Source organism: Bradyrhizobium sp. 45 (assembly GCF_023073155.1).
Taxonomy (GTDB): domain Bacteria; phylum Pseudomonadota; class Alphaproteobacteria; order Rhizobiales; family Xanthobacteraceae; genus Bradyrhizobium; species Bradyrhizobium canariense_D.
In genome coordinates, this window is record NZ_JADPIX010000100.1 from 223,133 (window position 1) to 279,826 (window position 56,694).

A 56,694-nucleotide genomic window follows, 5' to 3' on the forward strand; every position below is an offset into this window, starting at 1 on the left:
TCGACGCGCACCGGATCGACCTGCCCGGCCGGCTCGTCGAAATACATCGTCTTGACGATGCTGAGATAGTAGTAGGCGCCGACCACGCTGGAGAGCACGCCGATCACGGCGAGCGTGAACAGGTTCGCCTTGATGGCGGCGACGAAGACGTACCATTTGGCGAAGAAGCCGGCGAGCGGCGGGATGCCGGCGAGCGAGAACAGCAGCATCGCGAACATGAAGGCGAGCAGCGGATTGGTCCGAGAGAGACCTGCGAAATCGCTGATCTGCTCCACCGGCTGGCCGTTCCGCTTCATCGCCAGGATGATGGCGAAGGAGCCCAGCGTCATCGCGACATAGATCACGATGTACATCAAGACGCCCTGCGCGCCCTCGACCGTGCCTGCGGCAAGTCCGACCAGGGCAAAGCCCATATGGCCGATCGAGGAATAGGCCATCAGGCGCTTGATGTTGCTCTGGCCGATCGCGGCGAACGAGCCCAGCGCCATCGAGGCGATCGACACGAACACCAGGATCTGCTGCCACTGCGAGACGATGCCCGGGAATGCGGTCAGCGTGACGCGGGTGAAGACCGCGAGCGCGGCCACTTTCGGGGCCGAGGCGAAGAAGGCTGTCACAGGCGTCGGTGCGCCCTCGTAGACGTCGGGTGTCCACATGTGGAACGGCACCGCCGAGACCTTGAAGCAGAGGCCGGCGAGCAGGAACACCAGGCCGAACAACAGGCCGACATTCGAGATCGTCGCGGCCGCCGCGATGCCGGTGAAGGCCACCGTGCCCGTGAAGCCGTAGATCAGCGAGGAGCCGTAGAGCAGCATGCCCGAGGACAGCGCGCCGAGCACGAAGTACTTCAGGCCGGCTTCGGTCGACTTGGCGTTGTCGCGGTTCGAGGCCGCGACAACGTAGAGCGCCAGCGACATCAATTCGAGGCCGAGATAAAGCGAGATCAGATCGCCGGCCGAGATCAGCACCATCATGCCGAGCGTCGAGAGCAGCACCAGGATCGCATATTCGAAGATGCGGCGCGACGGATCCGACAGGAACTCGGTCGACAGCACCAGCGTCACCGCCGAGCCGATCAGGGCCAGGATCTTCATGAAGCGGGCAAAATCATCGACGATGAAGCTGCCGCCGAAGGTCACGTGCTTGCCCGCGGGCAGCATGTATTCGAGCACGCCGACAACGATCAGGAGCAGCACCGCAAGCGTCGTGACCGTCTTGGTGGTCTCCTGCCCGCGATAGGCGCCGAGCATCAGGAGTGCCATCGCCCCGACCGCGAGCACGAGCTCGGGCAGCACCGGCGCCAGTTGATAACCTGCAGTCTCAAAGCTCATGGCGATATCCTGACCTGCCCGCTCACTGGAGCAGTGCGGCGGCCTTCACGGCCGTCACAGCGGTGTTGTAATTGTTGACGAGTTGCTGGACCGAGGCCGCCGACATGTCGAGCACCGGCTTCGGATAGATGCCGAACAGGATCGTCAGCGCGATCAGCGGGAACAGCGTCAAGCCCTCCCGGAAGGTGAGATCCTTCATGCTCGCCAGCGACGGCTTGACCAGCGCCCCGAACACGACCTTGCGGTAGAGCCACAGCGCGTAGCAGGCCGACAGGATCACGCCGAAGGTGGCGAAGAACGCGGTCGGGATCGAGACCTTGAAGGTACCGAGCAGCGTCATGAACTCGCCGACGAAGCCAGAGGTGCCGGGCAGGCCGACATTGGCCATGGTGAAGACCATGAAGGTCAGCGCGTAGAGCGGCATCCGGTTGACGAGGCCGCCATAGGCCGCGATCTCACGGGTGTGCATGCGGTCGTAGACGATGCCGACGCAGAGGAACAGCGCGCCGGAGACGATGCCGTGCGAGATCATCTGGAACACGCCGCCGGCGACACCCTGCATGGTACCGGCGAAAATGCCCATGGTGACGAAGCCCATATGCGCCACCGAGGAGTACGCAATCAGCTTCTTCATGTCCTCCTGCATCAGCGCCACCAACGAGGTGTAGATGATGGCGATGGCCGAAAGCGTGAAGACCAGCGGCGCGAAGTCGTGCGAAGCCAGCGGGAACATCGGCAGCGAGAAGCGCAGGAAGCCGTAGCCGCCCATCTTCAGAAGGATCGCGGCCAGGACCACCGAGCCTGCGGTCGGCGCCTCGACGTGGGCGTCGGGGAGCCAGGTGTGCACCGGCCACATCGGCATCTTCACCGCGAACGAGGCGAAGAAGGCGAGCCACGCCCAGGTCTGCAGCGAGCGCGGCACGGCGGTGTGCATCAGGGTCGGGATGTCGGTGGTGCCGCCGTTCCAGTACAGCGCCATGATCGCGAGCAGCATCAGCACCGAGCCGAGCAGCGTGTAGAGGAAGAACTTGAAAGATGCATAGACCCGGCGCGGACCGCCCCAGACGCCGATGATCAGGAACATCGGGATCAGGCCGCCTTCGAAGAACAGGTAGAACAGCACGAGATCGAGCGCCGAGAAGGTGCCGATCATCAGCGTTTCCAGGATCAGGAACGCCATCATGTATTCGCGGACGCGGTTGGTAATCGCCTTCCAGCTCGCGATGATGCAAAACGGCATGATGGCGGTGGTCAGGATCACCAGCGGCAACGAGATGCCGTCCACGCCCATGTGGTAGGTGATGCCGGTGGCAAGCCAGTTCGCCTTCTCGACGAACTGGAAGTCGGCGCTCGACGCATCGAACCGCATGACCAGGATCACCGACACAGCGAAGGTGATCAGCGTGGTCCACAGCGCGATCCAGCGCGAGTTGCGCCGGGCCGCCTCGTCGTCGCCACGGCTGAGATAGACGATCAGCGCGCCGACCAGCGGCAGGAACGTCGTGACGGATAGAATTGGCCAGGTCGTCATTTACTGGCCTCCAAAGCCGAACATGAACCAGGTGATCAGGCCGGCGGCACCGATCAGCATGGCGAACGCGTAGTGGTAGAGATAGCCGGTCTGGATTTTCACGACGTTGCGGGTGACGTCCAGCACGCGGGCTGAGACGCCATCGGGGCCGAGACCGTCGATGATGAAGCCGTCACCCTTCTTCCAGAGCTGATAGCCAATCCACTTCGCCGGACGGACGAAGATGATGTCGTAGAGCTCGTCGAAGTACCATTTGTTGAGCAGGAACTTGTACAGCATTGGCTGCGTGTTCGCGAGCTCGACCGGCAGATAAGGCCGGCGGATGTAGAACAGGTATGACACCAGGAAGCCCAGCACCATCATCACCGTCGGCAGGAAGGCGATGGTCTCGGGAATGTGGTGCATCTCCTCGATGATATGCGGGTTCATCTTCACGGACTCGCGGAAGAACTCCTCGATGCCGTGACCGGCGAACAGCTCCTTGAACGGGAAGCCGGCCAGGATGGAGCCGACCGCAAGCACACCGATCGGGATCAGCATCCAGATCGGCGCTTCATGCGCGGCCTCGTAGTGGTGCTCGTCATGCGGCTCGCCGTGGAAGGTCTTGAAGATGAGGCGCCACGAGTAGAACGAGGTCAGGCCGGCCGCGACGACCGTCATCAGGAAGCCGTACATCGCGAACGGATTGTGCGAGGCGTAGGCGGACTCGATGATCGCGTCCTTGGAGAAATAGCCCGCGGTCAGCGGGAATCCCGTGAGCGCGAGCGTGCCGACCACCATCACCGCGTAGGTGTAGGGGATCTTGCGCCACAGGCCGCCCATGTTGCGGATGTCCTGCTCGTGATGCATCGCGTAGATCACCGAGCCGGAGCCCAAGAACAACAGCGCCTTGAAGAAGGCGTGCGTGAACAAATGGAACATGCCTACCGAATAGGCCCCTGCTCCCATCGCCACGAACATGTAGCCGAGCTGCGAACAGGTCGAGTAAGCGACGATGCGCTTGATGTCGTTCTGGACCAGGCCAATGGTCGCCGCGAAGAACGCCGTAGTGGCGCCGAAGAACATCACGACGGCCTGCGCGTTCGGCGCGAGTTCGAACAGCGGCGACAGGCGCGCCACCATGAAGACGCCGGCGGTGACCATGGTCGCGGCGTGGATCAGCGCCGACACCGGGGTCGGGCCTTCCATCGCGTCCGGCAGCCAGGTGTGCAGCAGGAACTGCGCCGATTTGCCCATCGCGCCCATGAACAGCAGCAGGCAGGTCAGGGTCAGCGCGTCGGCGTGCCAGCCGAGGAAGTCGATGGTCTTGCCGGTCAACCCGGGCGCAGCGTGGAAGATGGTCTCGAAATCGGTCGAGCCGGCCAGCAGGAAGATCGCGAAGATGCCGAGCGCGAAGCCGAAATCGCCGACACGGTTGACCACGAAGGCCTTGATGGCGGCGGCGTTCGCCGACGGCTTCTGGTACCAGAAACCGATCAGGAGGTAGCTTGCCAGACCCACGCCTTCCCAGCCGAAGAACAGCTGCACGAGGTTGTCGGCGGTCACCAGCATCAGCATGGCGAAGGTGAACAGCGAGAGATAGCCGAAGAAGCGCGGCCGGTTCGGATCCTCGTCCATGTAGCCGATGGAATAGAGGTGCACCAGCGAGGACACGGTGGTCACGACCACCAGCATCACGGCGGTGAGCGTGTCGACCCGCAGCGTCCAGTAGACCTGGAGATCGCCGGAGAGGATCCACGGCAGCAGCGGAATGCGCATGTCGTGGTGCATGAAGCCGACATCGACCAGCGTCATCCAGGACAGCGCCGCCGACACGAACAGCAACGCCGTGGTGATCAGCTCGGCAGCGCGCGAGCCCGCCGCGGGCGGCTCGGAGACGTGGTGGTCGTCGTGGCCATCTCCGGGTTCGTGATGAGTCTCGTGGACGACCGACGCATCCTCGTTGATCGTGTCCGACGCATGGGCGTGCGCGCCATGACCGTGATCATCGTGATGCTCGACCGTGTCGCCCGAGGGGTTGCGGGCATGCGCGCCGAACAGCGCGATCAGGCCAGCCAGAATGGCGCCCAGCAGAGGCAGGAAGACGATTGCCTGGACCATGATTTACTCTTTCCGCATGATCTGGTCGGAAAACCGGTGTCCACTTTTCCGGATCATGCGATCAGCCCTTCATCAGATTGACGTCCTCAACCGCGATCGAGCCGCGGTTGCGGAAATAGACCACCAGGATGGCGAGACCGATCGCGGCTTCAGCGGCCGCGACGGTGAGCACCAGGAGCGCGAAGACCTGCCCGACGATGTCGCCGAGGAAGGTCGAGAACGCCACGAGGTTGACGTTGACCGCGAGCAGGATCAGCTCGATCGACATCAGGATGACGATGATGTTCTTGCGGTTCAGGAAGATGCCGAGGATCCCGAGCGTGAACAGGATCGCGCCGACCGCAAGATAGTGTCCGAGCCCGATCGTCATTTCACCCACTCCGCCGCGTCAGAGTCCTGGAGCCCCTGCCCCGGCGCCACCTTGCGTATCGCCATCGCTATTTCGGGCGTGCGCGCGTTCTGAATGTTGATGTCCTGCCGCTTGACGCTCGCCTTGTGCCGCAGCGTCAGCACGATGGCGCCGATCATCGCGACCAGCAGCACCATGCCCGAGAGCTGGAAGTAGTGGATGTACTTGGTATAGAGCACCAGGCCGAGCGCCTCGGTATTGGAGACGTTGGTCGGGATCGCCGCCGTGATCGTCTTGGCGACGCCGGGGTTGATGACCCAGAAGCCGACCGTGAGCAGCAGCTCGAACAGGAAGATGCCGCCGATCACGAGGCCGACCGGCAGGTATTCGATGAAGCCCTCGCGCAGCTCGAGGAAGTCGACGTCGAGCATCATGATCACGAACAGGAACAGGACCGCGACCGCACCGACATAGACGACGATCAGGATCATCGCGAGGAATTCGGCGCCCATCAACACGAACAGACCGGAGGCGTTGACGAAGGCCAGGATCAGGTACAGCACCGAGTGCACGGGATTGCGCGAGACAATCACCATCACCGCCGAGGCGACACAGACGCCGGCGAACAGATAGAAGAACAGCGCGGGAAGGATCATGCTCTCATCTCACCGGTACGGCGCGTCGAGTTCGATCGCTTTCGCGATCTCGCGTTCCCAGCGGTCGCCATTGGCGAGCAGCTTGGCCTTGTCATAGAACAGTTCCTCGCGGGTCTCGGTCGCGAACTCGAAGTTCGGACCTTCGACGATGGCATCGACCGGACAGGCTTCCTGGCAGAGGCCGCAATAGATGCACTTCACCATGTCGATGTCGTAGCGCACGGTGCGGCGGGTGCCGTCGTTGCGGCGCGGGCCGGCTTCGATGGTGATGGCCTGCGCCGGGCAGACCGCTTCGCACAGCTTGCAGGCGATGCATCGCTCTTCGCCGTTCGGATAGCGGCGCAGCGCATGCTCGCCGCGGAAGCGCGGCGAGATCGGGCCCTTCTCGAAGGGATAGTTCAGCGTCGGCTTCGGCTGGAAGAAATAGCGCATGGCGAGGAAGAACGCCGAGACGAATTCCGACAGCAGGAGCGAGCGTGCAGTGGCGTTGATGTTGATACCCATGACGGCCCTCACTTCGGCGCGATGTCGGCGAAGTGCAGCACACCGGCCACCACGATCACCATCGCTAGCGACAACGGCAGGAACACTTTCCAGCCGAGGCGCATCAGTTGATCGTAGCGGTAGCGCGGCACGATCGCCTTGGCCATCGCGAACAGGAAGAACATGAAGAACAGTTTCAGCGAGAACCAGATGATCCCCGGCACCCAGTTGAAGGGCGGCAGGTCCACCGGCGGCAGCCAGCCTCCGAGGAACAGGATCGTTGCCATCGCGCACATCGTGGCAATCGCGACATACTCGCCGAGCATGAACAGAAGATACGGCGTCGAGCCGTACTCGACCATGAAGCCGGCGACGAGCTCGGATTCTGCTTCGACGAGGTCGAACGGCGGGCGGTTGGTTTCAGCCAGCGCCGAGACGTAGAAGATCACGAACATCGGGAACAGCGGCCAGACGTACCAGTTCAGGATGGTGAGCTGCGGCAGCCCGATCAGGCTGGCGAGGCCGCGGACATGCTGCGCCTCGACCACGGCCGAGAGGTTCAGCGTGCCGGCGCAGAGCAGCACCGTGATGATGACGAAGCCGATCGAGACCTCGTAGGACACCATCTGCGCCGCCGAGCGCAGCGCCGCGAGGAACGGATATTTCGAGTTCGACGACCAGCCGGCCATGATGATGCCGTAGATCGACAGCGACGAGATCGCGAAGATGAAGAGAACGCCGACGTTGATGTCGGAGATCACCCAGCCGAGATTGGTAGGGATCACCGCCCAGGCCGCGAGCGCGAGCACGCACGAGACCAAGGGAGCAAGAAGAAACACGCCCTTGTTGGCGCCGGACGGGATGATCGGCTCCTTCAGCACGAACTTCAGGAGGTCGGCGAAGGATTGCAGCAGGCCCCAGGGACCAACCACATTCGGGCCGCGGCGGATCTGCACCGCCGCCCAGATCTTGCGGTCGGCGAGCAGGATGTAGGCGATCGCCACCAGCAGAACGACCAGCACCAGGACGCTCTGCGCGATCATGATGATCAGCGGCCAGAGGAACCCGGTCCAGAATGCGCTTTCGAAGAATTCCATCGGCTCACTCCGCTGCGGTCAGCATCTGCCCGGAGGCAAGCCGCGAACATTCCGCCATCACGGCGGACGCACGCGCGATTGGGTTGGTCAAATAGAAGTCCTCGACAAGCGGCTTGAACGGGGCCTTCTCCGTCGTGCCGCCCTTCCCCGCGAGCTTCCTGATCTGGTCGGCCGAGCCGGGCTCGGTCTGGTCGAGACGGATCAGATGCGGCACCGCCTTGAAGATCGCCTGGCGCAGGGCCGAAAGCGAGTCATAGCCGAGCTTCTTGCCGAGCGCCTCCGACAGCGCGCGGATAATCGCCCAGTCCTCGCGGGCCTCGCCCGGCGGGAATGCGGCCCGTCCGGTCATTTGCACGCGGCCTTCGGTGTTGACGTAGATCGCGGACTTCTCGGTATAGGCGGCGGCCGGCAGGATCACGTCGGCGCGATGGGCGCCGCGGTCGCCGTGGGTGCCGATATAGACGACGAAGGTGCGGTCCGACGGCTTGATCTCGTCGGCGCCGAGCAGGAACAGCAGATCGAGCGTCCCGAACGTCGTCATCTGCGCCGCGTTCAGTCCGCCCTGACCGGCGACAAAGCCGATGTCGAGCGCCCCGACGCGCGAGGCGCTCTCATGCAGCACGCCAAAGCCGTTCCAGCCGTCCTTGAGCGCGCCGACATCGAGCGCGAGCTTAGCCGCGGCGGCGAGAATGGCGGCGCCGTCGTGGCGCGAGGCGGCGCCCGCACCGACCAGGATGATCGGGTTCTTGGCGTTCTTCAGCACATCCATGAAGGAGTGCTTGCCGGCCGCGAGCTCGCCCAGCGTGTCGGTGCCTGCGCCGAGATGGTCATAATCGTAGGTGAGGTCGGCCTTGGCGCCGATCACGCCGACCTTGAAGCCGCCGGCGCGCCAGCGCTTGCGGATGCGGGCGTTGAACACGGCCGCCTCTTTCCGCGGATTGGCGCCGATGATGAGCAGCGCATCGGCCTGCTCCACGCCAGCGAGCGCCGGATTGAAGATGTAGGAGCCGCGGCCGAGCGCGGGATCGAAGGCGTCGCCGCCCTGCACCGCCAGATTGGCCGAGCCGTATTTGGCCAGCAAGTCCTTCAGCGCGAACATCTCTTCGACGCCGGCGAGGTCGCCCGCGATCGCGCCGATGCGCTTGCCGTCGGTGCGGGCCGCTTTCGCGGCGATCGCGGCAAAGGCCTCGGGCCAGCTCGCCGCGCGCAGCTTGCCGGCTTCGCGGATATAGGGCCGATCGAGGCGCTGGGTGCGCAGGCCGTCGACGACGTGACGGGTCTTGTCGGAGATCCACTCCTCGTTCACGGCCTCGTTGATGCGCGGCAGGATACGCATCACTTCGCGGCCGCGGGTGTCGACGCGGATCGCGGATCCCACGCCGTCCATCACGTCGATCGACTGGGTCTTGCCGAGCTCCCACGGGCGCGCGGCGAAAGCATAGGGCTTCGAGGTCAGCGCGCCGACCGGGCAGATGTCGACGAGATTGCCTTGCAATTCCGAGGTCAGCGCGTGCTCGAGATAGGTCGTGATCTCCATGTCCTCGCCGCGGCCGGTCGCACCCATTTCGGGGGCGCCGGCCACTTCCGCCGAGAAGCGGACGCAGCGGGTGCACTGGATGCAGCGGTTCATCGAGGTCTTGACCAGCGCGCCGAGATATTTGTCCTCGACCGCGCGCTTGTTCTCGGCGAAGCGGCTGGTGTCGACACCGTAGCCCATCGCCTGGTCCTGGAGGTCGCACTCGCCGCCCTGATCGCAGATCGGGCAATCCAGCGGATGGTTGATCAGAAGGAATTCCATCACGCCTTCGCGCGCCTTCTTCACCATCGGCGAACGGGTGGAGATTTCCGGCGGCTCGCCCTTGGGGCCTGGACGGCAATCGCGCACGCCCCAGGCGCAGCTCGCGACCGGCTTCGGGCCGCCCTTCACCTCGACGAGGCACATCCGGCAATTGCCGGCGATCGACAGCCGCTCATGATAGCAGAAGCGCGGAATCTCGGCGCCGGCCGCTTCGCACGCCTGGAGCAGCGTGTATTCGGCGGGGACATCGATCTCTTTACCGTCGATGATGAGCTTGGTCATTCTCTCTACTCCGCCGCGACCATGTTCACGGGATCGCGGACGCCGATATCGTCGATGTCGGACTTGTGCGAATATTGGTCGATGCGCGCTTCGATCTCGTGACGGAAATGCGCTATCAGGCCCTGGATCGGCCACGCCGCCGCGTCGCCAAGCGCGCAGATGGTGTGGCCTTCGACCTGCTTGGTGACTTCCAGCAGCATGTCGATCTCGCGCTTGTGGGCGCGGCCTTCGGCCATGCGGGTCAAGACGCGCCACATCCAGCCGGTGCCTTCGCGGCACGGCGTGCACTGGCCGCAGCTCTCATGCTTGTAGAAATAGGAGATGCGGGCGATGGCGCGGATCAAATCGGTTGACTTGTCCATCACGATCACGGCCGCGGTGCCGAGACCCGAGCGCAGCTTGCTCAAGCTGTCGAAATCCATCGGCGTGTCGATGATCTGCTCGGCCGGCACCATGCGCACGGAGGAGCCGCCGGGGATCACGGCCTTGAGGTTGTCCCAACCACCGCGGATGCCGCCGCAATGCTTCTCGATCAGCTCACGGAACGGAATGCCCATGGCCTCTTCGACGTTGCAGGGCCGCTCGACATGGCCGGAGATGCAGAACAGCTTGGTGCCGACATTGTTCGGACGACCGATGCCGGCGAACCATGCCGCGCCACGGCGCAGGATGTCGGGCGCAACCGCGATCGACTCGACATTGTTGACGGTGGTCGGGCAGCCGTACAGGCCGACATTGGCCGGGAACGGCGGCTTCAGGCGCGGCTGGCCTTTCTTGCCTTCGAGGCTCTCGAGCAGCGCGGTTTCCTCGCCGCAGATATAGGCGCCGGCGCCGTGGGCGACGTAGATGTCGAACGGCCAGCCGTTGACGTTGTCCTTGCCGACCAGCTTGGCCTCATAGGCCTGGTCGATCGCCGCCTGGAGATGCTCGCGCTCGCGGATGAACTCGCCGCGGACATAGATGTAGCAGGCATGCGCGTTCATCGCGCAGCTCGCGATCAGGCAGCCCTCGATCAGGAGATGCGGATCGTGCCGCATGATCTCGCGATCCTTGCAGGTCCCGGGCTCGGATTCGTCGGCGTTGACGACGAGATAGCTCGGCCGGCCGTCGGTCGATTCCTTGGGCATGAACGACCATTTCAGGCCGGTCGGGAAGCCGGCGCCACCGCGGCCGCGCAGCCCCGACGCCTTCATCTCGTTGATGATCCAGTCACGGCCCTTGTCGATGATGTTCTTCGTACCATCCCAGGCGCCGCGGCGCCGCGCGCCCTCGAGGCCCCAATCGTGGAGGCCGTAGAGGTTCTTGAAGATGCGGTCCTTGTCCTCGAGCATGTCAGTGCTTTCCGATCAACGGTTGGCTTGCTTGTAGGCAAGCCCGGCGGCGCAGACGGCGAAGGTCAGCGCCCAGAGCAGACTGGATTCCAGCGACGCGTTCAGGGCGAAGCGCTGAAGCAGGAAAATGAAGGTGGCCGCCACGGCGGAATGCATTGCGACGAAGCCCCACTTCTTCACAACACTGCTCCCTTCAACTGGCGGTGAGAGATCACGCATCAGGTGATTTCCTTCAGCGTGGTCGGCCCACCGGTCGGCGCCGAGAACTGGCGGCCGTTCTGCGGACCGGGCTTGGGCGGGTTGCCCGAGGCAAAGCCATCGAGCACTTTGCCGAAGCTTTCCTTGGTCAGATCCTCATAGGTGTCCTTGCCGATCAGCACCATCGGCGCATTCACGCAGGCACCGAGGCACTCCACCTCCTCCCAGCTGAAATTGCCGTCCTTGGAGAGATGGAAGGGCTCGTGATGAATGCGGTGCTCGCAGACGTGGATCAGATCCTCGGCGCCGCGCAGGCGGCACGGCGTGGTGCCGCAGACCTGGACGTGGGCCTTCTTGCCGACCGGGGCGAGCTGGAACATCGTGTAGAAGGTGGCGACCTCGAGCACGCGGATATAGGGCATGTCGAGCATGTCGGCGATGACGCGGATCGCGGCTTCCGAGACCCAGCCGTCGTGCTGCTCCTGCGCCCGCCAGAGGATGGCGATGACGGCCGAAGCCTGGCGTCCGGCCGGATATTTCGCGATCTGCTGCTTGGCGAACGCGAGGTTTTCCTCCGTGAACGCAAAGCTCGCGGGCTGGACTTCCTTCGGTGCTAATCGGCGAACGGACATCTCTTCAATCTCTCACTGCACGCGGCGCGCTGTTTTCGCATTCAGGGCATTGATCCTGTCCTGCCAGAATGCGCTTGCGGTGCCGAAAACATTGTAGCCGACGTGGGTGGAGACCTTGATGCGGTCGAGGATCGACAGCTCGGTCACCGTTTCCATACGTCGGGTGCTGGGATCGTAGACGATCAGCTTCAGCGGGGTGTGTTCGAGGATGTAGCGCGAGACCGCGTGCGAACGGTCGCTGCCGTGCTCCTCGCACATGATGACGCTGTCGGCCTGGAGCAGCCGGGCGCCGCCCTTGATCGCCTCGATCTCGACGCCCTCGACGTCGAGCTTGATCAGGTACTTGCCGGTGCCTGCGATCTTGCCGTCGTCGATCAGATTATCCAGCGCAATGACCGGCACATCCTCGCCGCCCGCCGACGCATCGCCGGCGATGCTGAAGGCCTCGTGCTTGGTGCCTGACAGACGCGCGGTGCCACGGGCCGCGCCGATCGCGCATTTCATGGTCTCGAAGCGGCTGGCGTTAATGCGGGCGTTGTTGTCAAGCTTCGGATAGTTCTGCCCCGACGGCTCGATCGCGATCGCCTTGTGCGAGCCGAACGGCTTGCTCGACACCAGCACCGACCAATAGCCGTAATTCGCGCCGCAATCGAGCAGCGTGTAGTCGACGTCGATGGAATCGGCGAACAACAGCTCCAGCTCGTCCTCGTAATTGTAGGAGCGGTTGAGCAGCTTGCTCCAATAGCCGTCGCCGTAGGGAAATTCGAACACGGCGTCGGGGTTGAGCTTGATCGCGATATTGCGCTCGGGCAGCGTCTTGCGCAGCAGATTGGCGCAGGCGATGTAGCCCATATGCGAGAAGTGCGACGAGATCTTCGATCCCGTCACCAGCGCCAAGGCAGCCGTCCGCTCCCACAGGTTGGCCCCTTCAAGGGCCCCCGAGGCACGGTCAAACTGGATCGGCGCCTGCGCCATCACCGATCGACCTCTCCGAACACGATGTCGAGCGAGCCGAGGATCGCCGAGACGTCGGCGAGCAGATGACCGCGGCAGATGTGGTCCATCGCCTGCAGATGCGCAAAGCCGGGCGCGCGGATCTTGCACTTGTAGGGCTTGTTGGTGCCGTCCGAGATCAGAAAGACGCCGAACTCGCCCTTCGGCGCCTCGACCGCGGCGTAGACCTCGCCGGCGGGCACGTGGACGCCTTCGGTGTAGAGCTTGAAGTGGTGGATCAGCGCTTCCATCGAGCGCTTCATCTCGCCACGGCGCGGCGGCGCGACCTTGTTGTCCTCGACGACGACGGGACCCTTCCCGTCGGCCGCGTTCAGCTTCTGGATGCACTGCTTCATGATGCGCACGGACTGGCGCATCTCTTCCATGCGGATCAGATAGCGGTCATAGCAGTCGCCGTTCTTGCCGATCGGGATATCGAAATCCATCTCGGCGTAGCATTCATAGGGCTGCGACTTGCGCAGATCCCACGCCGCGCCCGAGCCGCGCACCATCACGCCCGAGAAGCCCCACTCCCAAGCTTCCTTCAGCGACACGACGCCGATGTCGACGTTGCGCTGCTTGAAGATGCGGTTGGCGGTGAGCAGCCGGTCGAGATCTTCGACCACTTTCAGGAACGGATCGCACCAGGCGTCGATGTCGTCGACTAGCTTCTGCGGCAGGTCCTGATGCACGCCGCCGACGCGGAAGTAGGCTGCGTGCATGCGACTGCCGGAGGCGCGCTCGTAGAACACCATCAGCTTTTCGCGCTCTTCGAAACCCCACAGCGGCGGGGTCAGTGCGCCGACGTCCATCGCCTGCGTGGTGACGTTGAGCAGATGCGACAGGATGCGACCGATCTCGCAATAGAGCACGCGGATTAGCTGCGCGCGGCGCGGCACCTCGATGCCGAGCAGCTTTTCTGCAGCCATGCAGAAGGCGTGCTCCTGGTTCATCGGCGCGACGTAGTCGAGGCGGTCGAAATAAGGGATCGCCTGCAGATAGGTCTTCTGCTCGATCAGCTTTTCGGTGCCGCGGTGAAGCAGGCCGATATGCGGGTCGACGCGGGCGACGACTTCGCCGTCAAGCTCCAGCACCAGGCGCAGCACGCCGTGCGCCGCCGGATGCTGCGGACCGAAGTTGATGGTGAAGTTGCGAAGGACTTCGGGTTGCTCGTTCATGATCAGACCTTCGGCCCTGCTTTTTCATCCCCTGGAAGGACCGGATAGTCGGCGCCCTCCCACGGGGACAAAAAGTCGAACTTGCGGAATTCCTGGTTGAGCCTGACCGGCTCGTACACCACCCGCTTCTCCTGGTCGTCGTAGCGGACCTCGAGGAAGCCGGTGGTCGGGAAGTCCTTGCGCAGCGGATGACCCTCGAAGCCGTAATCGGTCAGGAGGCGGCGCATGTCGGGATGACCGACGAAGATCACGCCATAGAGGTCATAGGCCTCGCGCTCGAACCAGTCGGCGCCGGGAAACACCTCGATCAGCGAGGGCACCTGCGTGGTCTCGTTGGCCTGCGCCTTGAGCCGGATCCGCGCGTTCAGGGTCGGTGACAGGAAGTGATAGATCACGTCGAAGCGTTTTTCGCGCGACGGATAATCCGCGGCCGTGATGTCGGTGAAGTTGATGAAGCGGCAGTTCGGGTCATCGCGGAGGTACTTGACCACCTCGACGATTTTGCTGACCTCGACATCCACCGTGAGTTGGTTGAAGGCCACCGAATGACCGATGGCGGCGCCCGGAAGCGCGCTAACGATCGTCTGCCCCAGGGCGTCGAGCTTGGCGTCGTCCATGACGTAAAACCTTAGCGTTCGATTGTGCCGGTGCGGCGGATCTTCTTCTGCAGCAGCAGCACGCCGTAGAGCAGCGCTTCCGCCGTGGGCGGGCAGCCCGGCACATAGATGTCGATCGGCACGATGCGGTCACAACCGCGCACGACCGAGTAGGAATAGTGATAATAGCCGCCGCCGTTGGCGCAGGAGCCCATCGAGATGACGTAGCGCGGCTCGGGCATCTGGTCGTAGACCTTGCGCAACGCAGGCGCCATCTTGTTGGTCAGGGTCCCCGCGACGATCATCACGTCCGACTGACGCGGTGAAGCGCGCGGCGCGAAGCCGAAGCGCTCGACGTCGTAGCGCGGCATCGAGACCTGCATCATCTCGACCGCGCAGCAGGCGAGACCGAAGGTCATCCACATCAGCGAGCCGGTGCGCGCCCAGGTGATGAGGTCGTCGGTCGCGGCCACGAAGAAGCCCTTGTCGGACAGTTCCGAATTGACCTCGAGGAAGAACGGATCATTGGCCCCGACCGGCTTGCCGGTCGACGGGTCCAGGATGGCCTTGGGGGCCGGCGCGAGAACCGGACCGGCGGACGACGTAGGGGTCAATCCCATTCCAGTGCGCCTTTCTTCCATTCATAGGCGAACCCGACCGTCAGCACGGCGAGGAACACCACCATGGACCAGAAGCCGGTCGCGCCAAGCTTGCCGAACGCCACCGCCCAGGGAAACAGGAACGCCACCTCGAGGTCGAAGATGATGAAGAGGATGGCGACGAGATAGAAGCGGACGTCGAACTTCATGCGGGCGTCGTCGAAGGCGTTGAAACCGCACTCATACGCCGACAGCTTTTCCGGGTCCGGCTGCTGGAACGCCACGATGAACGGCGCGATCAGCAGCACCAGGCCAATGAGGCCCGCTACCCCTATGAAGACGACGAGTGGAAGATAGTTCTGCAGAATGCCGCTCATTGACGAGCCCTTTTTCCCGCAGCCTCGGGACAGCCACGGATTCGTCCAGTTTGGAATTGTTCTGAGCCTTAGCGCAGTGCACCAATGGGCGCAAGACACGCTCTTTTTAGGCCCTTTGTCGCCCTCAGAACGGTGGAAATCCCGGAATCACCCCGCGGCTGGTATGGAGCAGATCGACAGCCCCAGCAAGGGCGCCCCGATCAGTCCACACGCGCTGGGCCGTGACGTCCGTGGTTGGGAAGGCTCACTTTATCTAGGCCGCGACGCTGCAAAGTCCAGATTATAACGAGGCCAAGCGTGCCCATTATCGGGCGAGCGATCCGGGAGCCATGCATCACGATCGGACCTGGGCTCGTCTGGCGAATGTGTCGGGCAGGAGGCGCCCACTTCGCCGCAGCGGAAAATGGGTGGCGAGCGCGGCGGCGACATGGCTGGGTCGTCGCGCGCCGCACTCGCATGAGCTTCGGGCCGGGGGGCATGGCCCGCGAGCTCATCGATCTCGTGGTGGAAGCCGGCGACGGGCCGGTCAGGCTCTCACGATGGCCTTCCCTCGCCTGTTCTCGTCATTTGCCTCACCATTTGTAGGAGACGCTGGCGGTGACGCGCCGGCGGTCGCCGTAGAAGCAGGATGACGCCGCCGCGCAGCTCGCGACGTAGATCTTGTCGGTCAGGTTGATCACGTTCAGCGCGGTGCGCCAGTTCTGCCATTCATAGTGGAACGCGAGATCGCCGAGCACGACCGCGGGAACCTCGAGGGTATTGGCGGTATCCGCCCACGACGAACCGATATAGCGGAGACCGCCGCCGAAGCCGAACCCCGCGAGTGGCCCGTCCTTGAAGGTGTAGTCCGCCCAGCCGGACACCAGGAGCTCAGGCGTGTTGGTCGGGGTCTTGCCGACCAAAGACGGGTCCAGATCCCTGCTGTTGAACAAATGGTAGGCCGTGAACGAGCCGATCAGCTTCAGCTCACGCGTGGCGTTCGCCACCGCTTCGAGCTCGATGCCGCGCGAGGTCACCTCGCCGGTCTGGTTCTGCAAGGTCGTGACGACAGGATCGGTCGTTGCCACATGCTGACGTTTCAAGTCGAACACCGAAGCGGTGAAGTAGCCGTCAAATCCCCGCGGCGCGACCTTCACGCCGATTTCCGTCTGCTGGCCGGTCTCCGGCAGGAACAGCTGGTTTTGCGCGTTGAGGCCGATGATCGGATTGTAGCTCGTGGCGTAGGACACATAGGGCGCGATGCCGTTGTCGAAATTGTAGATCAGCCCGGCGCGCCCGCTGAACCTGCTGTCGTCGCGGCTGACAAGCGTGGCGCCGGTATCACGGGCAGCCTGCGTCGTCTCGACCCAATCGTTGCGGCCGCTCAGCACCAGCGTGAAGTTGCCGAGCTTCATCTGGTCCTGAAGATAGGTGCCGGCCTGCTTCTGCGTGATCTGGAAGTTGCGGAACGGTGCGCCCGTCAACGGAATGTCAAACCCGTAGGCGGGATTGAAGACGTTGATCGAAGGGACGGTGCCGAAGTTGAAAGCCTGATAATCGTCGATCTGGTAGCCCTTCAAATCGACCCCGAACAGCATCGTATGCCGCACAGCGCCGGTGTTGAAGCGGTACTCCAGCTGATTGTCGAGATTGGCCTGGTTGGCGGTGTTCTTCGCATACCAATTATAGCGACCGAGACTGGCCGTGTTGATGTCAGCCCAATTATTGCCGACATAGCCGCGATAGGTCACATCGACATGGGCAAAGCGCGCATTCTGCCGGAACGTCAAATCGTCGGTGAGATTGCGCTCGAACTGATAGCCAAGCATCTCCTGCTCGCGCGTGAACTTATCGACGCTGGGATCGCCAGCGAAAAAGCTGGTCGGGATCTTGCCGAACCGAGCGTTGGTCACCGTGCCCTCATGATCCGACGCATGCTGAGCGACCAGCTCGAGGCGATGGAAGCAGGCCGCGATCCGATCGGAATCTCGTTCGATGCAAGCGCGCCTCCCGTCGAATTCGAAGCGGGGAATTACATCCGCGAAGGCTGACCTGCCAGCCCCAATCAGGGCTGGACCGACAACGATAACAAAGACTAATTGGGGGAAGCGATGGTCGATGTGACGTCACAAATGTCGGTGCAAACGGCCGCGACGGCAAAGCCCTCGGCGCGGCGCTATTACGTGCTAGGCCTGCTCACGATCATCTACGCGCTGAACTTCCTCGACCGCACGATCTTCAACGTGCTGATCGAGCCGATCAAGAAGGAGTTTCAGCTCAGCGATACCATGATGGGCCTGCTCGCGGGCTTCGGATTCGCGCTGTTCTACTCCCTGCTCGGCATCCCCATCGCGCGCGTCGCCGACCGGCTCAACCGGCGCAACATCGTCGCCGCCGCCTTCGCGTTCTGGAGCGCGATGACGGCGTTGTGCGGCGCCGCTTCGAGCGTCACCTCGTTGGCGCTGGCGAGGATCGGCGTCGGCATCGGCGAATCCGCAGGCTCGCCCGCCTCGCAATCGATCGTGGCCGACCTCTTCGCCAAGAACGAGCGTCCGCGCGCGCTCGGCATCTACGCCGTCGGCACCTATCTCGGCGTATTCCTCGGCTATTTCGTGGGCGGGTACGTCAACCAGCACTATGGCTGGCGGATGGCGTTCTACGTTGCGGGCCTGCCCGGCATCCTGCTTGCTATTGTCCTGTGGCTGACGATCTCCGAGCCGAAGCGCGGCGCCATGCAGGAGAATTTCGTGCCCGAGCCGCTCGGGCCGACGCTGCGCTTCCTGGCCTCGCAGCGAAGCTTCATCATCGTGCTGATCGGCTTCTGTCTCACCACTTACACGAACTATGCGACCGCGGCGTGGATCCCGCCGTTCCTGGCGCGTGTGCACCATCTGTCGAGCGCGGAGATCGGCACCTATGCCGGCACCTTCAAGGGTCTCGCCGGCATGGCCGGCACCCTGCTCGGCGGCTTCGTGGTGGCGCAGATCAGCCGCTGCGACGACCGCTGGAAGCTGTGGGCGCCCGCCATCACCTCGGGCCTTGCCGGCCCGGTGTTCGCGCTGTGCATGCTGACGCAGGACTTTGCGCTGATGGTGGCCACGCTGGCGCTGACCTCGTTCCTGGTCGGCTTCCATCTCGGACCGATCTTCGCGATCGCGCAGACGGTCGCCAAGCCGAGCATGCGGGCGCTGGCCTCCGCCCTGATCGCGCTCACTGCCACCTGCTTCGGCCAGGGCCTCGGCCCGCTCGCCGTGGGCGTGGTCAACGATGCCCTGAAGGGCGCTTACGGCGCCGACGCGGTGCGCTATTCCCTGCTCTCGGCGGCGGTCACGACCACGCTGGGGGCACTCCTGTTCGTCTGGGCGGCGCGCTCGATCCGGGACGATATCGGCCGGGCGGCCGCCTGACGCCGGTACAGGCCGCAAGCCCAGCGAAACCAACCGAGCGCATTAATGAAACCATTTTGCGGAACCCGCGAAACCATCCGGAAACAGACGGTCTTTACAAGACGAGCCATAGACGGCGGCAAAGCCCGTCGGGAGGCTCAGATGAACCACTCTATCCACTCTGCTGATCGTGCGACCCACCTGAAGATCGTGGTGGTGGCGCTGGTGGCCGGAATTGCAGTGGCCGGCTTCGGGATCGCAGCCCGCACCAATGCCGATTACAGCCAGACCGCCCATTCCGCCCATGTGATCAAGGCCGGGAAGCCGGTGGTGGTGACGAGCGCAGGGACGTCGGAGATCCGCTGACACCGCCCCGCTCGGGGCTGACAGACGCCGCCGCCTGGCGGCCTTTTTCGTTTTCCAGAGCAATGCTTAGCCGGGATGTGCCGACGAAGCGCAACATCCTTGACTTCACCCAGCCCCGCCTTTAAGTCCCCCCTCGTTCCGCGCGCTGTCAGCGAACCACGCGGGAGTAGCTCAGTTGGTTAGAGCGCCGGCCTGTCACGCCGGAGGTCGCGGGTTCGAGCCCCGTCTCTCGCGCCATTTTGGCAATTCCTTCATAGCCTTAGAGCAAACTTCTACACGCCTTTCGCGGCTGTGACGGCGATTGCCGGCATCCGTCGAGAACTTGCGCCATAGTCAGCCGAAGCCCGAATCGTCTAGGCCTTCCAGGACTTGGAGGGATCCCCACCCTTTACCGCCTTTTCCGGGGCCCCTGTGATTGAGGAGGCCAGATATGGCTAAGAAGGATTCCACGAAGAAGGCTGCCGCGCCCGCCACCATCACGCTCAAGCACCTCGCCGCCGACATTGCGGAGAGCCAGGACCTGTCGAAGAAGCGCGCCGAGGCCGTTCTGACCGACATGGTCGAACTCATCACCAAGCACCTGAAGAAGGGCGACCGCGTCCGCATCGTCGGCCTTGGCATCCTCCAGGTCCGCAAGCGCGCCGCCCGCACCGGCCGCAATCCCGCCACGGGCGAGCCGATCCACATCAAAGCCACCAAGAAGGTCGCCTTCCGCCCCGTCAAGGAACTAAAAGAGGCGATCTGACCACTCACGTTTCGTTAAGCCTGATCAGCCTCCTCCGGCCTCACCGCACCCTGCTTTTCTGGTATACCGCCTCTCTCCCCTGACCCGGCGGTTTGACCAGAAATGTCCTCCCTCACCTTTTCGCATACCGTGACCGAGCGCTTCCTGCGCTACGTCACCATCGACACCCAATCCGATCCGGAATCCCCGGCCTCGCCATCGACCGAGAAACAGAAAGATCTCGGCCGTGTGCTCGCCGCCGAGCTCAGGGAGATGGGCGTCGAGGACGCTCATCTCGATGATTACGGCTACGTCTATGGAACGATCCCGGCGAACACGACCAAGAAGGTGCCCGTGATCTGCTTCTGCTCGCACATGGACACTTCGCCCGACGTCACCGGCAACGACGTCAAGCCGCAGATGGTGAAGAACTATCGCGGCGGCGACATCACGCTGCCGGGCGATACCAGCCAGGTGATCCGCTTCGCCGAGCATCCGGCGCTGAAGAACCAGATCGGCAACGACATCATCACCACCGACGGCACCACGCTGCTCGGTGCCGACAACAAGGCCGGCGTGGCTGAGATCATGGATGCCGCGCATTTCTTCATCAACAACCCGCAAGTGAAGCACGGCACCATCAAGATCCTGTTCACGCCGGACGAGGAGATCGGCCGCGGCGTCGACAATGTCGACATCAAGAAGCTCGGCGCTGATTTCGGCTACACCATGGACGGCGAGAGCGCGGGTAGCGTCGAGGACGAGACCTTCTCGGCGGACGGCGCCACCATCACCATCAACGGCGTCAGCGCCCATCCCGGCTATGCCAAGGGCAAGATGGAGCACGCCATCAAGATCGCCGCCGCCATCGTCGAGCGTCTGCCCCGGGAAGGCTGCTCGCCCGAGACGACATCAGGCAAGCAGGGTTTTCTGCATCCGATCGGGATCGAGGGTGCGCTGGAGCAGGCTACGCTCTCCTTCATTGTGCGCGACTTCACCGAGGAAGGGCTGAAGGAGAAGGAGATCCTGCTCGAGAACATCGTCAAGGACGTGATGAAGGATTTTCCGCGCTCGACTTACACATTCGAGGTGCGGGAGCAGTACCGCAACATGAAGCAGGTTATCGATCGCCACCCGCACATTCTTGAATACGCCATCGAAGCGATCCGCCGCGCCGGCCTGCGCCCGATGCGCACCGCGATCCGCGGCGGCACCGACGGCTCCCGCCTGTCCTTCATGGGACTGCCCTGCCCCAACATCTTCGCCGGCGAGCACGCATTTCACTCCCGGCTCGAATGGGTCAGCCGGCAGGACATGGAGAAGGCGGTGCAGACGATCGTCCATCTCGCCATGATCTGGGAGGAGAAGGCTTAGGCCTCTCGTCAAAAGGCAATATGGCCGGGATCGCTCCCGGCCATCGTCCTGCACGTTACGGCACCCGCATCGCACGCGGAGAGCGATGGAAGCGGTTGGAGCTCGCCATCCAGTTCGGGAGCGGCGCGCCGTCGCGATGCCGGCCACCGGCAACAGCCGCAGCCCAGGCCACCGCAGCGCCGATCAGGGTTGCTGCCGCAACGGAGAAGGCGACGATGATGGAGTTACGCCGCGCCCGATTGATGGCCGTCCTTGAATCCGCGATCAGCGTGTCGACCCGTCGCTCCGAGTCGGGTGCTGCAAGTCCCGTCAACGCGGCCACCTGCTGCACGAGGTAGGCCCGGTCATCGGTGCTGACGCCGCTGTGGCTCGACGCCGTCATCAGGATGCGTCCCGCTTCGGCACGAGGTTCCCTGAGGTCGGTGTTGGGGGGCCGCCGCGCTGCGCGAAACAGCTTATCCAGCTCGTAGCTCAACAGAGGCTCGGCGGCGGAGGTACTGCTCGCCGAACTGCGCATCGGCGAGCGGTCAATCGCAGCTGCGCCGAGCATCGCGAGCAGAGCGGCACCAAGCAGCACGGCGAGCGCCCAGGACATCAGGCCATGCAGCCCGTCCCGCCGTTCGCCCTCGTCTTCGATCGTTGTGACCGCCGGGGCTGGTCGCGTCGTCCGGCCGGCGATATAGCCGCCGAAGCCGAAGCTGATAATCGCCTGGATGATCAGATACAGCCCCGACAGCAAAGCCAGCGCCGCCGATGCATCGCGCCATGTCGGCGAGGCTGAACTGACGCCCAGGCCGACGGCGACTCCAAAGCCGACCAGGATGAACGACATTGCGCCGGCAGCCAAAGCGCCTGCGATCACCGAGCTCCACTGGATGATGCGCCTTTCATCGGCAGCGACGCCGCCGCCTTCCACGATGTCTTCCCGTATGAGAGTTTCCATGGTCATCGCCGCTCTCTCAGCGCAAGCCGAAGAACGACAAGATCGCCATGACCACCACGATCAAGCCGATGAGATAAATCAATCCGTCCATGGTCCGTCCTCCTCAATTTCTCCTCGTCGCTAATCACAATGAACAAGGAACGTTCCAAATTGGACCGAGCCAGCGGGAACGAACCCGCGCGATGCGGATTATCTGTCCAAGTCCCAAGGATGAAGTTTGTGAGCACGAAAGCCTCAGCCGGTAAGTCCCGGCTGGGGCTTTCTTTTTGTGCGCCGGTTCCTGTCCTATGTTAACGACGCCGGCTCTCGGATCATCAAGGATGCGCTCGGGGCGGGAACCTCCGGATCGGGAGAGCCGCGTGGATCGCAGAACCGCGTGCCTTCATCAGGCAGATGCATTCCGGGAAAAGGCGATCGCCGATCCCGAGCACCACGACCAGTGGATCGATGAAGCCATCAAATGGCTGGAACGGGCCATGGAAGCGGGCTGCCGCGCCGTCGTCACGGTCGAAGGCGGCGATATGCCGAACGTTGCACGCGGAGCGGCAGCCGATGCTCGGCTGAGCTTGATCACACGCCAATGAGAAGAGCTGCCGTCTTCGCGAGCGCTGCGGCAATTGTTCCCGGAACGTAACAATGTTGCGGGTCGACACTGTTCCCAACGCCATGCTAGGCCGGGCGCAGACCGCAACCAGAGTGACGTCGTGCTCGCGAACCGCCAGCCCTCAGGATCATGCCGGCCGCGCAACTGGCGCGGGCTGCTGTCTGTGCTGATCGCGGTCGTCTACCTGCTCGCGGGAGCGCTGCATGGCCTGCACGACATCGACGTCACCACGCCCGGTGGCGGCTCGGAGATCAGCGCGGTGCTTGACGGCTCGGCGGATCACAACGACCACAAGGCCATCGGCGGGCATCATTGCCATGGCTGCTTCTCGGTGACGGTGGCGCAGCCGACGCCACCGGCCGGATCGATCGGGCTCGTGTCCGCATCGCGCCCGCAACGCGCACCCCGGCTCGCCGGCATTGTTCCCGACACCGACTCCCCGCCTCCCAAACATATGGCCTGAACGGATTGGTCGGGCGCCACGAGCGTCCATTCGGTTCATCCTCACAGGTCGGTTTCATGTTTTTCAGGGGAATGGCCGCGCGCCTGGCGTGCGCGGCAGCGTGTCTGATTGCCGGATCGGCGCTTGCGCCATCTCACGCCCAGACTCTGACGATGCGGAGCGCGCTTTCGCGCGCGCTGGCCGCGAGCCCGCGGCTGACCGCGGCGGAGCGCGATGTCGGCATCGCCACGGGCCAGCGCATCCAGGCAGGTGCGCTTCTCAATCCGGAACTGACCTACGAACAGGACAATTCGTTCGGGTCCGGCATCTATCGCGGCACACGATCGGCCGAGACCACGCTCCAGATCAGCCAGGCCTTCGAGCTGTTCGGCAAGCGCGACGCGCGGATTGCAGCTGGCGTCGCCGGCATCGAGGTCGCCGCGATCCAGCGCAAAGCCGTCAGGCTGGAGGTGCTGTCGGAGACCGCGATCGCCTTCCTCAGCGTGCTCGGCGCACAGCGGCGCATCCAGATCCTCGACGAGCAGATCACCGCCATCGACCGGCTGACGCCGCTTTTGCGCCGACGCGTCGAGGCCGGCGCCTCCTCGCCGGCCGAGACCGGCCGTGCGGAGGTGGCGTCCGCACTGGTGAAGGCCGACCGCGAGCGCTTCAAGGCGACGCTGGCCAGCGCCCGGCGCGAGCTTGCGGTCTTGATGGGCGACGCGGCACCGAAATTCGGCGAGGTCTCCGGACGGCTCGACACCATGGGCCGGCCGCCGACGTTCCAGTCGGTCGTCGCCGCGATCGATGCCAATCCGCAGCTGGTGCGCTGGACCGCGATCTATGCCCAGCGCAACGCCGAGCTGTTGCTGGCGCGGCTAAGGCCCTATCCCGACGTGCGGATCGCCGCCGGCTGGCGCCATTTCAACGAGACCAATGACGACGCGGCGCGCCTCACCGTCTCGGTGCCGATCCCCGTGTTCGACCAGAACCAGGGCAATATCCTTTCGGCCCAGGAAAGCCTCGCCAAGACCAAGGCCGAGCGCGAGGCCAACCGCAACACGCTGATCGTGGTCGCCGGCCGCGCCTACGACTCGCTGCAGGGCTCGCTGCGCGAGCTCGCGGTGCTGCGCGAGAGCGCCATTCCCAAGGCCACCGAAGCCTCGGACGCCATCGCGCAAGGCTACGGCCAGGGCCGCTTCAGCCTGCTCGAAGTGCTCGATGCCCAGGCCAGCGTCACCCAGGCGCGGCTGCGCGAGCAGGAGGCGCTGCAGAATTTCCACGCGGGGGTGGCGACCATCGAAGGGCTCGTCGGCAATCCCTTTACGCTGGCGCGGGAGAGCGCACGATGAAGACGTCCTCCACCATCCTCGTCGCATTCGTTGCCGCCGCACTTGGCGTCGCACTTGGCGCTTACGGCTATTCCCTGCTCGGCCCGGCCAGGGTCGAGCATGCCGAACACGCCGCGGACAAGAAGCCGGAGAAGCCGAACGACCATGTCGAGCAGGACGAGCACGGTGCCGACCGGATCCGCATCTCCGACGTCAAGCTTGCCGCCGCCGGCGTGACGCTGGCGGAAGCCGGGAGCGTCACGCTGACCGACACGCTCGCCTTCAACGGCATCCTGCGCGCCAACCAGGAAGCCGTGGTGCAGGTGACGCCGCGCTTTCCCGGCGTTGCCAAATCGATCCAGAAGCGCATCGGCGACGAGGTCGGCAAGGACGATCTGCTCGCCGCGATCGAGAGCAACCAGAGTCTCACCGTCTACGAGCTCAAGGCGCCGCTTGCCGGCACCGTCATCGAGCGGCAGATTTCGCTCGGCGAATACGCCTCCGAGCAGAAGCCCGCCTTCGTCGTCGCCGACCTCTCCACTATCTGGGTCGATCTGTCGATCTATCGCCAGGATCTGCGGCGCGTTCGTCTCAACGACGAGGTGCTGATCGATCCCGACGACGGCCGCGGCGAGATCAAGGGCACGATCGCCTACATGGCCCCGATCGGCTCGAGCGAGACCCAGACGGCGCTGGCGCGCGTGGTGCTGCCAAATCGGGACGGGCGCTTGCGTCCCGGCCTGTTTGTCACGGCACGGCTGATCCTCGCCGCCCGCAACGTCGCGGTCGCGGTGCGCAAAAGCGCGATCCAGACGCTGGAGAACAGGACTATCGTGTTCGTTCGTGAGGACGGCGACAAGATCGAGGCGCGCCCGGTGGAGCTTGGCGATTCCGACCCGCGCCATGTCGAGATCAAGGCCGGTCTATCGGCCGGCGAGCATTACGTCGCGGAAAACAGCTTCGTCGTGAAGGCGGAGATGGGCAAGGGCGAGGCCGAGCATGATTGAGCGTCTCATCGCGGTCTCGCTGCAGCAGCGCTGGCTGGTCCTGCTGCTCGCGCTCGGCGCCGTCGCTTTCGGAGCGTGGAATTTCCAACGCCTTCCGATCGACGCCGTGCCTGACATCACCAACGTCCAGGTCCAGATCAACACCCGCGCCCCCGGCTATTCGCCGCTGGAAACCGAGCAGCGCATCACCTTCCCGGTCGAGACCGCGATGGGCGGGCTGCCCAAGCTCGACTACACGCGCTCGCTGTCGCGCTACGGCCTGAGTCAGGTGACCGTCGTCTTCAAGGACGGCACCGACATCTATTTTGCCCGCCAGCTCGTCGGCGAACGGATCCAGCAGGTGAAGGACCAGCTTCCGGCCGGCGTCGAGGTCGCGATGGGACCGGTCTCGACCGGGCTCGGCGAAATCTTCATGTACACCGTCGAGGCCAAGGCGGGCGCGAAGACGCAAGGCGGCCACGACTATTCGCTGACCGACTTGCGCACCGTGCAGGACTGGATCATCAAGCCGCAGCTTCGCAACGTGCCGGGGGTGATCGAGGTCAACACCATCGGCGGCTTCGAGCGGCAATTCCATGTGCTCCCCGATCCCGGCAAGCTGATGGCCTACCGGCTCGGCTTTCGCGACGTCAGGACGGCGCTCGCCGCCAACAATGCCGATGTCGGCGCCGGCTATATCGAGCGCAACGGCGAGCAATATCTGGTTCGCTCGCCGGGCCAGGTCGGCAATGTCGGCGAAATCAGGGACATCGTCATCGGCTCGCGCGGCGGCAATCCCGTCAGGATCAGGGATATCGCGACCGTCACCGAAGGCCGCGATTTGCGCACGGGAGCCGCAACGCGCGATGGCGAGGAAACCGTGCTCGGCACCGCCATGCTTTTGATCGGCGAGAACAGCCGCACCGTGGCGCGCCGTGTCGCGGCCCGGCTGGAGGATATCGCCAAATCGCTGCCCGACGGCGTCGTGACGCGGACCGTCTACGACCGCACCGATCTGGTCGAAGCCACCATCCGCACCGTCGAGAGCAATCTGCTGGAAGGCGCGGCCCTGGTCGTGGCCGTGCTGTTCCTGATCCTCGGCAACATCCGCGCCGCGCTGGTGGTGGCTTGCGTCATTCCGCTGTCCATGGCCATGACGGTCACCGGCATGGTCGAGACCAAGGTCAGCGCGAACCTGATGAGCCTGGGTGCAATCGATTTCGGCATCATCGTCGACGGCGCCGTGATCATCGTCGAGAACTGCCTGCGCATGCTGGCCGAGGTCCAGCGCGAGAAAGGCGGCCTGCTCACGATCTCCGAACGGCTGCGCGCGATCCGGAGTGGGTCGAGCGAGGTGATCAAGCCGAGCCTGTTCGGAACGCTGATCATCGCAGTGGTCTACCTGCCGGTGCTGACGCTGACCGGCGTCGAGGGCAAGATGTTCACGCCGATGGCCCTGACGGTGCTGATGGCGCTGGGTGCCGCGGTGCTGTTCTCCATCACCTTCGTGCCGGCGGCGGTTGCCATCTTCGTCACCGGCAAGGTGTCCGAACACGAAAACCTGTTCATGCGGCTGGCGAAGCGCGCCTATCTCCCCGTGCTCCGGCTGGCGATCGACCATCGCCTTGGCGTCGCAATCATGGCCGCCATCATCGTGGTCGCAAGCTGCGTTGCCGCCGCGCGCATGGGCGGCGAGTTCATCCCGAGCCTGGACGAAGGCGACGTCGCGCTGGCCTCGATCCGGATTCCCGGCACCAGCCTGACCCAGTCGCTGGACCTGCAAAAGGCGCTGGAAAAGCGCGTCAAGCAGATTCCGGAGGTGAAGGAGTTCTTCACCCGCATCGGCACCGCCGAGATCGCAACCGACCCGATGTCGCCGGCACAGACCGACGGCTACATCATGCTGAAGCCGCGCGCCGAATGGCCCGACCCTGGCAGCTCCAAGGCCGAGGTGATCGAGGCCATCGCCCGTGCCGCCGACGACATCCCCGGCAGCGCCTATGAAATCTCCCAGCCGATCCAGTTCCGCGTCAACGAGTTGATCTCCGGCGTGCGAAGCGACGTCGGCGTCAAGATCTTCGGCGACGACCTCGACATCCTGCAAGGCGCGGCAAAACAGGTCGAAGCCGCGATCCGCGGCATCCGCGGCGCCAGCGACGTCAAGATCGAGCAGGTCTCGGGCCTGCCGATCCTCACCGTCCGCCTCGACCGCCAGGCGCTCGCCCGGTATGGGCTCAGCATCAGCGAGGTGCAGGGCATCGTCGAGATCGCGGTCGGCGGCAAGTCGGCCGGCAAGCTGTTCGAGGGCGACCGCCGCTTCGACATCGTCGTGCGCCTGCCGGAACATCTGCGCGGCAATCTCGAAGCCATCAGGGCAATCCCGATCCCGCTGCCGCCGGGTGAGGATGCGACAATCGGTGCGCCGATCCGGACGGCACTGCCCGGCTCCCCCCTCGCCCAGATGCGCTATGTGCCGCTGTCGTCGGTTGCCACCGTCGATGCGACGCCCGGCCCCAACCAGATCAGCCGCGAGAACGGCAAGCGGCGCATCGTGGTCACCGCCAATGTCCGCGCGCGCGATCTCGGCTCCTTCGTCACCGAGGCGGAGGCGGCCGTCGCGGAGAAGGTCAAGCTGCCGCCGGGCTACTGGATCGGCTGGGGCGGACAGTTCGAGCAGCTGGTCTCCGCCACCAAGCGGCTGACGCTCGTGGTGCCGTTGGCGTTGCTGCTGGTCTTCCTGCTGCTGTTCATGGGCATGGGATCGGCGGCTGATGCGGCCCTCGTGTTCTCCGGCGTGCCGCTGGCACTGACCGGCGGCGTCATGGCGCTGCTGCTGCGCGGTATTCCGCTGTCGATCAGCGCCGGCGTCGGCTTCATCGCACTGTCGGGCGTCGCCGTCCTCAACGGGCTCGTCATCATCGCCTTCATCGAGCGGCTGCGCAGCGAGAGCCACCCCGTTGCCGACGCGGTGCGCGAGGGCGCGCTGACACGCCTGCGTCCGGTGCTGATGACGGCCCTCGTCGCGTCCCTCGGCTTCGTGCCGATGGCCCTTGCCACCGGGGCCGGTGCCGAGGTGCAGCGGCCGCTTGCGACCGTGGTGATCGGCGGTATCATCTCCTCGACCGTGCTGACGCTGCTGGTGCTGCCGGCGCTCTACGTGCTGTTCCGCCGTGACGGGGCTGCCGAAACGCCTACAATAGCGCCTGATTTGGCAGCGTCCGGGGAGCGGTAGAGGTGGGCAGCCACGACCATCACGGCCATCACGGCCATCATCACGATGATCATAGCCACGATCACGATCATGGTGGCCACGCCCATGCCCATGCGCCCGCCAGTTTCGGCAAGGCATTCGCGATCGGCATCTCGCTCAACACCGCGCTGGTCTTGGCGGAGGCCGTCTACGGCTATATCGGCAACTCCACGGCTCTGCTTGCGGACGCCGGCCATAATCTTTCCGACGTGCTCGGCTTGGTCGTGGCCTGGTGCGCGTCGATCGCGGCGCGGCGCGCGCCCAGCGGCCGCTTCACCTATGGCCTGCGCGCCTCCACCATCCTGGCGGCGCTGGCGAACGCGGTGTTCCTGCTGGTCGCAACCGGCGCGATCGGCTGGGAAGCGATTTTGCGCCTGCGGGAGCCGGAGCCGGTCGCCGGCATCACCGTGATGGTGGTCGCCGGCATCGGCATCCTCATCAACGGTTTTACCGCCATGTTGTTCGCGCGCGGTCGCAAGGACGACATCAACATCGAAGGCGCCTATCTGCACATGGCGGCCGACGCCGCGGTCTCGCTCGGCGTCGTCATCTCGGCGGCGCTGATCATCTGGACCGGCTGGCTCTGGCTCGATCCCGTCACCAGCCTCGTCATCTGCGCCACCATCCTCTGGAGCACCACCAGCCTGCTCCGTGGCTCCATCGACATGTCGATGGCGGCGGCGCCCAGGGGCACCGACATTGCCGCGATCAAGATCCTTCTGCTGGAGCGGCCCGGCGTCACTGCGATCCACGATCTCCACGTCTGGCCGATCTCGACCACCGAGACGGCGCTGACCTGCCACCTCGTCATGCCCACCGGCGCCGGCGATGCCTTCCTGATGGAGACGGCGCAGATGCTGAAGCGCTCCCACCGCATCGGCCACACCACGCTTCAGATCGAGACGCATCCGGACAATGGCTGCGCGCTGGCGCCGGATGACGTGGTGTGAGGTAGTTGCGTTGCTGCGTCCCCATCGTCATTGCGAGGAGCGAAGCGACGAAGCAATCCAGACTGCCTCCGCGGAGAACGGTCTGGATTGCTTCGCTGCGCTCGCAATGATGAGGACAGAGCGACGCCTACGCCGCCTTCGCCGTCACGATCCAGATCGCGCCCTGGAGCGCCACGCTCTGACCCTTCAGGAACGGCGCGAGCGTCTCGCGGATCGAGGCTTTTGCCGCGGCATAGGTCTCCGGCGGATGCCCTTGCAGCGCGCGGCTCGCCGGGCCGATCTGGAGCGAGCCTTCGACCGCGGCATCGAGCCCGCCGCCAATCGCGACGTCCATCGCGAGATTGTGCGGCTCCATCGCGACGTCGACGAAGCCCGCGCCTTTCAGGATGCGCGTCACGCGCTCTTCGGAGGCGAAGGCGAACGGGCCCGGCTCCTCCGGCCCGACCGGCGGCATCTTGGGAACGTGCTTGTAGACCGCCATAAGCGGCGCCATCATCCACGGATTTTCCTTCGGCTCGCGCCAGCAGGCAAACGCCAACCGTCCCGTCGGCTTCAGCGCGCGGCGGAGATTGGTGAAAGACGCGATGGGATCGGCGAAGAACATCACGCCGAACCGCGAGGCCAGCAGGTCAAAGCTCGCCGGCTCGAACGGATGCACCGTCGCATCGGCCAGCACGAAATCGAGCGGCAGGCCTTTTGGCGCAAACGCGCGCGCCTGCGACAGCATCGGCTCGGAGACGTCGAGCCCGAGCGCAAAGCCATCAGGCGCGACAGCCTTCGCGAACGCGAACGTCGTCGCACCGGAGCCACAGCCGATGTCGAGGACGCGCTCGCCCGGCTTCGGCCTGGCGCGGGCGATCAGCACGTCGGCAATGGGTCCCAGCAGGCTCTCCTGCGCCGCATGGCGATCGGCCCAGCGCTGCCCGCTGGGGCCATTCCAGTAGGCGATCTGATCGGCGTTCTGCTCGTGTCCGCTTGGTTGTTGCATCAGGGCCTCTGTGGCTCGGTATCGCCCGCCTGCGCCTATCGGCTTCGGCGCGGCAGCCTTCGTTCGCTTCGCGCCAATAACGTGTGAGGCTGGCTCGCCGAGCCGAAGCTCGCGAAGCGAGCAAAGGCTGGTGGGCGGTGAGAGATTCGAACTCCCGACCCTCTCGGTGTAAACGAGATGCTCTAACCAGCTGAGCTAACCGCCCCTCGCCGCTTCTTTATCCCTACCGGCCCCGAACGGGCAAGCGCGGAACGCCAATTCCAGGGCCTCAATCCTGTGGCCGGCCCGGCAGCAGCGGCACCGCGTCGATCCACACCGCCGCCGACTGGCACCAGATCTGCCTGACGGGCCGCAATTTGTCGCGCTGGCGGATGCTGCCCCAGCGGATGCCCCAATCGTCCTCCTGGTCGCCGTCGCCGCTCGTGAACAGCGGGGAACCGCAGTCGGCGCAAAAGTGCTGGAAGCGCATCCGGCCGTTGTCGCCGCGCTTGCCGTAGATCCTGGGCGTGCCGGCAGTCAGGCGGACTTCGGCGCCCGAACAGACGGCCGTCACCCGGAAGGGCGAGCCGGTCAGTGTCTGGCAATCGGTGCAGTGGCAGACCGACACCGTCTCCGGGTCGATCTCGGCTTCAAAGGTAATCTCGCCGCAATGGCATTGCCCGTCGATGTGCATTGTCGTCATCCGCTGCCCAAAACAAAATGCCCCACAAAAAAACGGCGCCCGAAGGCGCCGTTTTATCATCTTTTTCGAGCTGCGATCTCAGTGAGCGGTCAGGCCGCCGGCGGCTTCGTCGCCGTCCGGCTTCACCGTCACCTTGGTGTCCTCTTCCCAGACGATCGGCACTGGCTTCTTGACCAGCGCCTTGGCGACGACGTCGTCGAGGCGCGAGACCGGGATGATCTCCATGCCGCCCTTGATCGCATCGGAAATCTCCGTGAGATCCTTGGCGTTGTCCTCAGGAATCAGCACCGTCTTGATGCCGCCGCGGGCAGCAGCCAGCAGCTTCTCCTTCAGGCCGCCGATCGGCAGCACGCGGCCGCGCAGCGTGATTTCGCCGGTCATCGCGACATCGTGGCGGACCGGGATGCCGGTCATGACCGAGATGATCGCGGTGGCCATCGCCACGCCCGCCGACGGACCGTCCTTCGGCGTCGCGCCTTCCGGCACGTGCACGTGGATGTCGCGCCGGTCGAACAGCGGCGGCTCGATGCCGTAGACGATCGCGCGCGAGCGGACATAGGACGCCGCCGCCGAGATCGATTCCTTCATCACGTCACGCAGATTGCCCGTGACCGTCATCTTGCCCTTGCCGGGCATCATGACGCCTTCGATCGTCAGCAACTCGCCGCCGACATCGGTCCAGGCAAGGCCGGTGACGATGCCGACCTGCGGCTCGCTCTCGATCTCACCGTAGCGGTACTTCGGCACGCCCAGAAGCTCTTCGAGAGTCTTCTCGGTGATCTTGACCGACTTCTTCTTGGAGATCATCAGCTCCTTCACCGCCTTGCGGGCGAGTGTGGAGAGCTCACGCTCCAAATTGCGCACGCCCGCTTCGCGGGTGTAGCGGCGGATCAGAAGCAGCAGCGCGTCGTCGTCGATCGAGAACTCCTTGGAGTCCAGGCCGTGCTTGGACACCGCGGTCGGGATCAAGTGCTTGCGCGCGATCTCGACCTTCTCGTTCTCGGTGTAGCCCGCGATCCGGATGATCTCCATGCGGTCCATCAGTGGTCCCGGAATATTGAGCGTATTCGCGGTCGTGATGAACATCACGTTGGACAGATCGTAGTCGACCTCGAGATAGTGGTCGTTGAAGGTCGCGTTCTGCTCGGGGTCGAGGACCTCGAGCAGCGCCGAGGACGGATCGCCGCGGAAATCGGCGCCCATCTTGTCGATCTCGTCCAGCAGGAACAGCGGATTGGACGACTTCGCCTTCCGCATCGACTGGATGATCTTGCCGGGCATCGAGCCGATATAGGTGCGGCGGTGCCCGCGGATCTCGGCCTCGTCGCGCACGCCACCGAGCGAGACGCGCACGAATTCGCGCCCCGTCGCCTTCGCGATCGACTTGCCGAGCGAGGTCTTGCCGACGCCGGGAGGGCCGACGAGGCACAGGATCGGGCCCGTCAGCTTGTTGGCGCGCGACTGTACGGCGAGATACTCGACGATGCGGTCCTTGACCTTCTCCAGCCCGTAGTGATCCGCATCCAGAACCGCCTGCGCGGCTTCCAGATCCTTCTTCACCTTGGACTTCTTGTTCCACGGAATCGACAGCAGCCAATCCAGATAGTTGCGCACGACGGTCGCTTCCGCGGACATCGGCGACATCTGGCGCAGCTTCTTCAATTCATGCTGCGCCTTCTCGCGCGCTTCCTTGGAGAGCTTGGTCTTGGAGATCTTCTCTTCGAGATCGGCGAGCTCGTCGCGACCGTCGTCGTCGCCGAGCTCCTTCTGGATCGCCTTCATCTGCTCGTTGAGATAGTACTCGCGCTGGGTCTTCTCCATCTGGCGCTTGACGCGCGAGCGGATGCGCTTCTCGACCTGGAGCACCGAGATCTCGCTCTCCATCAGGCCCAGCACCTTCTCCAGGCGCTGCGTGACCGACAGCGTCTCCAGGATGCCCTGGCGATCCGCGATCTTGACGGCGAGATGCGAGGCGACGGTGTCGGCGAGCTTGGCAAAATCGGTGATCGCCTGCACGACGCCGACGACCTCGGCCGAGATCTTCTTGTTGAGCTTCACGTAGCTCTCGAAGTCGGACACGACGGAGCGCGCCATGGCCTCCGCCTCGACCGACTTCGCATCGGTATCGGCGAGCGCAATCGCGGTCGCTTCGTAATAGTCGGCGCGATCGGTGTACTTCTGCACGCGCGCCCGCTCGAGCCCTTCGACCAGCACCTTCACAGTGCCGTCGGGAAGCTTCAAGAGCTGGAGCACGCTGGCAAGCGTACCGGTCTCGTAAATGGAATCGGGTGCCGGATCATCGTCGGACGCGTTCTTCTGGGTCGCGAGCATGATCAGCGCGTCGTTCTTCATCACCTCTTCGAGCGCGCGGATCGACTTCTCGCGGCCGACGAAGAGCGGAACGATCATGTGCGGGAAGACGACGATGTCGCGCAGGGGCAGCACGGGATAGGCGTGCGTTTCGCCATGGACGATGGTTGGCCTGGGTTTTGGATTGGTCATGGCCTTTTCCTTTTGCTTTGCCCCCTTGCACGCAGCCCGCCATGCTCATGCGCAACCGCCACAAGGTGCCGAGGTGACCCGCAATACCGATCGGTCCTTTTGAGGTTGGACCGGCTTGCCGAATCGGAACTGAGGCGAATCTTGAAGAGAATTTTTACTCGCCGCCGACATTAGGTGGCTATCGACCCGGGGGGTGTCAAGTCATTGAAAGACGCGCGCCATCAGGCGCTTACGCACGCAAATAAGCGACGCAACACCGGCTGCGGAGATACTTTCCGCAGCCCCTGCTTGAGGAGACGATTGGAGCGTTCCAGCGCCGAAATCAGGCGCTGGCGTTCTCGACGGCGCGATCGGACCGATCGGCGTAGATGTAGAGCGGACGCGCCGTTCCTTCCACGACTTCGCGGGAAATCACGACTTCTTCCACACCTTCGAGGCCCGGCAGGTCGAACATGGTCTCGAGCAGGATCGCCTCGAGGATTGAACGCAGCCCCCGCGCACCGGTCTTGCGCTCGATCGCCCTGCGGGCAACCGCGCCAAGCGCCTCGTCGGCGAAGGTCAGCTCGATGTTCTCCATCTCGAACAGCCGCTGGTACTGCTTCACCAGCGCGTTCTTCGGCTCGACCAGGATCTTCTTGAGCGAAGCCTCGTCCAGATCCTCCAGCGTCGCCACGACGGGCAGACGGCCGACGAATTCCGGGATCAGGCCGTACTTCAGGAGATCCTCAGGCTCGACATGACGGAAGATTTCGCCGGTGCGGCGGTCTTCCGGTGCGAGCACCTGAGCGGCGAAACCGATCGAGGTCGAACGTCCGCGTGCCGAGATGATCTTTTCGAGGCCCGAGAACGCACCACCGCAGATGAACAGGATATTGGTGGTGTCCACCTGCAGGAACTCCTGCTGCGGATGCTTGCGGCCGCCCTGCGGCGGGACCGAAGCCACCGTGCCTTCCATGATCTTGAGCAGCGCCTGCTGCACGCCCTCACCCGACACGTCGCGCGTGATCGAGGGATTGTCGGACTTGCGGCTGATCTTGTCGATTTCGTCGATGTAGACGATGCCGCGCTGGGCACGCTCGACATTGTAGTCGGCGGCCTGGAGCAGCTTCAGGATGATGTTCTCGACGTCCTCGCCGACATAGCCGGCTTCGGTCAGCGTCGTCGCATCCGCCATCGTGAACGGCACGTCCAGGATGCGGGCGAGCGTCTGCGCGAGCAGCGTCTTGCCCGAGCCGGTCGGACCGATCAGCAGGATGTTCGACTTCGCAAGCTCGACGTCGTTGTGCTTGGTCTGGTGGTTGAGGCGCTTGTAGTGATTGTGCACCGCGACCGAGAGGACCTTCTTCGCATGGTTCTGGCCGATCACGTAATCGTCCAGCACCTTGCAGATTTCCTTCGGCGTCGGAATCCCGTCGCGCGACTTCACCAGCGAGGATTTGTTCTCCTCGCGAATGATGTCCATGCAGAGCTCAACGCACTCGTCGCAAATGAAGACCGTGGGACCCGCGATCAGTTTGCGCACTTCGTGCTGGCTCTTGCCGCAGAACGAGCAATACAGCGTGTTCTTGGAGTCGCTCGTGCCGACCTTACTCATTCATGTCTCCGTCCGCGGTTCGATCCCGTCCGCTCGATCGCCCTATTCCGGCACGACAGCCGGTACAGTCCTTCAAATAGAGCAAATTCCGTACCAAAAAAGACCCTACGCGTTACATGCCGTGCGAATCGCGGTCATTCGATTCCCCGCGATCATAGCCGATCAGTCATAGCGAACCATGCTGGCACCCGACTATCAAGAATTCGCTAATCGGGGGTCGCCGGCTACCCGTGACAATACCGTGATTTCCGGTCTTGGCACGGGCGAAGTGATCGAAATCACCCCGGCGTTGCTGGATTGCCACGAAAAACAAGCACGAAAGCGGAACTTTCTGCCTGTCGCAGGGCGCAAAAGTGCGTTTTGCGACGCGCGCACGTGTCCTTAACGTGAACGCTCCCTGATGGTGCCCGCGGTCCCAGAGGGATTGCCGGCACAGTAGTGCTACGGGGTCTTCGGCGACGCGGTTTCCTCGGCGCGCTTGTCGATCACCCTGTCGACCAGGCCGAACTCCTTGGCGTCGCTCGCGGTCAGGAACTTGTCGCGTTCCAGCGCGTCCTCGATCGCCTTGTAGGTCTGGCCGGTGTGCTTCACGTAGATCTCGTTGAGCCGCTTCTTCAGGTTCAGGATTTCCTGGGCGTGCAGCATGATGTCGGTGGCCTGGCCCTGGAAGCCGCCGGAGGGCTGATGCACCATGATGCGCGCGTTCGGCAGCGAGAAGCGCATGTCCTTCTCGCCGGCGCAGAGCAGCAGCGAGCCCATCGAGGCGGCCTGTCCGGTGCACAGCGTCGAGACCGGCGGACGAATGAACTGCATGGTGTCGTAGATCGCGAGGCCCGACGTCACCACGCCGCCCGGCGAGTTGATGTACATCGAGATTTCCTTCTTCGGATTTTCCGCCTCAAGGAACAACAGCTGCGCGACGATCAGCGTCGACATGCCGTCCTCGACCGGCCCGGTCAGGAAGATGATTCGCTCTTTCAGAAGGCGCGAGAAAATGTCGTAGGCGCGCTCGCCACGGTTGGTCTGCTCGACCACCATGGGCACGAGGTTCATGTAGGTTTCAACCGGATCGCGCATGAGTCACCTAGGGTTTTGAAGAGGCGGACATCGCCAGGCCCGGCTGCCAGTCGGGGCTGGATCTGCCGGAAGGCCGATGGACGTCCCGTGATGCAGGAACTTGGCAGAAGAACTTGGTAGAGGCACTTGGCAGAAGCAGAGGGCGTAGCGACAGATATAGCCCAATTCGCGCCTGACAAGTGCGGAGCGAATTAAGGCTTAATCCGTGAGGCAGTTGAAGCTGATTCGTACAAAGAGGCCCAGCCGGCCACCTGGCTAGCTCGACCTCTTCGCTGATCATCCTTAATGCAAGGCTATCCTGGAGGCTCTCCTAAAGGCTCTTCTGGAGCCCTCAGGCCGCGGTCTTTTCCGCCTCGTCGTCCTTGTAGAGATCGTCGCGCGAGACCTTCTTCTCGGTCACCTTGGCAAGCTCGAGGATGAAGTCGACGACCTTGTCCTCATAGATCGGTGCACGAAGCTGGGCCAAGGCTTGGGCGTTGCTGCGGTAATAGTCCCAGACCTCCTTCTCGCGGCCCGGCATCGAGCGCGCCCGCTCGATCACGGCGCGGCCGACCTCGTCATCGGTCACGGAGATCTTGTTCTTCTCGCCGATCTCCGAGAGCACGAGGCCGAGCCGCACGCGACGATCGGCGATCTTGCGGTACTCTTCCTTGGCGGCGTCTTCAGTGGTGTCTTCGTCGGCGAAGGTCTTGCCGGCGGACTCCATCTCGGCCTTCACCGAGTTCCACATCAGATTGAACTCCTCGTCGACCAGCGAGGGCGGAGCCTCGAAGCGATGGGCCTCGTCGAGGCGGTCGAGCAGCGCGCGCTTGACGCGCTGGCGGGTCGCGGTCGCGAACTCGGCCACCAGCCGCTCGCGCGCCGCTTCCTTCAGCTTGTCCAGCGATTCCAGGCCGAGCGTCTTCGCGAACTCGTCGTCGATCGCGAGATCCTGCGGCGCCTCGATCAGCGTCGCGGTGGTCTCGAACTCGGCCGGCTGGCCGGCGAGCTTGTCGTTCATGTAGTTCTTGGGGAACGCCACCTTCAGCGTGCGGGTCTCGTTGGCGGCGATGCCGATGAGCTGCTCTTCGAAGCCGGGGATGAAGGTGTTGGATCCGATCACCACCTGGATGCCCTCGCCGGCGCCGCCTTCGAAGGCTTCGCCGTTGATGGTGCCCTTAAAGGCGACGGTGACGCGATCACCCGATTCGGCCTTGGCGCCCTCGCCCTTCGCGGCATAGCCACGGTTCGAATCGGCGATGCGCTTGATCGCCTCGTCGACGTCGGCGTCGGTGACTTCGGCCACAGGCTTTTCGACCTCGAAGGTCTTGAAGTCGGCGAGCGCAATCGACGGCACCACCTCGATCGCAACCGTGTAGGTCAGATCGGTTTTGCCGTTGAGCAGCTCCTCGACCTCGGCCTGCTCGGTCGGCATGGTGATCTTCGGTTCGGTCGCCAGGCGGAAGCCGCGCTCGGAGAACAGCTGAGTGTTGGTGTCGCGGATGGTCTGGTCGATGGTCTCGGCCATCACCGAGCGGCCATAGACCTTCTTGAGGTGCGTGACCGGCACCTTGCCGGGACGGAAGCCGTTGATGCGAACCTTGTCCTTGAGGTCGACGAGCTTGGCACCGGCCTTGGCGTCGAGATCAGACGCGGGAACGCTGATCTTGAACTCGCGCTTCAAACCTTCCGAGAGGGTTTCTGTGACCTGCATGGTGTCCAATCTTCTTCTCGTTCGGTCCCGGCGCGCATGCGTCGGGACGCTGTCATTAATCGATCCGGCGCGAGGCGAACGCCTCAACGCCGGTGGTTCATCGGACCGACTTCCGGCGGACAAACATCCGCGCGGGAGCAGATCGCGTAATCCGTGCAAACGCTGAAAGCGCTTGGTGCGGGCGGAGGGACTCGAACCCCCACAACTTTCGTCACTGGAACCTAAATCCAGCGCGTCTACCAGTTCCGCCACGCCCGCGTAAATTTGCATCAAGACCGGCCGCGATGCCGCGGGCGGCGGGCTTATAGCATGTGCCCGCCTGTTCGCAGCAAAAAAATGGCCCGATAGAGGCAGGCTTCACCTAGGCACGACGGCTGGACTTATCCAGCACGGCGTGGTCCGGATCGGCCCATGAAAACGCGGATCTTCGACCTGACGAGGCGCGAGGTTTTGGCCGGATTTGGCGCCTCTGCGGCCGGGCTGACGGCGGGCGGCGCAGTCCCGGCCGTGACCGCCCAACTCGCGCTTCAGGCAAGGCCGGCAACGCTGGCTCTGAGGTCGGGGCAGCCGGCTATACCCATCTGGGAGCTGGCCGCCGTCAGCCATCTCGGGGATGTCCGCCTCAAACGTGGCGACCGCTGCGAGGTGGTCTTCCGCAACGACCTGCCTGTGCCGCTTGCACCAGTTTGGTACGGCCTCAATGGCCCGGCCGCGGCCGACCCGCTTCGGGGTCGCGCACCGACGGCCCCGGACGCGACGGAAACATCAATCATTTCAGTGCCAACCGCGGGAACCCTGTTGGCCGACTTCCGGCTGTTCGAGGACGGCCTGAAGCAGCCCGCGCGCCCGCTTCCGATCATCGCCACCGAGACCAACACGGTCGCCGCCGATCGCGACGTGGTCCTCTTGATCGAGGAGTGGCGGCTGCGGCCGGATGGGACCGCACTTGCCCCGGGCCGGGACCCGAAGGACACATCCCCGCTCTATACAATCAACGGAACGACTTCATTCGAACTCTCAGCTTCAGCAAATGAGCGGCTGCGGCTGCGCTTTATCAACGGCTCGCAACGTTCTGTTCTGGCGATCAAATTGGAAAGTCACGAGGTCCACGTGGTGGCCCTGGACGGACAGCCGGCTGAGCCGTTCCCGGCTCGCAACGGCGCGCTGGTGCTGGCTCCCGGCGCACGCGCCGACGCCTTCGTGGATGCGGCCACATCGGCCCCATTCCTGCTGCATGACGGCAAGGAGGCGCGCCAGGTCGGCCGCCTGACGGTCTCCGGCAAGCTTGACCGGCGCGCGCCGCCGTTGCCGCTCTTGCCACTCCCTCCGAATGACCTGCCCGACCGGCTCGATCTGAGGGGCGCCCTGCGATTCGATGTCGCTCTCGGGGCAGCCGACGCCGGGTGGGTACGGGCCGCAAATTTCTCGACGTCCTCCGCCCCCGCCTTTCGCACCAAGGCCGGCCGCACCGTCGTGTTGGCCCTCAAGAACCCCGCCTCCGTCGCAACCGTCTTCCATCTCCACGGCCACCATTTCCGCCTGCTCGACAAGCTCGACGACGGCTGGAAGCCCTATTGGCTCGACACGCTCGCGATCGAACCCGGCCAGACCCAGCGCATCGCATTCGCTGCGGCCTCTCCCGGGCGGTGGCTGATCGAATCCGTCGTCACCGACTGGGCCGCGCCGCGGCTGGTGCGCTGGTACGGGGTGGAGTGAGCTATCGGCCACGCGTCCAAAGATAGCGAGCGTCCGGTTCTTTCTCCTCGTTTCGGGTCCCGTTGGTCTGCTCGATCAGCGTGAACCCGCGCGCTTCATAGAAGCGGCCCGCCAACGCGTTGCGCTGGAAGGTCCAGAGCTCCAGCTGTTCGCTGGCCCGCTTGGCGATATCGAGGAGTTCGGTGCCGACGCCGCGCCCTTGAACAGCAGGAAGCACGTAAAGCTGCTCGACCCAGCCGTCACGGACAGCGATGATTCCGCTCAGTACATCGGCATCGAAGCGTCCCCACACGCGGCACGTCGCCAAGACATGCTCGCGGTAGAACCAGCGGTCCTCATCCGGCGTATGCAGCCCAGCAAAGCCAGGGCAGCGCATGGTCGAATGCAGCCCGGTGAACCTGCGCCGCCGCGCCCATATCGGTGAGCGCGAGCGGCCTGAGCATTAGTACTCGATCCCCAGCGCATGATAGATCCGTCGGTGCACGGCGGGCAGCGTCTCGGTGAGATCCTCCGCGATCAGGCCCGGCCCCGCCTCGCTCGCCGCTTCGCCATGCATCCACACCGCGATGCTGGCGGCTTCGAACGCCGGGACGCCCTGCGCAAGGAGGCCTGCGATGATGCCGGCGAGGACGTCGCCGGCACCCGCGGTGGCGAGCCAGGGCGGAGCGTTGGCGGCGATAGTGGCGCGGCCGTCGGGCGCGGCAATCGTGGTGTCGGCGCCCTTCAGCAGCACGACCGCGCCGGAGCGCTCGGCGGCGGCGCGCACGCGCTCGATCTTCGAGCGCCCCGGATGTTTATTGCTGAGGTCGGAGAACAGCCGCGGGAACTCGCCCTCGTGCGGCGTCAGCACCACCGCCTTGTCCTGCGACGTCTTGATCGATTCGAACAGGCGCTCGGGATTGGCGGCAAAGCTCGTCAGCGCATCCGCGTCGAGCACCAGGCGCCGCTGGGAGGTAAGCGCCGTGTGGACGAGATCGCAGGTGCGCTCGCCGACGCCCGCGCCAGGGCCGATGATGCAGGTGTTGTAGCGCTTGTCGCCGAGCAGCTCGCCGAACTCGATGGCGGTATCGACGGGGTGAACCATCACCGCGGTGAGCGCAGCCGCATTGATCGCCAGCGCATCACGCGGCGTGGCCAGAGTCACCAGGCCCGCGCCGGCGCGCAGCGCCCCGCGCGCGGCGAGCCGCGCCGCACCGGTCGCCGCCGCATCGCCCGAGACCGCCAGCACATGACCTCGCGCGTATTTATGGCCGTCGATGCGCGGCACCGGAAAGGCCGAGCCCCAGAAGTCCGGATCGTTCTCAAAAATCCGCGGCGCGATCTCGTCCAGCACCTGCGCCTCGATGCCGATGTCGGCGACGCGGACGTGACCGCAATGCATGCGCCCCGGCAGCAGCAGATGCGCCGGCTTCTTGCGGAAGAAGGTGACGGTCTCGGCGGCGTTCACGGCCACGCCCAGCACGGCCGCGCTGGTGCCGTTGATGCCGCTCGGCAGGTCGACCGCGAGCACCGGCGCACCATTGGCGTTGATCGCCTCGATCATCTCACGCGCCTCGCCCTCGACGGGACGGCTGAGGCCCGCGCCGAACAGCGCATCGATGATCAGCGCCGGTCGCCCGATCGCCTGCGGGTTGAACGGGAGCACCGGGTGTTTCCAACCCCGCGCCGCCGAGGCCGCGTCGCCCTGGAGCTGGTCCCGCTCGCACATCAGGATCACCGAGACCTCGCGGCCTTGCGCGGCGAGCTCGGCGGCTGCGACAAAACCGTCCCCGCCGTTGTTGCCCGGGCCGGCCACGATCAGGATCGGCCCCTGCTCCACCAGTGCGTTCGCGGCCTCGGCGACCGCCTGGCCGGCGCTGAGCATCAGCTTGAATCCGGGGGTGCCTGCTGCAATGCTGAGCTGGTCGGCGCGCTGCATTTCGGCGTTGGTCAGAACTTCCATGCCACTTCCCTGTCCAAAAGCCTTTTCAACAGGCACGTTCCGCACCGGGCTATCCGGCGGAACAACGATCTGCACAAGTATTGAACCGTTTGCCTATTTCGTAGTCTGCGGTATTTTGTGCGGGTCGGCGCCACCTATCAGAGCTGCACGTTAAAAGGCTGATAACGCTCCAATAATCAGGGCATTTGCAACTTGGCATAGACCCTGCTTTCGCGGAAGTCGCTTCGGTTCGTCGTGCTCACTGGCATTTATCAGGGTGTGGCCGGCCGTTGTTGCCGGACTGGTCAGGGATCCCGGCATAGCGAAGACAAGATCGTGCGTTAAGAAAGCGCATCCTGACGAAGACGTTGCTATTTGTTCGAAAGGCCGGGAGGCGCGCAGTGAAGAAAATCGAAGCCATCATCAAGCCATTCAAGCTCGACGAGGTGAAGGAAGCGCTTCAGGAAGTCGGCCTTCAGGGCATCACCGTCACCGAAGCCAAGGGCTTCGGCCGGCAGAAGGGTCACGCCGAGCTGTACCGCGGCGCAGAATACATCGTCGACTTCCTGCCCAAGGTGAAGATCGAGATCGTGATCGGCGACGATCTGGTCGAGCGCGCCATCGACGCAATCCGCCGCGCCGCGCAAACCGGGCGCATCGGCGACGGCAAGATTTTCGTCTCCAACATCGAAGAGGCGATCCGCATCCGAACCGGCGAATCCGGGCTGGACGCTATCTGAGCCGGGTGCTATCCCGCATTTTGCGACATTCTGACAAGAAATAGGCTGCTTCGGCGGCCTCGTTTTGTTTGTGCCTCGCGCGCCTCAAGAAGCGTGAACACGGTCGCTCGAAGTTTGGAAACCGACCCGCAGAGCCAAAAGGGGTATGCATGAAGACCGCCAAAGACGTCCTGAAATCGATCAAGGACAACGACGTCAAATACGTCGACCTGCGCTTCACCGATCCGCGCGGCAAGTGGCAGCACGTCACCTTCGACATCAGCATGATCGATGAGGACATTTTCGCCGAAGGCACGATGTTCGACGGCTCATCGATCGCCGGCTGGAAGGCGATCACCGAGTCCGACATGTGCCTGATGCCCGATCCGGTGACCGCGACGATCGATCCGTTCTTCGCCGAGACCACCATGGTCATCACCTGCGACGTGCTCGAGCCGACCACCGGCGAGCCCTACAACCGCGATCCCCGCGGCATCGCCAAGAAGGCCGAGGCGATGGTGAAGTCGATGGGCGTTGGCGACACCGTCTTCGTCGGCCCCGAAGCCGAATTCTTCGTGTTCGACGACGTGCGCTTCTCCGCCAATCCCTACAGCACCGGCTTCCGCCTCGACTCCTCGGAGCTGCCGACCAACTCCGACACCGAATATGAAGGCGGCAATCTCGGCCATCGTGTCCGCACCAAGGGCGGCTACTTCCCGGTGCCGCCGCAGGATTCCGTGCAGGACATGCGCTCGGAGATGCTCGGCGCCATGGCCAAGATGGGTGTGAAGGTCGAGAAGCACCATCACGAAGTCGCCTCCGCCCAGCACGAGCTCGGCATGAAGTTCGACACGCTGACGCTGATGGCCGACCACATGCAGATCTACAAATACTGCATCCACCAGGTCGCGCACATCTACGGCAAGACCGCCACCTTCATGCCGAAGCCGGTCTTCGGCGACAACGGCTCGGGCATGCACGTGCACCAGTCGATCTGGAAGGACGGCAAGCCGGTGTTCGCCGGCAACAAATACGCCGACCTGTCGGAGACCTGCCTCCACTACATCGGCGGCATCATCAAGCACGCCAAGGCGATCAACGCCTTCACCAATCCGTCGACCAACTCCTACAAGCGTCTGGTCCCGGGCTATGAGGCTCCCGTGCTGCTCGCCTATTCCGCGCGCAACCGCTCGGCCTCCTGCCGGATCCCCTACACTGCTTCGCCGAAGGCCAAGCGTGTCGAGGTGCGCTTCCCCGATCCGCTCGCCAATCCCTATCTCGGTTTCGCCGCGATGCTGATGGCTGGCCTCGACGGCATCAAGAACAAGATCGATCCGGGTCCGGCGATGGACAAGGACCTCTACGATCTGCCGAAGGAAGAGCTGAAGCAGATCCCGACGGTGTGCGGCAGCTTGCGCGAGGCGCTCGAAAACCTCGACAAGGACCGCGGCTTCCTGAAGAACGGCGGCGTGTTCGACGACGATTTCATCGACGCCTATATCGAGCTGAAGATGACCGAAGTCGCCCGCTTCGAAATGACCCCGCACCCGGTCGAGTTCGAGATGTACTATTCGGGCTAGGTGGCCCGAACGACCACGACGCACGAAAGGCGCCCCTCGGGGCGCCTTTTTTGTGGTCATCGAGTTTCGTTCTGCGTCTGACTCCATTTCGTTCTCAAAGAACGAATCGGAATCGAGAAAACTGGCGCGCATCAATTCTTGATATCTGGTTTATTGCGCCCGAGAGATCGCGAGCGCTGTTGGTAATTCGCAGGATGCATTCAGCGCCGCGAAATCCATCCTGGAGACTAGTTCTCGTGCCTGTTTGCGAAAATCGCCAATCCTCCGCCGCCGGTCGCAACGATCGATAGCCTTATAGGCCTCGGCGCAGCCCCGCAGCTACGCCGCCGCGCGCTGCTTCGCCACCATGGCCTGACCGAACGCCTCGAACAGTTTTCGGTTGATCGGATTGTGCTGCGGGTCGTATTCGGCGTGCCATTGCACGCCGAGCGCAAAGGTCTTGGCTTCCGCGATGCGGATCGCCTCGATGGTGCCGTCCTCGGCAATGCCCTCGATCAGCACGCGCTTGCCGGGATCGAGGATGCCCTGGCCGTGCAGCGAATTGACCCTGATCTTGTCACAGCCGAGCAATTCCGCGAACGCGCCGCCCGGTGTCAGATCGACGTCGTGACGATCGGCGAACACCACTGTCGGGTCGGGATGGATCTCACCGTTCTCAAGCCTTGGCATGCGATGGTTCATGCGGCCCGGGATTTCGCGGATCTCGGGATGCAGCGAGCCGCCGAAGGCGACGTTCATCTCCTGGAGGCCCCTGCAGATGCCGAACAGCGGGATACCGCGGGCAACGCAGGCGACCGAGAGCGCCAGCGCCACCTCGTCGCGGTGGATGTCGTAGGGCTCGTGCGCCTCACACGGATCGACGTTGAAACGGGTCGGATGGACGTTGGCGCGGGCGCCGGTGAGCACGATTCCGTCGACGGTATCGAGCAGCGCGCCGATATCGGTGATGTCGGGCGAGCCCGCGAACATCACCGGCAGACCGCCGGAAACCTCGGCCACGGCGCGCAGATTACGCTCGCCGACCATCTGGACCTGAAATCGATTCTCAACGCGATGGGCGTTCCCGATCACGCCGACGACCGGCTTTCTCATCTCCCGTTCAGACCTCTCGCCGAAGACGATTCTCCAAACATGCCCCTGGGGTGGAACAAATTCAACAGAAGGGTACGCGGGACGGCAATGCTATTTTCGCGCAAATGCCTCCCGGGCCACGATCGCGCCGCCAAGGGGCAGGCCGGCGATCTTCAGCGCGGTCGCCGCCGGGTCGCCCGGCGCAGCCAACCAGGGCAGTTTCGTCTCGATTCCGCGCGTCACGGGCTCCCCGAGCGCGCCACCGAAATCGATCGGCCAAAGCCCGTTGGGCACTGTTTCGGCGGTAAGGCCACGGAGTGCGTAACCGTCGCCCAGCACCGCCTCCACATGGTCGCCGGCGACAAGGCGCGCGGTCGTAGGGTCCAGGGGATCGCCAAAGCTCACCAGCACGGGCATTAGGTCGCCCTGCACCGCGACGACGCCGGTCTGCCGGTTGAGCTCGTTGAACGAGACGCGGTTGCCTCGCGCAGCGCCATAAGCGCGGAGCGCGACATAGTTGATGTCGTCGAGATCGAGCTTCGCGCCCTGCTGATGCGCGAGCAATGCCACCACATTCTTTCCCCGGCCGAGGTCGACGAACACGGCCTCGCCGCGCATCGTGGTGCGGCCGCCCCGGCTATAGCCGCGATCGGGCACGACGGACAGAATGCCCGACCCGGTCTTGATCCCGTCAGGCGTCGTCACCTCGACCGCGAGGCGATATTTGTGACCGGGCCGATTGATCCGGATCTGGTCGCCAATCACGAGCACGGCCAGAAGCCCGAGCAGACCCACCCATTTGCTGATGAAACTCAAGCGCGCCCCACCTGTTCTCTCCTCGTCGGTCTGCACCGTTCATACGGCAGCGTCAAACCAGCGCGTTGACGCGGTCTTGATCAAAAGCGTGTTTGTCGAAAGAGTGCCCCCCGGTCCACCTAAAGGACATTGCGTGATCACATTCCCGAATGAACGACCCCCGACCCGTTTTGATCTGGCTTGGGGCATTTCGGTCGGCGGCATCGGTGTGGTGCTGTTCGCCGTGCTGCTCGCGTTCTCCTGGTACTTCGCCACCACCCTGCTCCTGATCTTCGCCGGGGTGCTGCTGGGCCTTGGGCTCAACGCGCTGACCAACGCGCTTGGCCGGCACGCGCGTCTTCCGCATACGCTGCGGCTCGCGATCGTCTGCTTGGCCCTCGCGCTGATGCTCGCGGGCATCGCATATCTCGGCGGCGCCACCATCGCCGATCAGGCGGCGGGACTCAGCAAAACCATCAAATCCCAGATCGGCAACGTCAAATCATTCCTGGACAATCACGGCATCGACACCAGCTTCTTCGATTTCGGGAGCTCCGGACCCGGTTCGTCTCCCGACGCGCAACCGGAGCCGACGCCGTCGGCCGGCACGGCGTCGCGCGGGGCAATACCCGGCGCAGGCGCCCTTGCCTCCAGCGGCGGGGCGATCGTGAGCCAGACGTTCAAGCTGCTGCTTGGCACCATCCACGGCGTGGGAAACATCTTCATCGTGCTGTTTCTGGGAGTCGCCTTCGCCGCCCAACCCAGCGTCTATCGCGAGGGATTGCTGTTCATCGCGCCTGCAAAACATCGCGCGCGCACGGCCGTCATCATCGACCGCGTCAGCGAGACACTTGAACGATGGCTGATCGCACAGATGATCGTCATGCTCGCGGTCGGCGCGGTAACCTGGATCGGGCTTCTCATCATCGGCATCCCGGGCTCCTTCATTCTCGGGATTCAGGCGGGACTGCTCGGCTTCATTCCGACCGTCGGCGCCATCATAGCCGGCGTCGTGGTCGTGCTGGCGAGCCTCGCCTCAGGATGGATTCCGGCGCTGTCGGCGTTTCTCCTCTTCATGGGCGTCCACGCCATGGAGAGCTACGTGCTGACGCCCCTGCTGCAGCGGCAGGCACTGGACATTCCGCCGGCCACGCTGTTCGCGTTCCAGATCCTGCTCGGCGTCGTGTTCGGGATCTGGGGCCTGGCGCTGGCGCTGCCACTGGTCGCCATCGCCAAAGTCGTGATCGACCATTTCAAGACGTATGAAGCGCCGCCTCTGGCGGAGGCGGCCTGAGCCGCCTCAGGTGATGAGCACGGTTTCGGTGTGCTCCACCTCAGGCGGTGCCGCAAAATACTGGCCGACGAGGCCGCGCCATTCGGTGAAATTCTCGGAGCCGCGAAAATCGACGGTGTGGTTCTCGAGCGTCTCCCACTTCACCATCAGACGATAGCGCTGCGGCTTCTCGATCGACTTGTGCAGCTCGAAACCGTGAAAACCCTTGGAGCGGCCGAAAGCGGCCTTCGCCTTGGCAACGGCGGCCTCAAAATCCTTCTCGCTGCCCGGCTTGACGTCGATTTGCGCGATCTCGGTGATCATCTGTTTCCACCCATTTTGTTCGATGGGCGTGTCTACCGCAGCCCGCGACAAAGAAAAAGGCGCCGAAACGGCGCCCTGCCCGGTCCAAGAATGCAGATCACTCAGGCGAGCAGCAGAACGGTGCCCACCACCATCAGCGCACAACCGGCGAACAGCGCGAGCGGCCAGTAATTGCGGCCTTGCGTGTAGCGCCCCTGGGCGCGGCGCTCGGTGATCAGCGCGCTCTCGTATTCGTCCGCGGTCGAGAACAGGCACGCGAAGCCGCCGCGTGCCGAAGTCGCCGCGGCTTCGAGCGACATCAAGGCGGTCTGCGGGTTCTGTCGACGGATCGATTCCATGACCGCAATGGTAGGGATCGAATGGTAAACAGGGGATTACCGCGAGGCCTCCTTTGCCTAGGCGGTCGCCGGCTGCGCTTTGGACTGCGTGTTGGGCACGCCGATCCGCGCGGCGCTCTGGCGGCGCCAGTTCTCCAGCGACAGTGGCAGCTCCTCCGCCGACTCGACGCGGTTTCGGCCGCCGCGCTTGGCCTGGTAGAGCGCGGTGTCGGCCGAGGCCAGCAGCACTTCGAGCTCGGTGCCGGCCGGACCGCCGGCGACGCCGATGCTGACGGTGGTGTCGACCGGGCCCTCGTCGACGACGACGCCGGAGGTCTCGAAGGCCTCGCGCACGCGCTCAGCGACCAGCACGCCCTCCTCGAGCGAACACGGCAGGAGGGCGGCGAACTCCTCGCCGCCGATGCGACCCGACATGTCGCTGATGCGCAGATTGCTGACGACGACGGTCGAGAACAGTTTCAGCATCTCGTCGCCGGCGGGATGGCCGAACCGGTCGTTGATCGACTTGAAATGATCGATATCGAAGATCATCACGGTCACGGGACGTCCGGCCTTTGCCTCGCGCTCGATCACGCGCCCGCAGGCTTCCGAGAAGCCGCGGCGGTTGAGCATGCCGGTCAGCGGATCGGTGGAGGCGGCGGTCCGGTGCGCGGTGACGGTGCGCTCGGACACCAGCATGAAGATCACGAACACGGTGCCGACGGCATAAAGCACGAGCTCGACCGCGAACACGGTGACCCAGATGCTGCTGGCGAAACCCGCATCGTGCGGACGCAGGAAGCTGCCGAGCACGATCGGCAGCATCAAGACGCAGCCGTGCATCACCGGCACCACGAAGGCCGGCCAGCGCCGTTGCAGGCTCTTGCGTCGCTCGACCCAGAGCTCGCTGGCGGTCAACGCCGCATAGACCGACACGATGCCGGCGCCGACGATCATGCGCAGCATGGACGCGGCGGGATCGAGCAACGTGGCGGCAGCGACCCAGGCGAGCGCGCCGACCAGGAGACCCGGCCAATTCGGCTTGCGGCCGTGGAAGACGCGCGCCGCATTCCACACCATGCCGCACGCGACGAAGCCGACCGCGTTCAGCGCAAGGTAAAGATGCGGCCCCAATCTGTCGCCCGCCGCCGTCCAGAGCGCGACCGATGCGGCGCCGAGGAGATAGGCGGTGCCCCACCATTTCAGCGCAGCGCTATTCTCCTGCCTTCCGAAAAACACCATCATGGCGCCGAGCAGTGCGGCGACCATGGTGGCGACCAAATAGAGCGTGATGCTATCGAGCGACATCATGTCGGCCCCCTTCTAGACATAGCAGTTACGCGATCGGATCAACCGATTTGCGCGCCCTTCCAAAAGCGACGCTATGTCCCGCGGGTTCCATTCAGGTTTTCATGCGAGCCCAAGTTTTCAGGAAACACGTCATCAATTTGCATACAAACGAACAGCAAAAAGGGCGCTGAAATCAGCGCCCTTTTGCATTTCATTGAAGCCGCTTTCGCGACGAATGCGACCGATGCGATTAACGCTTCGAGAACTGGAAGGACCGGCGGGCCTTGGCCTTGCCGTACTTCTTGCGCTCGACCACGCGGGAGTCGCGGGTGAGGAAGCCGCCCTTTTTGAGCACGGTGCGCAGCTCCGGCTCGAAATAGGTCAGTGCCTTGGAGATGCCGTGACGGACGGCACCGGCCTGGCCGGACAGACCACCGCCGGCGACGGTGCAGATCACGTCATACTGGCCGGACCGCGCGGCCACGGAGAACGGCTGCTCGATCATCATGCGCAGCACGGGACGGGCGAAATAGACCTCGACCTCGCGCGCGTTGACCGTGACCTTGCCGGCGCCTGGCTTAATCCAGACGCGGGCGACCGCGTCCTTGCGCTTGCCGGTTGCATAGGCGCGGTTGAACTTGTCGACTTTCTTCTCGTGCTTGGGCGCGTCGGGCGCGGCCGCCGTCTTGAGCTGCGAGAGCTGGTCGAGCGACTGGATGGATTCGGCCATGTTATGCGGCCCTCGTGTTCTTGCGGTTCAACTTGGCGATGTCGATCTTCTCGGGCGTCTGGGCCTCGTGCGGATGATCGGCGCCGCCATAGACGCGGAGGTTGCCCATCTGGACGCGACCGAGCGGGCCACGCGGGATCATGCGCTCGACGGCCTTCTCGAGCACGCGCTCGGGATGCTTGCCCTCCAGGATCTGGCGCGCGGTGCGCTCCTTGACGTGGCCGACATAGCCGGTGTGCTTGTAATAGGTCTTCTGCTCGCGCTTGCGGCCGGTGAGAACCGCATGCTGCGCGTTGATGATGATGATGTTGTCGCCGCAATCAACGTGCGGGGTGTAGGTCGGGAGGTGCTTGCCGCGCAGGCGCATGGCGACGATGGTGGCGAGACGGCCGACGACCAGACCCTTGGCGTCGATCAGTACCCACTTCTTCGTCACCTCAGCCGGCTTTGCCGAAAAGGTTTTCATGTCAGAGTTTCCGTGAACGGGGAGCATCGGCGCGAACACCGCACCGGACTGGCGGTTTTCTAGAGAACAGAGGCGCCGCGGTCAATGCCCAAAGGCGGAATTTACTTGTTCAATATCAACGACTTAGAAATATGGTATTAAGATACCCGTAAAAAGTTCAAACGTTTGGAATGGAATAGGTCGAGGTGACATGCGCAATCGGGTCGGGCGAGGTGCCGGACAATAGCTTCACCTCACCGACTGCGAGGCGCTTGCCGAGCTTGAGCAGCCGCGCCTCCGCCAGCACGTCCTGCCCGGGCTGGCCCTTGCGCAGGAAGTTAATGTTGAGATTGGTGGTCACCGCGAGCCCGATCGGCCCGATCGCGGACAACAGCACCACGTACATCGCGAAATCGGCGAGCGCCATCAGGGTCGGGCCGGACACGGTTCCACCCGGCCGCAGCATCTTTTCGCTATAGCGCTGACGCAAAAGGCAGGCCTGACCGTCCGCGCTCTCGATCGTGATGTCGTCGCCGCTGAAGGCCTGGGGAAACTCGTTGCGGAGGAACTGCTCGAGCTCCGCCACGCTCATTTTCGCTAACGCCATGCTGCCCCTCACCCTCGCTTCACGTCCCCTGTTACATTAAGTTATCTGCGTCATCCAATCGCAAAAATCCAACCGGAAACGCTTTGATGTCCGTCCAGGCCGCCCGCGCCCCCTCCCCGCAACTGCCGATCCTGCTGCGCGAGACCGTCGGCCCTATCGCGGTCCTGACCCTCAACCGCCCGACCGCCCGCAACAGCCTGTCGGCGGCGATGATCGCAAGCCTGCACGCCGAGCTCAACGAGATCCGCGACGACAAGACCGTCCGCGGCGTCGTGATCGCGGCCAACGGTCCCGCCTTCTCCGCCGGCCACGACATGAAGGAGCTGACCGCGCGTCGCGCCGATCCGGATCGGGGCCGTGCCTTCTTCGCCGAGATGATGACCGCCTGCAGCGCGATGATGCAGGCGATCGTGCACCTGCCCAAGCCCGTGGTCGCATCCGTCCAGGGCATCGCGACCGCGGCCGGCTGCCAACTCGTGGCAAGCTGCGATCTCGCGATCGCCTCGGAAGCAGCACACTTCGCCACTCCCGGCGTCGACATCGGCCTGTTCTGCTCGACGCCAATGGTGGCGCTGTCGCGCAATGTGCCGCGCAAGCAGGCGATGGAGATGTTGCTGACAGGCGAGCCGATCCCGGCCGCACGCGCCCGCGAGATCGGGCTCGTCAATCGTGTCGTCGCCGCCGGCAACGAGCGCCATGCCGCCATTGCGCTCGCCGAACAGGTCGCGCTGAAATCCGCCTATACCGTCAAGCTCGGCAAGGAGGCGTTCTACCGCCAGGCCGAGATGAACCTTGCAGATGCCTATCGCTATGCGGCAGAGGTGATGACCGAGAACATGATGGCGCGCGACGCCGAGGAAGGCATCGGCGCCTTCATCGAGAAGCGCACGCCGACATGGCGGGATGAGTAATTCGTCATTGCGAGCGAAGCGAAGCAATCCAGAATCCCTCCTCGGAGACAGACTGGATTGCTTCGTCGCTTCGCTCCTCGCAATGACGGCGTGAGCCCGAAAAGATGAGCCAATGAACCACGACGCCTATCCCGACAATTACATCCGGGGCATCCTCAACAACGTGAAATCGATCGCGATGGTCGGCGCCTCGCCGGCCAACGTGCGGCCGAGCTATTTCGCGTTCAAATATCTGGCCCAGCGTGGCTACGACATGATCCCAGTCAATCCCGGCCATGTCGGCAAGGAGCTGCTCGGAAAACCCTTCGTCGCCTCGCTGTCCGACATCGGCCGTCCCGTCGACATGATCGACATTTTCCGCAACTCCAGCCACATCATGCCCGTGGTCGAGGAAGCCCTCACGCTCGATCCGCTGCCGATGGTGATCTGGATGCAGTTGGGGGCGCGCGACGATGCGGCGGCGCTGAAGGCGGAATCGGTCGGTATCAAGGTGGTGATGAACCGCTGCCCCAAGATCGAATATGGCCGCCTGTCGTCGGAGATCTCGTGGATGGGCGTCAATTCACGCACGCTGAGCTCGAAACGCGCTCCGGTGCCGACGCAGGGCATGCGGCTATCCCTCAATCGGATGAGTGTCGGCGGCGGCGACACTGCGGCATCGGACCGCGCCGCCAAAAACAAGACCGAGCAAAGCTGACGCAATTGCGAAGGTTTCATTTCGCGAACGCGACAATGCGTAGCACGATCGTTTCGATGTGAAGCCGCGCCTTGACGGCAGCCGCGGCGCCAATCAGCATGCCGCGCGATTTCAGACCACGAGAACAGGACGCCCTCAATGAGCGATCGCCTTCCGGGATTTTCGACCCTCGCCGTGCATGCCGGTGCACAGCCCGATCCCACCACTGGTGCGCGCGCGACTCCGATCTATCAAACGACGTCGTTCGTCTTCAACGACGCCGACCACGCCGCCTCTCTGTTCGGCCTGCAGGCCTTCGGCAACATCTATACCCGCATCGGCAATCCCACCAACGCCGTGCTGGAAGAGCGCGTCGCGGCGCTCGAAGGCGGCACGGCCGCGCTGGCGGTGGCCTCGGGCCATGCCGCGCAGGTCGTGGTGTTGCAGCAATTGCTCCAGCCCGGCGACGAGTTCATCGCCGCGCGAAAGCTTTATGGCGGCTCGATCAACCAGTTCACCCACGCGTTCAAGAGCTTCGGCTGGAACGTGGTGTGGGCCGATCCCGACGACATCGCGAGCTTCGAACGCGCGGTCACGCCGCGCACGAAAGCGATCTTCATCGAGTCCATCGCCAATCCCGCCGGCAGCATCACCGACATCGAGGCGATCTCGACGGTGGGGCGCAAGGCGGGCGTACCGCTCATCGTCGACAATACGCTGGCCTCACCCTATCTGATCCGCCCGATCGACCACGGCGCCGACATCGTCGTGCACTCGCTGACGAAATTTCTCGGCGGCCACGGCAATTCGATCGGCGGCATCATCGTCGATGCCGGCACTTTCGACTGGTCGACCGGCGGCAAATATCCGATGTTATCGGAGCCGCGGCCCGAATATCACGGCATCCGGCTGCAGGAGACGTTTGGCAATTTCGCCTTCGCGATCGCCTGCCGCGTGCTCGGCCTGCGCGACCTCGGACCCGCGCTGTCGCCATTCAACGCCTTCATGATCCTCACCGGCATCGAGACATTGCCGCTGCGTATGCAGAAGCACTGCGACAACGCGAAAGCGGTCGCCGAATTCCTCGCCGGCCATCCGGCGGTGGCCGCGGTGAACTATGCGGGCCTTGCAAGCGACAAGTACAACCAGCTCGCGCGCAAATACGCGCCGAAGGGTGCCGGCGCCGTGTTCACCTTCAGCCTGAAGGGCGGCTACGATGCCGGCGTCAGCCTGGTGTCGAAGTTGCAGCTGTTCTCGCATCTGGCCAATGTCGGCGACACCCGCTCGCTGGTCATCCATCCGGCCTCGACCACGCACAGCCAGCTCGACGACGCCGCCAAGGTCAAGTCCGGCGCCGGCCCCGACGTGGTGCGGCTCTCGATCGGCATCGAGGACAAGGAAGATTTGATCGCCGATCTGGAACAGGCACTGGGCACGTAGCTGTCCTGGACATTCCGGGGCGCTTTGATGTGCCCCGGGAGTCCGGCTCCAGTTAACAGTCATTAACCATATCTGCCGCATACATCGTCACTGGATCGCCCCCTTTGATTCGGAGCCGACGATGCTGCGCTGGATGGTGCCTGCCCTTGCGGCGATGTTGACAGTCTCAGCTGCGTTCGCCGCCGATCTGCCGGCCACGCCGAGGCGGCGGGCCGCCGCTCCGCCGCAGGAACTGCCGCAGGTCTATGTCGAGACCGATCCGGATGCGCTGATCTCGCCGGCCTACGGCATCGGCAGCTACATCCGCAATTTACCGGGTACGCCACTGCTGCCGGGCTCGCACACGCTGCCGGGCTATTACGGCCGCCCCTGGGACTACGATTACCAGGGCGCGTATTACGGCGGGAAGCAGGTCGATTATTTCTGGCGCCTGCCCTACTCGTGCGGCATCTACGGCTATTGCTGAAGAGCAGATCCGATCAGCCGGCCTGACCGACGGGAACGGCGCGCGGCTGCGCTTCGGTTGCGCCACGCGTCGCGAGCCGCTCTGTCTGCATCACCGCAAGCGTCAGCACCACGATGGCGACTGCCTGATGCGCGAGCGCGAGATCGATCGGCACCTGGTTGAGCAGCGTGAGGATGCCGAGCAATGCTTGCAGGCTGACCGCGCCCAGCAGCAAAAGCGCGCCGCTTGCCGCCGAACCCGCGCGTGAACGCACGGCGTCGAACGCGTGCAACGCCGCCAGCGCGAACAGCGCATAGGCCGTCATCCGGTGCTCGAACTGCACCGTCAGCACATTGTCGAACATGTTGCGCCACCACGGCGTCTCGAACCACAGCCGCTCCCCTGAGGGAATGAACGCGCCGTCGATCTGCGGCCAGGTGTTGTAGGCGCGGCCGGCGCGCAGGCCCGCAACCAGAGCACCAAAATAGATCTGGATAAAGGTCACCGCGAGGAGCAAGGCGCTGGTAAAGCGCAGCCGCGACGATGCTGCGATCTGCGGACGCCCGGCGAGCCGCCGCACCGTCCAGACGATGCCGGCGAAGATCACGAGCGCGAGCATAAGATGTGTCGCCAGCCGATATTGCGACACCTCGACGCGTTCGGACAGCCCCGAGGCCACCATCCACCAGCCGACCGCGCCCTGGAGGCCGCCGAGCCCAAACAATAGCCACAGCCGCCGCTTCAACTCACCGGACAGGCCGCCGCGCCAGAGGAAGAACAGGAACGGCAACAGATAGGCGACGCCGATGAAACGGCCGAGCAGCCGATGGCTCCATTCCCACCAGAAGATCTCCTTGAACTCGGACAGGCTCATGCCGGCGTTGAGTTCGCGATATTGCGGGATCGTCTTGTAGGCCTCGAAGGCCGCCGTCCACTGCGCTTCCGAAAGTGGCGGCACGCTGCCCGTGACCGGCTTCCACTCGACGATCGAGAGCCCGGATTCCGTCAGCCGCGTTGCGCCTCCGACCAGCACCATCAGCGCGATCAGCGCAGCCACTGAGATCAGCCACCAGCGCACGGCGCGATACGGCTCGGACGGGGCGGAATTCGTCGTCATTCGAGGCAAAACCAGAGCTTGAACCGGACTGCGTGCCCCTTATAGTCCCCCGCTCCCGCAGCGCAAGTTACGCGAAAGCCGCGATATTCCGTCATGACGATCCGCACTCGCAAGTTCCTCGGCACCATCCTGCTCCTGGTGCTCGCCACCGTCTGGGCACTGCTCGGCATGGCGCTGGCGCAGATGCCGTGGATCGCCGAATCCGGCTGGCGGCAGGCGATCTACTACGTGGTGGTCGGCATGGGCTGGGTGCTGCCGGCGATGCCGATCGTGAGCTGGATGCAGCGGCCGGACCGGGCCAAGTCGAGTTCGTAGCGCTTCCAGTTCGTAGCGCTTCTAGGTCCCAGCAGTGCCAGTCGGCTTCACCGGCGCAAAAGCGACCCCCGACACCAGCACCCGCATCATGCGCAGCGAGCGCACCCGGCCGTCCCAGGAAATGCGCGGCAGCGCGCGCAGATTGGTGCGTCCCTCCGCGTCCACCACGCCCGGGATCGTCGTCACCGCGCTGGCAAAGCCCGCCTCCTCCGCCATGATGACATGGCTGCGCCGGAACGAGGCGCGATCACCGAACGGAAAGGCGAGATGCCGGATGTCGCGATCGAAGGCCGCCTCCGCCACCGCCTTGCCCATCGTCATCTCGCGCAGTGCGGCCGCATCCTTCATGTTGGCGAGAACGGGATAGTTCACGGTCGCACTGCCGATTGTCACCAGCGGATCGGCCGAAAGCCTTGCCAGATCCTCCCAATTCATCGATGCCTCGCGTGAGAGCGCGGCAAGGTCGACCCGGTAGCGCGTGCAGAGGTCTGCGATCGCAGCCGACACATCCGCCGGCGGCAGCGAGCGCAGCCAGGCCTCGAGGAACGAAAACAGCGCCTGCTTCTCCGCGTTGCCAGTCACAGTGAAGCGCTGCTCCTT

Annotated in this window: 53 protein-coding genes, 3 tRNA genes and 3 pseudogenes (2 of these 59 only partly in view); 21 read left to right on the plus strand and 38 right to left on the minus strand. The window is 64.2% G+C overall.

What is annotated here, in order from left to right:
* The 17 genes and pseudogenes from nuoN to IVB42_RS16060 form a co-directional block, all read right to left on the minus strand.
* Window positions 1–1,331, minus strand: the 5' portion of a protein-coding gene (nuoN, locus tag IVB42_RS15980; protein ID WP_018455081.1) for an NADH-quinone oxidoreductase subunit NuoN. 106 nt of this gene lie to the left of the window's left edge; only the first 1,331 of its 1,437 coding nucleotides appear in the window; its start codon is at window positions 1,329–1,331; the stop codon falls past the left edge of the window.
* A gap of 22 nt (window positions 1,332–1,353) precedes the next feature.
* Window positions 1,354–2,862, minus strand: coding sequence for an NADH-quinone oxidoreductase subunit M (locus IVB42_RS15985; protein ID WP_018455082.1), 1,509 nt, complete (start codon window positions 2,860–2,862; stop codon window positions 1,354–1,356).
* Window positions 2,863–4,962, minus strand: coding sequence for an NADH-quinone oxidoreductase subunit L (gene nuoL, locus IVB42_RS15990; RefSeq protein ID WP_247298475.1), 2,100 nt, complete (start codon window positions 4,960–4,962; stop codon window positions 2,863–2,865). It lies immediately after the preceding gene.
* Window positions 4,963–5,023: 61 nt separating this feature from the next.
* Entirely contained in the window at window positions 5,024–5,332 is a 309-nt protein-coding gene (gene nuoK / locus IVB42_RS15995) for an NADH-quinone oxidoreductase subunit NuoK (protein ID WP_007603558.1), read from the minus strand.
* Entirely contained in the window at window positions 5,329–5,967 is a 639-nt protein-coding gene (locus tag IVB42_RS16000) for an NADH-quinone oxidoreductase subunit J (RefSeq protein ID WP_018455084.1), read from the minus strand. Before IVB42_RS16000 ends, nuoK begins: the two co-directional genes overlap by 4 nt.
* 9 nt (window positions 5,968–5,976) lie before the next feature.
* On the minus strand, window positions 5,977–6,465 hold the full coding sequence (nuoI, locus tag IVB42_RS16005; protein ID WP_026232873.1) for an NADH-quinone oxidoreductase subunit NuoI: 489 nt from the start codon (window positions 6,463–6,465) through the stop codon (window positions 5,977–5,979).
* A 14-nt stretch (window positions 6,466–6,479) separates the two neighbouring features.
* The gene (nuoH, locus tag IVB42_RS16010) at window positions 6,480–7,547 is read right to left on the minus strand and encodes an NADH-quinone oxidoreductase subunit NuoH (protein WP_018455085.1); all 1,068 of its coding nucleotides are present in this window, start codon (window positions 7,545–7,547) and stop codon (window positions 6,480–6,482) included.
* 4 nt (window positions 7,548–7,551) lie between these two features.
* Window positions 7,552–9,627 carry an NADH-quinone oxidoreductase subunit NuoG gene (nuoG, locus tag IVB42_RS16015; RefSeq protein WP_247298472.1) on the minus strand — a complete coding sequence of 692 codons (2,076 nt, stop codon included), beginning with the start codon at window positions 9,625–9,627 and terminating at the stop codon, window positions 7,552–7,554.
* Window positions 9,628–9,632: 5 nt separating this feature from the next.
* Window positions 9,633–10,958 (minus strand): NADH-quinone oxidoreductase subunit NuoF, encoded by a 1,326-nt coding sequence (gene nuoF, locus IVB42_RS16020; RefSeq protein WP_018455087.1) that lies wholly within the window; start codon window positions 10,956–10,958, stop codon window positions 9,633–9,635.
* Window positions 10,959–10,973: 15 nt separating this feature from the next.
* A complete protein-coding gene (locus tag IVB42_RS16025; protein WP_026232874.1) occupies window positions 10,974–11,177 on the minus strand; it encodes a hypothetical protein in 204 nt (67 codons plus the stop codon).
* Complete coding sequence (gene nuoE, locus IVB42_RS16030) at window positions 11,177–11,788, minus strand: NADH-quinone oxidoreductase subunit NuoE (protein WP_018455089.1); 612 nt, start codon at window positions 11,786–11,788, stop codon at window positions 11,177–11,179. The genes IVB42_RS16025 and nuoE overlap by 1 nt, the downstream gene beginning before the upstream one ends.
* Before the next feature lie 12 nt (window positions 11,789–11,800).
* Complete coding sequence (locus IVB42_RS16035; protein ID WP_085384779.1) at window positions 11,801–12,763, minus strand: FkbM family methyltransferase; 963 nt, start codon at window positions 12,761–12,763, stop codon at window positions 11,801–11,803.
* Entirely contained in the window at window positions 12,763–13,959 is a 1,197-nt protein-coding gene (locus IVB42_RS16040) for an NADH-quinone oxidoreductase subunit D (RefSeq protein WP_018455091.1), read from the minus strand. The genes IVB42_RS16035 and IVB42_RS16040 overlap by 1 nt, the downstream gene beginning before the upstream one ends.
* Before the next feature lie 2 nt (window positions 13,960–13,961).
* Window positions 13,962–14,576, minus strand: coding sequence for an NADH-quinone oxidoreductase subunit C (locus IVB42_RS16045; RefSeq protein ID WP_247298469.1), 615 nt, complete (start codon window positions 14,574–14,576; stop codon window positions 13,962–13,964).
* An 11-nt stretch (window positions 14,577–14,587) separates the two neighbouring features.
* The gene (locus IVB42_RS16050; protein ID WP_247397177.1) at window positions 14,588–15,169 is read right to left on the minus strand and encodes an NADH-quinone oxidoreductase subunit B; all 582 of its coding nucleotides are present in this window, start codon (window positions 15,167–15,169) and stop codon (window positions 14,588–14,590) included.
* Entirely contained in the window at window positions 15,166–15,531 is a 366-nt protein-coding gene (locus IVB42_RS16055; protein ID WP_008136158.1) for an NADH-quinone oxidoreductase subunit A, read from the minus strand. Before IVB42_RS16055 ends, IVB42_RS16050 begins: the two co-directional genes overlap by 4 nt.
* Before the next feature lie 572 nt (window positions 15,532–16,103).
* Window positions 16,104–17,435 (minus strand): annotated as a pseudogene (locus tag IVB42_RS16060) (TonB-dependent receptor); the annotation flags it as partial.
* Here IVB42_RS16060 and IVB42_RS16065 point away from each other — a divergent pair.
* The 6 genes and pseudogenes from IVB42_RS16065 to pepT all read left to right on the plus strand — a co-directional run.
* A pseudogene (locus IVB42_RS16065) lies at window positions 17,430–17,561 on the plus strand (aromatic ring-hydroxylating dioxygenase subunit alpha); the annotation flags it as partial. The pseudogenes IVB42_RS16060 and IVB42_RS16065 overlap by 6 nt on opposite strands.
* A gap of 60 nt (window positions 17,562–17,621) precedes the next feature.
* Window positions 17,622–18,917, plus strand: coding sequence for an MFS transporter (locus IVB42_RS16070; RefSeq protein WP_346659038.1), 1,296 nt, complete (start codon window positions 17,622–17,624; stop codon window positions 18,915–18,917).
* Window positions 18,918–19,058: 141 nt separating this feature from the next.
* Complete coding sequence (locus IVB42_RS16075; RefSeq protein WP_247397079.1) at window positions 19,059–19,262, plus strand: hypothetical protein; 204 nt, start codon at window positions 19,059–19,061, stop codon at window positions 19,260–19,262.
* Between the two features lie 160 nt (window positions 19,263–19,422).
* Window positions 19,423–19,499, plus strand: a tRNA-Asp gene (locus tag IVB42_RS16080).
* Window positions 19,500–19,692: 193 nt separating this feature from the next.
* A complete protein-coding gene (locus IVB42_RS16085; RefSeq protein ID WP_085353352.1) occupies window positions 19,693–20,007 on the plus strand; it encodes an HU family DNA-binding protein in 315 nt (104 codons plus the stop codon).
* A gap of 102 nt (window positions 20,008–20,109) precedes the next feature.
* Window positions 20,110–21,360, plus strand: a complete 1,251-nt coding sequence (gene pepT, locus IVB42_RS16090) for a peptidase T (protein ID WP_204511352.1) — start codon at window positions 20,110–20,112, stop codon at window positions 21,358–21,360.
* A gap of 55 nt (window positions 21,361–21,415) precedes the next feature.
* On the opposite strand, the gene IVB42_RS16095 is transcribed toward pepT, so the two are convergent.
* Entirely contained in the window at window positions 21,416–22,309 is an 894-nt protein-coding gene (locus IVB42_RS16095) for a hypothetical protein (protein WP_204511353.1), read from the minus strand.
* A 353-nt stretch (window positions 22,310–22,662) separates the two neighbouring features.
* Here IVB42_RS16095 and IVB42_RS16100 point away from each other — a divergent pair, with 353 nt between their 5' ends.
* The 6 genes from IVB42_RS16100 to IVB42_RS16125 all read left to right on the plus strand — a co-directional run bounded on the left by IVB42_RS16100 (window position 22,663) and on the right by IVB42_RS16125 (window position 29,866).
* On the plus strand, window positions 22,663–22,887 hold the full coding sequence (locus IVB42_RS16100; protein ID WP_018455102.1) for a hypothetical protein: 225 nt from the start codon (window positions 22,663–22,665) through the stop codon (window positions 22,885–22,887).
* A gap of 120 nt (window positions 22,888–23,007) precedes the next feature.
* The gene (locus IVB42_RS16105; RefSeq protein WP_085353356.1) at window positions 23,008–23,370 is read left to right on the plus strand and encodes a hypothetical protein; all 363 of its coding nucleotides are present in this window, start codon (window positions 23,008–23,010) and stop codon (window positions 23,368–23,370) included.
* Between the two features lie 56 nt (window positions 23,371–23,426).
* The gene (gene ihpA / locus IVB42_RS16110) at window positions 23,427–24,701 is read left to right on the plus strand and encodes a divalent metal ion exporter subunit IhpA (RefSeq protein WP_085353357.1); all 1,275 of its coding nucleotides are present in this window, start codon (window positions 23,427–23,429) and stop codon (window positions 24,699–24,701) included.
* On the plus strand, window positions 24,698–25,687 hold the full coding sequence (gene ihpB, locus IVB42_RS16115) for a divalent metal ion exporter adaptor subunit IhpB (RefSeq protein ID WP_018455105.1): 990 nt from the start codon (window positions 24,698–24,700) through the stop codon (window positions 25,685–25,687). Before ihpA ends, ihpB begins: the two co-directional genes overlap by 4 nt.
* The gene (locus IVB42_RS16120) at window positions 25,680–28,898 is read left to right on the plus strand and encodes a CusA/CzcA family heavy metal efflux RND transporter (RefSeq protein WP_247397077.1); all 3,219 of its coding nucleotides are present in this window, start codon (window positions 25,680–25,682) and stop codon (window positions 28,896–28,898) included. The genes ihpB and IVB42_RS16120 overlap by 8 nt, the downstream gene beginning before the upstream one ends.
* Before the next feature lie 2 nt (window positions 28,899–28,900).
* Window positions 28,901–29,866 (plus strand): cation diffusion facilitator family transporter, encoded by a 966-nt coding sequence (locus IVB42_RS16125; protein WP_018455107.1) that lies wholly within the window; start codon window positions 28,901–28,903, stop codon window positions 29,864–29,866.
* A gap of 127 nt (window positions 29,867–29,993) precedes the next feature.
* Here IVB42_RS16125 and IVB42_RS16130 read toward each other — a convergent pair whose 3' ends face one another.
* The 8 genes from IVB42_RS16130 to IVB42_RS16165 all read right to left on the minus strand — a co-directional run bounded on the left by IVB42_RS16130 (window position 29,994) and on the right by IVB42_RS16165 (window position 38,660).
* Complete coding sequence (locus IVB42_RS16130) at window positions 29,994–30,854, minus strand: methyltransferase domain-containing protein (RefSeq protein ID WP_085353363.1); 861 nt, start codon at window positions 30,852–30,854, stop codon at window positions 29,994–29,996.
* A 128-nt stretch (window positions 30,855–30,982) separates the two neighbouring features.
* Window positions 30,983–31,059: transfer RNA gene (locus tag IVB42_RS16135), tRNA-Val, on the minus strand.
* 63 nt (window positions 31,060–31,122) lie between these two features.
* Entirely contained in the window at window positions 31,123–31,527 is a 405-nt protein-coding gene (locus IVB42_RS16140; protein ID WP_018455108.1) for a GFA family protein, read from the minus strand.
* Window positions 31,528–31,614: 87 nt separating this feature from the next.
* The gene (lon, locus tag IVB42_RS16145; protein ID WP_018455109.1) at window positions 31,615–34,038 is read right to left on the minus strand and encodes an endopeptidase La; all 2,424 of its coding nucleotides are present in this window, start codon (window positions 34,036–34,038) and stop codon (window positions 31,615–31,617) included.
* A 322-nt stretch (window positions 34,039–34,360) separates the two neighbouring features.
* Window positions 34,361–35,632: an ATP-dependent Clp protease ATP-binding subunit ClpX gene (gene clpX / locus IVB42_RS16150; protein WP_007603503.1), complete on the minus strand. Its 1,272-nt coding sequence runs from the start codon at window positions 35,630–35,632 to the stop codon at window positions 34,361–34,363.
* A 441-nt stretch (window positions 35,633–36,073) separates the two neighbouring features.
* Entirely contained in the window at window positions 36,074–36,709 is a 636-nt protein-coding gene (locus tag IVB42_RS16155; RefSeq protein ID WP_007611005.1) for an ATP-dependent Clp protease proteolytic subunit, read from the minus strand.
* Window positions 36,710–37,040: 331 nt separating this feature from the next.
* The gene (tig, locus tag IVB42_RS16160; protein ID WP_018455110.1) at window positions 37,041–38,402 is read right to left on the minus strand and encodes a trigger factor; all 1,362 of its coding nucleotides are present in this window, start codon (window positions 38,400–38,402) and stop codon (window positions 37,041–37,043) included.
* Window positions 38,403–38,575: 173 nt separating this feature from the next.
* Window positions 38,576–38,660, minus strand: a tRNA-Leu gene (locus IVB42_RS16165).
* Between the two features lie 153 nt (window positions 38,661–38,813).
* Between IVB42_RS16165 and IVB42_RS16170 the strand changes: the two genes are divergently transcribed.
* Window positions 38,814–40,118: a multicopper oxidase domain-containing protein gene (locus IVB42_RS16170; RefSeq protein WP_018455111.1), complete on the plus strand. Its 1,305-nt coding sequence runs from the start codon at window positions 38,814–38,816 to the stop codon at window positions 40,116–40,118.
* 1 nt (window position 40,119) lies between these two features.
* On the opposite strand, the pseudogene IVB42_RS16175 reads toward IVB42_RS16170, so the two are convergent.
* A pseudogene (locus tag IVB42_RS16175) lies at window positions 40,120–40,561 on the minus strand (GNAT family N-acetyltransferase).
* Complete coding sequence (locus IVB42_RS16180) at window positions 40,561–42,060, minus strand: bifunctional ADP-dependent NAD(P)H-hydrate dehydratase/NAD(P)H-hydrate epimerase (RefSeq protein WP_018455113.1); 1,500 nt, start codon at window positions 42,058–42,060, stop codon at window positions 40,561–40,563. Before IVB42_RS16180 ends, IVB42_RS16175 begins: the two are co-directional and overlap by 1 nt.
* A gap of 380 nt (window positions 42,061–42,440) precedes the next feature.
* Here IVB42_RS16180 and IVB42_RS16185 point away from each other — a divergent pair, with 380 nt between their 5' ends.
* Window positions 42,441–42,779, plus strand: coding sequence for a P-II family nitrogen regulator (locus IVB42_RS16185; protein ID WP_007603495.1), 339 nt, complete (start codon window positions 42,441–42,443; stop codon window positions 42,777–42,779).
* A 149-nt stretch (window positions 42,780–42,928) separates the two neighbouring features.
* Window positions 42,929–44,338: a type I glutamate--ammonia ligase gene (glnA, locus tag IVB42_RS16190; RefSeq protein ID WP_247470561.1), complete on the plus strand. Its 1,410-nt coding sequence runs from the start codon at window positions 42,929–42,931 to the stop codon at window positions 44,336–44,338.
* Window positions 44,339–44,656: 318 nt separating this feature from the next.
* On the opposite strand, the gene IVB42_RS16195 is transcribed toward glnA, so the two are convergent.
* Window positions 44,657–45,430: a gamma-glutamyl-gamma-aminobutyrate hydrolase family protein gene (locus IVB42_RS16195; RefSeq protein ID WP_018455114.1), complete on the minus strand. Its 774-nt coding sequence runs from the start codon at window positions 45,428–45,430 to the stop codon at window positions 44,657–44,659.
* Between the two features lie 90 nt (window positions 45,431–45,520).
* Window positions 45,521–46,225 carry a hypothetical protein gene (locus IVB42_RS16200; protein WP_026232881.1) on the minus strand — a complete coding sequence of 235 codons (705 nt, stop codon included), beginning with the start codon at window positions 46,223–46,225 and terminating at the stop codon, window positions 45,521–45,523.
* Window positions 46,226–46,361: 136 nt separating this feature from the next.
* On the opposite strand from IVB42_RS16200, the gene IVB42_RS16205 reads away from it, so the two are divergent.
* Window positions 46,362–47,498 (plus strand): AI-2E family transporter, encoded by a 1,137-nt coding sequence (locus tag IVB42_RS16205; protein ID WP_039799329.1) that lies wholly within the window; start codon window positions 46,362–46,364, stop codon window positions 47,496–47,498.
* 6 nt (window positions 47,499–47,504) lie between these two features.
* Here the strand turns inward: IVB42_RS16205 and IVB42_RS16210 are convergent, their stop codons facing one another.
* From IVB42_RS16210 to IVB42_RS16235, 6 genes are all read right to left on the minus strand, one after another.
* Window positions 47,505–47,801 carry an antibiotic biosynthesis monooxygenase family protein gene (locus IVB42_RS16210; RefSeq protein ID WP_018455117.1) on the minus strand — a complete coding sequence of 99 codons (297 nt, stop codon included), beginning with the start codon at window positions 47,799–47,801 and terminating at the stop codon, window positions 47,505–47,507.
* Between the two features lie 101 nt (window positions 47,802–47,902).
* Window positions 47,903–48,139: a hypothetical protein gene (locus IVB42_RS16215; protein WP_018455118.1), complete on the minus strand. Its 237-nt coding sequence runs from the start codon at window positions 48,137–48,139 to the stop codon at window positions 47,903–47,905.
* Between the two features lie 57 nt (window positions 48,140–48,196).
* Window positions 48,197–49,429 (minus strand): GGDEF domain-containing protein, encoded by a 1,233-nt coding sequence (locus IVB42_RS16220; RefSeq protein WP_018455119.1) that lies wholly within the window; start codon window positions 49,427–49,429, stop codon window positions 48,197–48,199.
* 229 nt (window positions 49,430–49,658) lie between these two features.
* Window positions 49,659–50,138, minus strand: coding sequence for a 30S ribosomal protein S9 (gene rpsI / locus IVB42_RS16225; protein ID WP_007603485.1), 480 nt, complete (start codon window positions 50,136–50,138; stop codon window positions 49,659–49,661).
* 1 nt (window position 50,139) lies between these two features.
* Window positions 50,140–50,604, minus strand: a complete 465-nt coding sequence (rplM, locus tag IVB42_RS16230) for a 50S ribosomal protein L13 (protein WP_018455120.1) — start codon at window positions 50,602–50,604, stop codon at window positions 50,140–50,142.
* 157 nt (window positions 50,605–50,761) lie between these two features.
* Window positions 50,762–51,190, minus strand: a complete 429-nt coding sequence (locus tag IVB42_RS16235) for a PaaI family thioesterase (protein WP_007603483.1) — start codon at window positions 51,188–51,190, stop codon at window positions 50,762–50,764.
* Between the two features lie 86 nt (window positions 51,191–51,276).
* On the opposite strand from IVB42_RS16235, the gene IVB42_RS16240 reads away from it, so the two are divergent.
* The 4 genes from IVB42_RS16240 to IVB42_RS16255 all read left to right on the plus strand — a co-directional run bounded on the left by IVB42_RS16240 (window position 51,277) and on the right by IVB42_RS16255 (window position 54,683).
* The gene (locus tag IVB42_RS16240) at window positions 51,277–52,101 is read left to right on the plus strand and encodes an enoyl-CoA hydratase (RefSeq protein WP_018455122.1); all 825 of its coding nucleotides are present in this window, start codon (window positions 51,277–51,279) and stop codon (window positions 52,099–52,101) included.
* A gap of 112 nt (window positions 52,102–52,213) precedes the next feature.
* Complete coding sequence (locus tag IVB42_RS16245; protein WP_018455123.1) at window positions 52,214–52,798, plus strand: CoA-binding protein; 585 nt, start codon at window positions 52,214–52,216, stop codon at window positions 52,796–52,798.
* Between the two features lie 138 nt (window positions 52,799–52,936).
* Window positions 52,937–54,217 carry an O-acetylhomoserine aminocarboxypropyltransferase gene (locus IVB42_RS16250; RefSeq protein ID WP_018455124.1) on the plus strand — a complete coding sequence of 427 codons (1,281 nt, stop codon included), beginning with the start codon at window positions 52,937–52,939 and terminating at the stop codon, window positions 54,215–54,217.
* Between the two features lie 121 nt (window positions 54,218–54,338).
* The gene (locus IVB42_RS16255) at window positions 54,339–54,683 is read left to right on the plus strand and encodes a hypothetical protein (RefSeq protein ID WP_018455125.1); all 345 of its coding nucleotides are present in this window, start codon (window positions 54,339–54,341) and stop codon (window positions 54,681–54,683) included.
* 13 nt (window positions 54,684–54,696) lie between these two features.
* Here the strand turns inward: IVB42_RS16255 and IVB42_RS16260 are convergent, their stop codons facing one another.
* Entirely contained in the window at window positions 54,697–55,779 is a 1,083-nt protein-coding gene (locus tag IVB42_RS16260) for a COX15/CtaA family protein (RefSeq protein ID WP_018455126.1), read from the minus strand.
* A 93-nt stretch (window positions 55,780–55,872) separates the two neighbouring features.
* On the opposite strand from IVB42_RS16260, the gene IVB42_RS16265 reads away from it, so the two are divergent.
* A complete protein-coding gene (locus tag IVB42_RS16265; protein WP_007603477.1) occupies window positions 55,873–56,094 on the plus strand; it encodes a DUF2842 domain-containing protein in 222 nt (73 codons plus the stop codon).
* A gap of 21 nt (window positions 56,095–56,115) precedes the next feature.
* Here the strand turns inward: IVB42_RS16265 and IVB42_RS16270 are convergent, their stop codons facing one another.
* Window positions 56,116–56,694, minus strand: the 3' portion of a protein-coding gene (locus IVB42_RS16270; RefSeq protein ID WP_018455127.1) for a polysaccharide deacetylase family protein. It continues 465 nt past the right edge of the window; the window shows 579 of its 1,044 coding nt (coding positions 466–1,044); its start codon lies off the right edge, out of view; its stop codon occupies window positions 56,116–56,118.

Coding starts and splice junctions, on each gene's coding strand:
- IVB42_RS15985 (WP_018455082.1), bottom strand. CDS start 2,862: ATGACGACCTGGCCAATTCTATCCGTCACGACGTTCCTGCCGCTGGTC.
- nuoL (WP_247298475.1), bottom strand. CDS start 4,962: ATGGTCCAGGCAATCGTCTTCCTGCCTCTGCTGGGCGCCATTCTGGCT.
- nuoK (WP_007603558.1), bottom strand. CDS start 5,332: ATGACGATCGGGCTCGGACACTATCTTGCGGTCGGCGCGATCCTGTTC.
- IVB42_RS16000 (WP_018455084.1), bottom strand. CDS start 5,967: ATGATCCTTCCCGCGCTGTTCTTCTATCTGTTCGCCGGCGTCTGTGTC.
- nuoH (WP_018455085.1), bottom strand. CDS start 7,547: ATGGAATTCTTCGAAAGCGCATTCTGGACCGGGTTCCTCTGGCCGCTG.
- nuoG (WP_247298472.1), bottom strand. CDS start 9,627: ATGACCAAGCTCATCATCGACGGTAAAGAGATCGATGTCCCCGCCGAA.
- nuoF (WP_018455087.1), bottom strand. CDS start 10,958: ATGCTCGAGGACAAGGACCGCATCTTCAAGAACCTCTACGGCCTCCAC.
- IVB42_RS16025 (WP_026232874.1), bottom strand. CDS start 11,177: ATGCGTGATCTCTCACCGCCAGTTGAAGGGAGCAGTGTTGTGAAGAAG.
- nuoE (WP_018455089.1), bottom strand. CDS start 11,788: ATGTCCGTTCGCCGATTAGCACCGAAGGAAGTCCAGCCCGCGAGCTTT.
- IVB42_RS16035 (WP_085384779.1), bottom strand. CDS start 12,763: ATGGCGCAGGCGCCGATCCAGTTTGACCGTGCCTCGGGGGCCCTTGAA.
- IVB42_RS16040 (WP_018455091.1), bottom strand. CDS start 13,959: ATGAACGAGCAACCCGAAGTCCTTCGCAACTTCACCATCAACTTCGGT.
- IVB42_RS16045 (WP_247298469.1), bottom strand. CDS start 14,576: ATGGACGACGCCAAGCTCGACGCCCTGGGGCAGACGATCGTTAGCGCG.
- IVB42_RS16055 (WP_008136158.1), bottom strand. CDS start 15,531: ATGAGCGGCATTCTGCAGAACTATCTTCCACTCGTCGTCTTCATAGGG.
- IVB42_RS16070 (WP_346659038.1), top strand. CDS start 17,622: ATGGTCGATGTGACGTCACAAATGTCGGTGCAAACGGCCGCGACGGCA.
- IVB42_RS16075 (WP_247397079.1), top strand. CDS start 19,059: ATGAACCACTCTATCCACTCTGCTGATCGTGCGACCCACCTGAAGATC.
- IVB42_RS16085 (WP_085353352.1), top strand. CDS start 19,693: ATGGCTAAGAAGGATTCCACGAAGAAGGCTGCCGCGCCCGCCACCATC.
- pepT (WP_204511352.1), top strand. CDS start 20,110: ATGTCCTCCCTCACCTTTTCGCATACCGTGACCGAGCGCTTCCTGCGC.
- IVB42_RS16095 (WP_204511353.1), bottom strand. CDS start 22,309: ATGACCATGGAAACTCTCATACGGGAAGACATCGTGGAAGGCGGCGGC.
- ihpA (WP_085353357.1), top strand. CDS start 23,427: ATGTTTTTCAGGGGAATGGCCGCGCGCCTGGCGTGCGCGGCAGCGTGT.
- ihpB (WP_018455105.1), top strand. CDS start 24,698: ATGAAGACGTCCTCCACCATCCTCGTCGCATTCGTTGCCGCCGCACTT.
- IVB42_RS16120 (WP_247397077.1), top strand. CDS start 25,680: ATGATTGAGCGTCTCATCGCGGTCTCGCTGCAGCAGCGCTGGCTGGTC.
- IVB42_RS16130 (WP_085353363.1), bottom strand. CDS start 30,854: ATGCAACAACCAAGCGGACACGAGCAGAACGCCGATCAGATCGCCTAC.
- IVB42_RS16140 (WP_018455108.1), bottom strand. CDS start 31,527: ATGCACATCGACGGGCAATGCCATTGCGGCGAGATTACCTTTGAAGCC.
- lon (WP_018455109.1), bottom strand. CDS start 34,038: ATGACCAATCCAAAACCCAGGCCAACCATCGTCCATGGCGAAACGCAC.
- clpX (WP_007603503.1), bottom strand. CDS start 35,632: ATGAGTAAGGTCGGCACGAGCGACTCCAAGAACACGCTGTATTGCTCG.
- IVB42_RS16155 (WP_007611005.1), bottom strand. CDS start 36,709: ATGCGCGATCCGGTTGAAACCTACATGAACCTCGTGCCCATGGTGGTC.
- tig (WP_018455110.1), bottom strand. CDS start 38,402: ATGCAGGTCACAGAAACCCTCTCGGAAGGTTTGAAGCGCGAGTTCAAG.
- IVB42_RS16170 (WP_018455111.1), top strand. CDS start 38,814: ATGAAAACGCGGATCTTCGACCTGACGAGGCGCGAGGTTTTGGCCGGA.
- IVB42_RS16180 (WP_018455113.1), bottom strand. CDS start 42,060: ATGGAAGTTCTGACCAACGCCGAAATGCAGCGCGCCGACCAGCTCAGC.
- glnA (WP_247470561.1), top strand. CDS start 42,929: ATGAAGACCGCCAAAGACGTCCTGAAATCGATCAAGGACAACGACGTC.
- IVB42_RS16195 (WP_018455114.1), bottom strand. CDS start 45,430: ATGAGAAAGCCGGTCGTCGGCGTGATCGGGAACGCCCATCGCGTTGAG.
- IVB42_RS16210 (WP_018455117.1), bottom strand. CDS start 47,801: ATGATCACCGAGATCGCGCAAATCGACGTCAAGCCGGGCAGCGAGAAG.
- IVB42_RS16215 (WP_018455118.1), bottom strand. CDS start 48,139: ATGGAATCGATCCGTCGACAGAACCCGCAGACCGCCTTGATGTCGCTC.
- IVB42_RS16220 (WP_018455119.1), bottom strand. CDS start 49,429: ATGATGTCGCTCGATAGCATCACGCTCTATTTGGTCGCCACCATGGTC.
- rpsI (WP_007603485.1), bottom strand. CDS start 50,138: ATGGCCGAATCCATCCAGTCGCTCGACCAGCTCTCGCAGCTCAAGACG.
- rplM (WP_018455120.1), bottom strand. CDS start 50,604: ATGAAAACCTTTTCGGCAAAGCCGGCTGAGGTGACGAAGAAGTGGGTA.
- IVB42_RS16235 (WP_007603483.1), bottom strand. CDS start 51,190: ATGGCGTTAGCGAAAATGAGCGTGGCGGAGCTCGAGCAGTTCCTCCGC.
- IVB42_RS16240 (WP_018455122.1), top strand. CDS start 51,277: ATGTCCGTCCAGGCCGCCCGCGCCCCCTCCCCGCAACTGCCGATCCTG.
- IVB42_RS16245 (WP_018455123.1), top strand. CDS start 52,214: ATGAACCACGACGCCTATCCCGACAATTACATCCGGGGCATCCTCAAC.
- IVB42_RS16250 (WP_018455124.1), top strand. CDS start 52,937: ATGAGCGATCGCCTTCCGGGATTTTCGACCCTCGCCGTGCATGCCGGT.
- IVB42_RS16255 (WP_018455125.1), top strand. CDS start 54,339: ATGCTGCGCTGGATGGTGCCTGCCCTTGCGGCGATGTTGACAGTCTCA.
- IVB42_RS16260 (WP_018455126.1), bottom strand. CDS start 55,779: ATGACGACGAATTCCGCCCCGTCCGAGCCGTATCGCGCCGTGCGCTGG.
- IVB42_RS16265 (WP_007603477.1), top strand. CDS start 55,873: ATGACGATCCGCACTCGCAAGTTCCTCGGCACCATCCTGCTCCTGGTG.